Raw genomic sequence first — 55,202 nt, forward strand, 5'->3', positions numbered from 1 at the left:
GTCTATGAGACCCGCGAAGCGATCGGCATGGAACTGGCCAAGGAATCACCGGTCGAGGCTGATCTGGTCTGTCCGGTTCCCGATTCCGGCACGCCTGCGGCCATCGGTTTCGCGCGTCAGTCCGGGATTCCCTATGGGATGGGTATCATCCGCAATCAATATGTCGGACGCACCTTCATCGAACCCACCGAGCAGATCCGGAACATGGGTGTGCGGCTCAAGCTGAATGTGAACCGTGCGCTGATCAACGGCAAACGTGTGGTTCTTGTGGATGATTCGGTCGTGCGCGGCACGACCTCGCGCAAGATCAAGGAGATGATCTTGGACGCCGGCGCTGCCGAGGTCCATTTCCGCATCGCGTCACCGCCCACGGCATGGCCCTGCTTTTACGGCGTCGATACGCCTCAGCGCGAAAAGCTGCTGGCCGCGACCATGTCCGAAGACGAGATGTGCGCCCATCTGGCCGTGGATAGTCTCAGATTCATTTCGCTGGACGGGCTTTACCGTGCCGTCGGAGAAGCCAACGGGCGCAACAAGGCCTGCCCGCAGTATTGCGACGCCTGTTTCTCGGGGGAATATCCCGTCAAACCTGCAGACATGATCGAACAGGGGTTCGAACTCAAAGCCGCCGAATGACTCTTGCCGACGACCCTCTCTGGCAACGGTTCAACAATGCCGACATGCCCTGCGCCTGCTGCGGACGCAGGTTCGAGGGCGTGTTCGACATCGGTTTTGATCATCCCGACCCCTGGACGCATGGCAACCGTCAGGACAGCGGGCAGGATGTCATGGAACACGGCGAGGATCGCCTGACGGCAGATTTCTGCAGCATCGGTCCGCACAGGTTCATCCGCGCGGTTCTCCGCCTGCCCATCATCGGTGCCGACCAGGATTTTGCCTTTGGCACCTGGGCCAGCGTCAATCCTGCCAATTACGAGACCTATCTGGGCTTTACCTCCCAGACTGCGCAGTTCGAAGGCTGCTTTGCCTGGGCCATGAACCGCCTGCCGGACTTTGTCATGGAAGATTGGCTGCCTTGCAATCTGATGCCCGGACGACCGGGTGAACGCCCCTATCTGGAAGTGCATGACGGCGCGCATGAACTTGCGACCCTTCAGGAAAGCGGCATCAGCTTTGATCGGCTGCTGGATATCTACGCCGCCTCAGGTCAGGATCTGCGCCCACATCTGAGCGCAGTGTAAAAACATTACCTTCGCACACTAAATATCTGATATATAATTATTTTCTGTAATTCCGCTCAGGGATGGGCAAAGCCCCGCCCATGACGCCCAGGCAGGGGCCCGAGTGTCTTTGCAATCTGCGATCGCCGTGATAGCGCCACATGCTGCAACGCAGAATGAACAGCGCAGGGAGTTTCCCGACATGGCCGAACAAGATCCAGACACCACCAAAGCCGAAGCTCTGGCGACGCAAACAGGCGCATTATCCATGCGCAAGCTGTCACTGATCGGCACCATGGGCACCGATAGCCTGCGGCGCGCTTTGGTGCGCCTGCCCGACGGGCGGATCGAACAGGTCGAGGTGGGCGACACGCTGCAGGGTCAGCGTATCGATGCCATCGAACCCGAGCGCCTGCTGATGAGCCGAAACGGGCGGCAGCGCATCCTGAGCATGCCACATGGCTGAGGGGCTTGACCCGGGGCCCGGCAACGGTCAAACCGCGCAGCATGACTGACAAGATTGCCCTCATAACCGGTGCCTCACGCGGGCTGGGTGCGGCCATGGCCGAAGCCCTTGCCCCGACGCATCATATCATCGCCGTCGCGCGCACGGTCGGAGCCCTTGAAGAGCTTGATGACCGTATTCAGGGCGCCGGCGGTAGCGCCACGCTCGCCCCGATGGATATCACCGATGCCAAAGCCATGGCGACCCTGTGCCGGGGCATTCACGACCGCTGGGGCAAACTGAACCTCTGGGTGCATGCCGCAATCCACGCCGCCCCGCTCAGCCCGGCGGATCATGTGGATGCGAAAGACTGGGCCAAATCCATCACTGTGAATGCAACCGCCCTGTCGGTGCTGATCCCCTATCTGTCGCCCCTGCTTGGTCAAACTGGCGCGGCGATGTTCTTTGACGATGCCGCAACGCGTGGCGGCAAATTCTATGGGGCCTATGGTGCCAGCAAGGCCGCGCAGATGGCACTGGTGCAAAGCTGGGCATCCGAGACCGTCAGAACCGGGCCCAGGATCCATGTGGTTCAGCCAAACCCCATGCCCACCGCAACCCGCGCCCGGTTTTTCCCGGGCGAAAACCGCGAAAATCTGCACAGCCCCAGGGAAGAAGCGCTTCGGCTGATCTTGGAGCTGTGAACGGTTGCTAATGCAACCGTGCCTTCGGCATGGGTATTTCAGACCAGAAAGACTGAGGACGGTCGTGCACCACGCCACATGCTTGCCCTGACTTGCAGGCCCGTCTATCAAGTCTGAAACCGAGGGGCTGGGCATGCGCATTCTTGTAACAAACGACGATGGTATCAACGCACCGGGACTTCAGGTTCTGGAAGAAATCGCCGCCGAGATTGCGGGCCCCGATGGAGAGGTCTGGGTGGTTGCCCCGGCCTTTGAACAATCCGGCGTGGCCCATTGCATCAGCTATACCCATCCGATGATGATCGCGCGAATGTCCGAGCGCCGCTGGGCTGCAGAAGGCTCGCCTGCGGATTGCGTGCTGGCGGCGATCCATGATGTGATGCGCGACGCGCCCCCTGATCTGATCCTGTCGGGCGTCAATCGGGGCAACAATTCAGCTGAGAACGCGCTTTATTCGGGAACGCTTGGCGGGGCGATGGAGGGGGCCTTGCAGGGCTTTGACGCGATTGCGATGTCGCAGTATTACGGACCAGCGGTGGCCAAGCTGCTCGATCCGTTTGGAGCCGCACGCCAGCACGGGGTCGAGGTGATCCGCCGAATTCTGGCGGCCAAGATGCCCAGATCCGAAGATTACCGGCTGTTTTACAACGTCAATTTCCCGCCCGTTCCAAGCGAGGACGTCAAGGGGATCCGCGTGGCCCCGCAAGGGTTTCGCCGCGATATGGGCTTTGGGGTTCAGCCGCACCTGTCACCGGGCGGCAAGCGGTTCCTGTGGATCACAGGGGCTCCGCAACAACAGCCGACCCATCCCGGCACCGATGCCGCCGTCAATCTGGACGGCTACATCTCGGTCACACCGATGCGCGCGGATCTGACTGATCACGCCTCGCTTGATGCGCTGAAAGTCATCGAATGACGGGACCGGCGGCCGAGACCAAGATGCAGTTTCTCTATGCGCTGCGGTCAAAGGGCGTGACGGACAAGCGTGTGTTGCAGGCGATGGAGGAAATCGACCGTGGACCCTTCATTCGCGGGCTGTTTGCCGAGCGTGCCTATGAAGACATGCCCCTGCCGATAAACTGTGGCCAGACGATCTCACAGCCATCCATCGTGGGGCTGATGACACAGGCGCTGCAGATCAGCCCTCGTGACAAGGTTCTGGAAGTGGGCACCGGGTCGGGCTATCAGGCCGCGATCCTGTCCAAACTGGCGCGCCGCGTCTATACGATCGACCGTCACCGCCGCCTGGTGCAGGAAGCCCGCGAGATTTTCGAAAGCCTTGATCTGACCAATGTCACGGCCGTGACAGGGGACGGATCCTTCGGATTGCCCGAACAGGCACCGTTTGATCGCATCCTTGTCACCGCTGCAGCCGAAGACCCGCCAGGCCCCCTATTGGCCCAATTGAAAATCGGGGGTATCATGGTGGTGCCGGTCGGCCAGTCGGACGCGGTGCAAACCCTGATCCGGGTGCGCAAATCCGAAGACGGGCTGGAATATGATGAGTTGAGACCGGTGCGGTTCGTACCCCTTCTGGAGGGGCTGAGCCGGGAGAGTTGAGTATGATTGTCGCAAATCCCCGGACAACATGGGGAAAGCAGAGGATATCGAGATGCGTTTTGCCAAACGGTCTGCAACGCTGACAGCCCTGTGCCTTGTACTGGCTGGATGTGATGAACCGCTGGATTTTGACCTGCGCGGGAACGTGGGTGGATTTTCAACCGCTCCCGCCGCGCGTTCAGTCACGACGAACCGCCCCGCACCCGATGCGCGCGGGATCATTTCCTATCCCACCTATCAGGTCGCCGTGGCACGGCGCGGCGATACAGTCGCCACCGTCGCCCAGCGGATCGGCAGCGATCCGCAGCAACTTGCCCGGTTCAACGGTATCGACCAGAACGTCGCCCTGCGCGAAGGTGAACTGCTTGCCCTGCCAGCCCGCGTTGCCGAACCGGCTCCGGGCACGCCGGGTTCGATTGATCTGACCACGCTTGCCGGCAATGCGATCAACAGTTCGGCCAGCACACCACGGGTCTCGACTGCGGCGCTGGAACCCAGCACGCCCACCCCCCGCGCCACGACAGCGGGCGAGCCCATTCGCCACAAGGTCACACGGGGCGAGACCGCCTATAGCGTGGCGCGGCTCTATCAGGTGCCAGTGCGCGCCCTGGCCGAGTGGAATGGCCTGGGACCGGACTTTTCGATCCGCGAAGGGCAATATCTGCTGATTCCCGTCGCAAATGCACAGCCGCCGGCTCGGACAGCTGCCACAACTTCAGCCGTGACAGAACCGGGTCAGGGCTCTCCCACGCCCACACCACCCAGCGCGGCCACGCCGCTCCCGGGTGAGGCCGTGGTTGCCGCCAGCCAGGCCCCAAAGCCCGCGCCGGTCAATGTGGGCACACCCACACGCAGCACAAGCGCGCGTATGGCGATGCCGGTCGAAGGCCGGATCATTCGTGACTATAGCAAGGGGCGCAATGACGGCATCGACATCGCCGCCAGCCCCGGCGCGCCGGTCAGGGCCGCCGCCGATGGCACCGTCGCCGCCATCACGTCGAACGCCGCCGATCAGGTGCCCATCATCGTGGTCCGCCACCCCGATAACGTTCTGACCGTCTATGCCAATGTGGATGGCATCACCGTCAAAAAGGGCGATAGTGTCAAACGCGGCCAACAGATCGCAAAGCTGCGCAGCGGCGATGATGCCTATGTGCATTTCGAAGTGCGCGAAGGCTTTGATAGCGTGGATCCCACGCCCTATCTGAACTGAAAACCGTCAGCCGGCCCCGGGGTCTCAGCTGACCGCGACGTCATGGCGGCCGGCCAGATCGACAAAGAACTGCCAGGCCACCCGGCCCGAGCGTGCGCCCCGCGTTGCCTGCCATTCGATGGCCTCGGCGCGGAGCGTCTCGGGATCCGCCCTCACGCCATAAGCCGCGCAATAGCCGTCGATCATCGACAGGTATTCATCCTGCGTGCAGGGATGAAATCCCAGCCAAAGCCCAAAGCGATCCGACAGAGACACCTTTTCTTCGACCGCTTCCGAGGGGTTGATGGCGGAACTCCGCTCATTCTCGATCATGTCGCGCGGCATCAGATGGCGGCGGTTTGACGTGGCATAGAACACGACGTTTTCGGGCCGCCCCTCGATGCCACCATCCAGCACCGCCTTGAGGCTTTTGTAATGCTGATCGTCATGTGAAAACGACAGGTCATCACAAAACAGCAAGAACCGGTAAGGGGCCGCACGCAACAAGGCCAGCAAACGCGCCACCGAGGGCAGGTCCTCACGTTGCAGCTCGACGATCTTCAGGATCGGGTAATCGGCATGCACAGCGCCATGTACCGCCTTGACAAGGCTGGATTTTCCCATCCCGCGCGAGCCCCAGAGCAGCGCATTGTTTGCCCCGAACCCGCGCGCAAAACGGCGCGTGTTGTCCAGCAGCGTGTCGCGGGATCGATCTATCCCCACCAGCAGCGGCAAATCCACCCGGTTCACCGCAGCCACGGGGCTCAGCCGATCCGGCTCGACATGCCACACAAAGGCCGAAGCGGCGGAAAAATCAGGCGCCTCCAAAGGGGTCGGAGCCATCCGCTCAAGCGCGGCGGCGATCCTCTCGGACGTGTCACTCAAGATTTGCGGTCCTCGGCTTCGCCAATATCGTCCAGGTCTTCGTCGAACTCATCTTCGTCAACCCAAAGGCCCTGTGCGCGCAGGTCTTTTTCGCGCTTCTTCTCAACCCGCTGCACCAGCTGGATCGAAACCTCGTAAAGCCCATAGACCACAACGAACAGGATGATCTGCGTGATCACATCCGGCGGCGTCACAAGCGCGGCCAGCAACAAAATGCCCACCACCGCATATTTGCGCACAGCGCGCAGACCCGCCGCACTGACAAGCCCGGCCTTGCCCATCAGCGTCAGCAGAACCGGCAACTGGAAACACAGACCGAAGGCCACGATGAACTTGATCGTCAGGTTCAGATATTCCTGCGCCGAGCCCTGAAAGACAACCGACAAGGGTGCAGGCCCGCTGCCCTCGATCGCTTCGCCTTCTGCGCCAAACTGCTGAAATCCAAGAAAGAAATCATAAGCCAGCGGCGTGACAACATAAAAGGCAAATGACGCGCCCAAAAAGAACATGAACGGCGAGGCGACAAGGAACGGCAAGAACGCGCCCTTCTCGGACTTGTATAGACCCGGAGCCACAAAGCGCCACATCTGATGGGCGATGAAGGGAAAGCCCAACATGAACCCGCCCAGCAGCGACACCTTGATCGCCACGAAGAAGCCCTCCTGCGGGCTGATGAAGATCAGGTCGCAATCCTGTCCGCGATCAGACAGCACCTGGCACAGCGGGGCGGTGAGAAAGTTGAAGATCGGCGTCGCCACGGTGAAACAGATCACCATGCCCACCAGGAAATAGAGCACGCAGCGAATGAGCCGCGTGCGCAATTCCGCCAGATGCTCGATCAGCGGGGCGGAGGAATCCTCGATCTCTTCGGTTTGGCTCATGATTTGGTCTCAGAACTCGCGTCAGAGGGGGCGGCCGTCAGCTTTGCCTCATAGTCCTCGGCCTTGGCCAAAGCCTCGGCCGCTTCCTTGGCTTTTCTGTCGGCCACAACACGTGCAGTCGTAGCCTGCATCTTGCGGGCGTTTTCGGCGCGCTCCGCTGCCAGCTTGCCGGTCTCGCTCTTGGGATCGAATTTGGTCGGATCCAGGCTCGACGTCATATCGCGCGCGGCCTCCTTGACGCCGTCCATCGCCGTGCTCATCGGATTTGCAGCAGCCTTGAACCCCTTGGCGATATCGTTGACGCCGGATTCATCGGCAGCGTCATTCATGGCGCGCGAAAACTCCCGTGCCATGCCCTTGGCCTTACCGACAAACTTGCCGACGTTGCGAAACAACATCGGCAGGTCCTTGGGTCCGACCACAATCAGCGCAACGATGCCGATGACCAGAAGCTCGGTCCAACCGAGATCAAACATGGATCAGACCTTGTCTTTATCGGTCTCGGGCGTGACGTCCTTGGCTTGGGCCAGCGATTGCTCTTCAAGCTCATCGGTGCTGTCTTTGACGCCCCGCTTGAAGGCAGTGATACCCTTGCCGACTTCGCCCATCAGGCTTGAAATCTTGCCGCGCCCGAACAGGACGAGGACCACAACGGCGATCAGCAAAAGGCCAGGAAGGCCGATATTGTTCAGCATGACAGTCTCCTTAGCATGTCAGCAGCGCACAAGGCATCAGACCCCGAGCGCATGAATTACAGATGCTATATGCCGAGCCTTCCGCGCCGACAAAAGACCCAATGCAATGTTTTCGGCCCGGCTTGTCGTTCCAAGCCTGCGGTTTCCTGCCTTGGAATATCCTCCTGACAGGTTTATGTCAGTTTTACCCCCACCAAGGAGCCTGACATGCCCCGCAGCACCCGCCTCTTCGAGATCCTGCAGATTCTGCGCGACGGCCGCCTGCACCGCGCACAGGATATCGCGGATCGGATGGGGGTGTCGGTGCGCACGCTCTATCGCGACATCGACACGCTGCAATCCTCCGGCGTGCCCATCACCGGCGCGCGCGGCGTGGGCTACCGGATTGCCGATCTCACCACATTGCCGCCCCTCACCCTGACACAAGATGAACTCGAAGCGCTCAACCTCGCCGTCGCCATCGTCTCCGAAGCCGCCGATCCCGATCTCAAATCCGCAGCCCTCAGCCTCGCGGACAAGCTCGATGCGCTGATGATCACCCGCTCTGTGGCCGAAGCCGACGCCTGGAAATTCGCAGCCTCCCCCTTCGCCGACGCTGCCCGGGGATTTTCGCACATGGCAACGCTGCGGATGGTGATCAAGACCCGCCAGAAACTGCAGCTTGGCTATCTCGATGATCAGGGCACTATCTCCGCCTCAAAGATCCGGCCATTGCAGCTGGATTACTTCGGCCGCGTCTGGACCCTGACCGCATGGTGCGAACAGCACCAAAAGATCCGCAGCTTCCGCGTCGATCTGATCAAAGAGGCAACCGCCCTGCCCGAACTCTTCACCGACGAGCCGGGAAAGACCCTCGCCGATCAGGCCATCGCCTCCTGACCGCCTCATCTTTCTGGTGAAAAATACCCAAAACCGCGCGCCCCTCAGGCCGGGAACACAAAGCATTTGTCCCGGCGGATCGTCAGCCACATGACCTTGCCGGGCGCTGGCAGGAACACGCCGGGCACGGTGACCTTGATGGTTGAGCCGTCATAATCCATGCGAAACTCCACAAGGCTTTCATTGCCCAGGAAGCGTGCGCGCTCCACCACGCCTCGTGCCGCCGTTCCGTCCGAGGCCGTAGGGGCAGGCCCCTTGCCGCCCCGGTCGAAATCGATGCGCACATGCTGAGGGCGAAAAACGATCTCGACTTCGGTGTGATCGGGCACGCCGGGGGCCAGGAAACGCCCGAATGGCGTCATCGCCAGAGCCCCTTCCACACGGGCGCGCAACACGTTGGTATCACTGAAAAACCCGACAGCCGCGTGATCCAGAGGACGGGTATAGACGTTATAGGGCGCGCCTTGTTGTACGATCTTGCCGTCACGCATCAGCGCGATCTCATCTGCCATGCGCATGGCCTCTTCGGGCTCATGAGTGACCAGCAAGACGGCTGTATCTTCGGCCTTGAGCAGATCCAGCGTATCATCGCGGATGCCATCGCGCAGACGATTGTCCAGCCCCGAAAACGGCTCGTCCATCAGCATGATCCGCGGACGAGGAGCCAGGGCGCGCGCCAGGGCAACGCGCTGCTGTTCCCCACCTGACAACTGGTGGGGATATCCGTCGATAAACCGCAGCAGATCCACCTGCCGCAACAGCTCTTCGACCCGCCCACGCTTGTGATCGCGCGAGCCCTTCAGGCCAAAGCCGACATTATCGGCAACGCTCAAATGCGGAAACAGCGCGAAATCCTGAAACATCAGCCCGATCTCGCGCCGCTCGGGCGGCACCCGGGTGATCGTGTCACAGACCAGCTTGCCGTCGACATAGATCTCACCGGAATCCTGCATCTCGACACCTGCGATCATGCGCAAAGTCGTGGACTTGCCGCAGCCCGATGGCCCCAGCAGGCAGGTGACCCGCCCCGGCAGAATGCGCAAAGACACATCATCCACCACCGCCCTGTCATCAAAACGGCGGATCAGGTTGCGCACTTCCAACCTGGGTGTCTGTATCTGCTTCTGCGCCTGCACGCGGGCCTCACTGCTGGATCCCGATTAAAACCATCGGTTATCAACCCCGCCGCCCCCGCGCAAGGCTCTGCGTCAGAGCGTGGCGTTCGTGGCCCCGCCATCAAGAAGCACGTTCTGTCCCACGATAAACCCTGCATGTTGCGAACACAGGAACGCACAGGTCGCCCCGAATTCCTCGGCCGTACCATACCGACGAACCGGGATCGTCGACGCGCGGCGCGCCCGCGCCTCCTCGATCGTGATCCCTTCGGCTTTGGCCACCGGGCCATCCAGCGCCTCGGCCCGATCCGTGGCATGAATGCCCGGCAACAGGTTGTTGATGGTCACACCGCTGGGGGCAACCTGGCGGGCGGTTCCGGCCACGAAACCCGTCAACCCGGTGCGCGCGGCATTGGACAGACCCAGTTGCGGAATCGGTGCCTTGACCGACTGGCTGGTGATATTGACCACCCGGCCCCATCCGCGCTCCATCATGCCCGGCAAAACCGCCTGCATCAGCGCAATGGGCGTGAGCATATTGGCATCGAGTGCTGCGACGAAATCATCCCGCGACCAGTCACTCCAGATCCCCGGAGGCGGGCCGCCGGCATTGGTTACCAGAATATCCACGTCACCTGCCGCCGCCAGCACCGCGCTGCGCCCGGCCTGGCTCGTTATGTCTGCCGCGACAGGGATCACCTCCACGCCGTAAGTCTCACGCAGCCGCGCAGCAGATGCCTCCAGCGCATCCGCACCGCGCGCGTTCATCACAAGGTTCACCCCCGCCGCCGCAAGCGCCTCGGCGCAGCCAAGGCCCAGACCCTTGCTTGATGCGCACACCAAAGCCCGTTTTCCCGCAATCCCCAAATCCATCTCGTTCGCTCCCATCGCACTGATTTCCAATTCGAATTCGCACCTGCTTTAGCACCATTTTCCCCCGCTCTGCCAGTAAAACGCCCGGGCGTTGACCGCTTGCTGCCACAATCCTAGGATAGCGCTTTGTCCAGCGGCAGGACGACCGCAGTTGAGGCAACCCGACAGGAGACCGCAGATGGCGGATCGCGCAGTACCAACCCAATCGGTTCAGGTCTATCCTGCACAGAGTTTCCGTGTCTGCACCGGAGCGATTCAGGGGGATGCCGTGTCCTGGCACGGGGATCTCGAGCTGGATGATCTCTATGCCCTGGAACATAACGCCCTGCGTGGCCGCCTGTCGATGCAAGCTGACTCCACTGGCGCATTCCGCGTCGCCGAAGATACGGGCATCGGCCAACCTGGCGCGACATTGCACCTGGATTGCGCGCTGACATTCATGTCCCCGGACGGGTTGACCCAGGATGCGGTGGTGATCGTCGAACTGGACGAGCACGAGCAGATTGCCGCGGTCTATCTGCTGTCACTGTCCGAACTGCGCCCCAAAACCGAATACGCGCTGGTCGGCATCGATCCGAAAGGCGCGCGCGAACTCTTCGCGCGGGTTGCCTCGGTCTATTTTACCCGTGGCACCCATATCACCATGGCCACGGGCGAACAGCGCCGGATCGAAACCCTGAACGTGGGCGATCGCGTGCTGACACGCGATGACGGCGTACAGGAGATTCGCTGGATCGGCTCATCGACCACGCGCGCACAGGGCGACATGGCCCCGATCCTGATCGAGGCCGGCGCGCTGAACAACGCCAATGACCTGATCGTCAGCCCGAACCACCGCCTGTTCGTCTATCAGCGCGAGGATCGGATCGGTGCCGGCCAGGCTGAACTGATGGTCAAGGCGCGCCATCTGCTGAACGGTGACACCGTGCGCGTCGCCCATGGCGGGTTTGTGGATTACTTCCAGATTCTGTTTGATCGTCACCACATTATCTATGCCGAGGGAATCGCCGCTGAATCCATGCTGGTGGATCCGCGCACAAAGCCTTCCCTGCCATCGGAACTGCTTGAGAAACTGACCGAGGTCATCCCCGGCCATACCCGCTCGGGCCATCACGGTGTGGATGTACAAAAAGCATTGCTCGACCGTCCCGACGCCATCGACATTCTGCGCCGCGCTTCGTCGCGTTAAGGCGACAGACCGGCCCCTTGCACACCAACCTCCTGGCCGCGCCGGGCTGTCGTGCAGCTTGATCGGCAGGTCGCGCAGAGACGCAGCGCACAGACCCGGCAATTCTTGCCATGATCGCAAAGCGACCCTATACGCGCCTTATGTTAGACGCTTCCACAAATCGCCCCAGATTGCCCGCCGAAATCGCGCGGCGCCGGACCTTTGCCATCATCTCGCATCCCGATGCGGGCAAGACGACGCTGACCGAAAAATTCCTGCTCTATGGCGGTGCCATTCAAATGGCTGGTCAGGTGCGCGCCAAAGGCGAAGCGCGGCGCACGCGCTCTGACTTCATGGCAATGGAAAAGGATCGCGGAATCTCGGTTTCGGCCTCGGCAATGTCGTTTGATTACAAAACCTTCCGGTTCAATCTTGTCGATACGCCCGGTCACTCGGACTTTTCCGAAGACACCTATCGCACGCTCACCGCTGTGGATGCGGCCGTGATGGTGATCGACGGCGCGAAAGGCGTGGAAAGCCAGACCCGCAAGCTGTTCGAAGTCTGCCGCCTGCGCGATCTGCCGATCCTGACCTTCTGTAACAAGATGGACCGCGAAAGCCGTGATACTTTTGAAATCATTGATGAAATCCAAGAGAATCTGGCGATTGACGTGACACCGGCCTCCTGGCCTATCGGTGTGGGACGCGATTTCATCGGCTGTTACGATATCATTGGCGACCGGCTTGAGTTGATGGACCGTGCCGACCGCAACAAAGTCGCGCAAACCATTGAGATCAAAGGCCTTGACGATCCAAAGCTGGCCGAACATGTGCCCGCGGCATTGCTGGCCCAACTCAAGGAAGAGCTTGAGATGGCGCGCGAACTCCTGCCTGCGCTTGACCAAAAGGCCGTGCTGGAAGGCACGATGACGCCGATCTGGTTCGGCTCGGCCATCAACTCCTTCGGGGTCAAGGAACTGATGGATGGTATTGGCCTCTATGGGCCAGAGCCGCAGATACAATCTGCCACCCCAAGGCAGATTTCCCCAGAAGAAACAAAGGTTTCTGGCTTTGTCTTCAAAGTTCAGGCAAATATGGATCCCAAGCACCGGGACCGCGTCGCCTTTGTGCGCGTGGCGTCGGGCCACTTCAAGCGCGGCATGAAACTGACCCATGTGCGCTCAAAAAAACCGATGACCATCTCCAGCCCCGTGCTGTTCCTGGCCTCGGACCGCGAACTGGCCGAAGAGGCATGGGCGGGCGATATCATCGGCATTCCCAACCACGGACAGCTCAGAATCGGCGATACCCTGACCGAAGGCGAAACCCTGCGTGTGACGGGCATTCCCTCCTTTGCGCCCGAACTGTTGCAGGGCGTGCGCGCAGGCGACCCCCTCAAGGCCAAGCACCTTGAAAAGGCGCTGATGCAATTTGCTGAGGAAGGGGCCGCAAAGGTCTTCAAACCCTCCATCGGCTCGGGCTTCGTCGTGGGCGTGGTCGGTGCCCTTCAATTCGAGGTGCTCGCCTCCCGGATCGAGCTTGAATATGGCCTGCCCGTGCGCTTTGAACCCTCCCAGTTCACCTCCGCCCGCTGGGTGACCGGGGACAAGGCAGCCGTGGACAAGTTCATCAAGGCCAACCAGCAGCATATTGCCCATGATCACGATGGTGACATCGTGTACCTGACCCGCCTGCAATGGGATATTGATCGCATCGTTCGGGATTATCCCGAACTGACCCTCAGCGCGACGAAAGAAATGATGGTGTGACGCGGCGGCCCAGCATGTGCGCTCCAGCCCTTGTCATCCCGGCCAAAGACACCCCTTTCGTCACAGCTGTTGACGCGCCCTCGCTTCATGGCAAACTGTCGCACAAAGCCTGACACCTGCGGGCGCAATTCAGGAGCAGCGCCGCGCGTGGAACGCCATGTCTAAGCCAACCGCGAAATGGGGAATCGTCGCCACGATCAAGGCGCCCGTGGACGAGACATTGCGCTTTGCCGCCTATCACCTCAGCCAGGGCGCGCACCGGCTTTACATCTATCTGGACGACGCCAGCGAAGCGGCCTTCATCGCCCTGAACGATCATCCGCAGATCACCCCGATCCTGACCGACGCCACCTGGTGGCAAAAGCGCGGCCGTCGCCCCGAGAAACATCAGGTGCGCCAATCCCGCAACGCCACCCACGCCTATCGCAGGTTGGCAAAGGTGGATTGGCTGATCCACATGGATGTCGATGAATTCCTTGTCACCGCGACCCCGATTGACGAGGTGTTGGGCGCGCTGGGGACAGACGTACTGTGCGCCCGCGTGCGCCCGATGGAACAACTCTCCGAGGCTCCCGGCCTGTTCAAGGCCTTCATCCCGCCCGGACACGGACGTCACCGCCTCGTCGAAGAGATCTACCCGACCTATGGTGCCCACCTCAAAGGCGGCTTTCTGAGCCATCTGGCTGGCAAGATTTTCGTGCGCACCGGGCAGGACGATCTCAGGCTGCGCATTCACAATGCCACGCAGGGTGACATCACCAACCCCGGCGAAATCGAACTTGGCGACATTGACCTCGCCCATGCCCATGCCAAAAGCTGGGACCAGTTTCGCAGCGCCTTCCACTATCGGCTGGACAAAGGCTCCTATCGGGCCGATCTCGCGCCCCAGCGTGCGCAGGACAGGGGCGGATTGACCCTGCATGAGCTGTTCCAGCATATCGAAGCCACAGACGGAGAAGACGGTCTGCGCGTTTTCTTTGACGAAGTTTCACGCGCCACACCACGCTTGATCGACGCGCTCAGCGCGCGGGGCCTCCTGAAAGAGGTCGATCTGCGCCTTGCGGAGCATTTGCGCGAACATTTCCCCGACTACGCCTAGGATTGTTTCCAAATTGGCAACAAACACGCGATGTCAGCATCCGTGCTGCACCAGCAGCATTTGACCCGGCCGCATCCGGGTGCTATCTGGCAATTCAAGCCAATCATGCGCATGTTGCGCGGGCCATACGGGCCAGGCTGATAAGACGTGCGGGCCAAATAGTGTCCGCAGATCACGGATACATATGACCAAGTTCACCGATTTGAATCTGAACCCCAAGGTTCTGAAAGCCGTTGTCGAAGCCGGCTACGAAACTCCAACACCCATTCAGGCAGGAGCCATTCCACCGGCGCTCGATGGGCGCGACGTTCTGGGCATCGCCCAGACCGGCACAGGCAAGACGGCAAGTTTCGTGCTGCCAATGATCACGTTGCTGGCCCGCGGGCGGGCCCGTGCACGCATGCCGCGCAGCCTTGTGCTTTGCCCCACGCGCGAGCTGGCCGCCCAGGTGGCCGAGAATTTCGACACATATACGAAATACCTCAAGCTGACCAAAGCGCTGCTCATCGGCGGCGTCAGCTTCAAGGAACAAGACACGCTGATCGACAAGGGCGTCGATGTGCTGATCGCGACACCCGGACGTTTGCTCGACCATTTCGAACGGGGCAAGCTGATCCTGTCGGATGTCAAGGTGATGGTTGTGGACGAAGCAGACCGCATGCTCGACATGGGCTTCATCCCCGATATCGAACGGATCTTCGGCCTCACGCCCTTTACCCGTCAGACACTGTTTTTCTCGGCCACCATGGCTCCCGAGATCGAGCGGATCACGAACACCTTCCTGTCCAATCCCGAACGGATCGAGGTCGCCCGCCAGGCCACCGCCTCCGAGACGATCGAACAGGGCGTGGTGATGTTCAAAGTTTCTCGCCGCGACAAGGAAGCCAGCGAAAAACGCGCCGTTCTGCGCAAGCTGATTGATGGTGAGGGCGATGCCTGCACCAATGCGATCATCTTCTGCAACCGCAAGACAGATGTGGATATCGTCGCCAAGTCCTTGAAGAAATACGGCTATGACGCCGCGCCGATCCATGGTGATCTGGATCAGTCCCAGCGCACCCGCACGCTGGATGGGTTCCGCAACGGCGAGCTGCGCTTCCTTGTGGCCTCGGATGTGGCCGCGCGCGGTCTGGATGTGCCATCGGTCAGCCACGTCTTCAATTTCGACGTGCCCAGCCATGCCGAAGACTATGTGCACCGTATCGGCCGCACCGGACGTGCCGGGCGTGCTGGCAAGGCGATGATGATCTGCGCACCGCGTGACGAAAAGAATTTCGACGCGATCGAACGGCTGATCCAAAGGGAAATCCCGCGCCTCGACAATCCGTTGGGATCGCCCGAGCCTGCACCCGCCGACATGGAAGACTCTGCCGAAAAACCCAAGCGCGCCCGCCGCACCCGTGGCCGCAAGGACAGCCCCGAGACCCAGGCACCGGCAACACCGACCGAGGTCACGACAGAGCCGCCCGTCGAGGCACAGATCGAAACACCCGTTGCCGAGGCCGCAGCCGTTCGGGACGTCGCACCAGAACCTGCCCCCGAGCGCAGGCAACAGGACGACACCCGGCAAAACCGCGGTGGCGCAAACCGCCGTGGCGGCAAGGGGCGCAATGACAACACCCCCGTCGGCATGGGCGATCACATGCCCGGCTTCATCGCCATGAGCTTTGACGAGCGCCGCACGGATTAACCTCCGCGCGGGCTCGCCCTTCGCCTTATCGCATCCGGCTTATCACCACCGTCACTTCGGGTTTCTTGCCGATCTCGGATTGCGCCGTCTGGCGCGCAATCCGCTTGAGCGCATCTTCCAAGCCGTCATCATCGCGCAATGTCTTCGGATTGGCGCGCATCAGGAACTGGCTCAGATCCGCCTCCAGCACATCGACAAGGGGCGCATTGGATGTACCGGTCTCGGCCAGCCCCTTGATGTCGCACCAGGGATCGCCCAGCGGTTCATCCTCTTCATCCAGAATGACGGTGATCACCACATGACCGTTCAGCGCCATGCGGATGCGGTCCCGCACGATCCCGTCCAGCGCGCCAATCTGGACCGAACCATCCAGATAGGTCCGCCCGGTTTCGATGTATTCGGCAACCGTGGGGGCATTCCCGCTCAGATCGATCATCATCCCGTTCACCGCCACAACGGACTGACGCCCGTTTTGCTCGCTGACTTTCGCATGTTCGCGCAAATGGCGATGTTCCCCATGCATTGGCACAACGATCTGCGGATTGACGATGGCGTGCAGCCGCTCGATATCGGGCCGGTTGGCATGTCCCGACACATGATAGAGACCGCTGGACTCATCCACCACATCCACGCCCTTTTCACTGAGCTGGTTCATGATGCGGATCACTCCGCGCTCATTTCCGGGGATGGTCTTTGAGGAAAACAGGAACAGATCGCCCTCGGCCAGTTCAAGCCCCATGTATTTGCCACGCGCCAGCTGGGCCGAGGCCGCCCGGCGCTCCCCCTGGCTGCCCGTCACCAGCAGCATCAGGTTCTCACGCGGGATCGATCCCGCCTCTTCCGGGCTGACAACCCGCGGGAAATACCCCAGAACCCCGGTCTCGACCGCCGCTTCGATCATCCGGCGCATCGCACGGCCCAAAAGCACGATCGAGCGCCCGGCCCGTTCCCCCGCTTCGGCCAGCGTTTTGACCCGCGCCACATTCGAGGCAAAGGTCGTCGCAACCACCATACCGCCGGCACCGGCGACCAGCTTCTCGATCTCCGGCCCCACCTCCACTTCGGAACGGCCAGGATGGCGGGTGAACACATTGGTGCTGTCACAAACCAGCGCACGCACCCCGTCCTTTGAGACCTCGGCCCAGAGTTCGGGATCAAACGGTTCGCCCACACCGGGCGTTTCATCCAGCTTGAAATCGCCTGAATGGATCACGCGACCCGCCGGCGTGTCGATGATCAGGGCCGAGCTTTCCGGAATCGAATGCGACATCGGCAGAAAGCCGACGCTGAAAGGCCCGGCCTCTGTCTGCTCGGGCCAGGCACTCACGGTCTGCACCGCGTCTTCGGGATGGCCCTGCTCTTCCATCTTGCCCCGCGCGATATTGGCGGTGAAGACGCGCGCATAGATCGGTGCGCCCAGATCGCCATAGAAATGCGCCACGGCCCCCACATGGTCTTCATGGGCATGGGTGATGAAAATCCCCTCCAGCCGGTCGGCACGCTCCTTCAGCCAGGTCACATCCGGCAAGATCAGGTCCACACCCGGTGAACCATCCATGTCCGGAAACGTCACTCCAAGATCGACCAGGATCAGCCTCTCGTGATCCGGCGCGCCATAGCCATAGACATAGGCGTTCATGCCGATTTCGCCTGCTCCACCCAAGGGCAGGTAAATCAGTCGTTCGCTGCTCATGTTTTATATATGTTCCTTGTTATACGCATGGATCACGGTCAGCCCATGCATTGTCAGATCTTCTTCAAGCACATCAAATAGCCCTTCGGTCTCACCAAACAACGATGCAAGACCACCTGTGCCCACCACGGTCATCTCGCGACCCAGCTCGGCCTTAATCCGCGCGCAGCTTTCCTTTACCAGCCCGACATAGCCCCAGTACACACCCGACTGCATGCAGGCCACCGTGTTCGTGCCGATCACCTTCTGCGGCTTCGAGATATCCACATGCGGCAAGGCGGCTGCGGCCATATGCAGGGCCTCGAGACTCAGGTTCACACCGGGCGAGATCAGCCCCCCGATATAGGCGCCATCGGTATCCACGACATCAAACGTGGTCGCCGTGCCGAAATCCACCACGATCAGATCGCCACCATGGCGCTCAAAGGCTCCGGCGGTATTCACCAGCCGGTCCGGTCCCACCAAAGTCCCCGCATCCACGCGCGGCTCGCGCGGCAAACGGCACTCCGGCTTGCCCACCACCAGAGGGCGACAGCCAAAGAACCGGTCGGCAAAGACCCGCAGGTTGAACACCACGCGCGGCACTGTCGATGAAATGATCACCTCGGTGATCTCGGGGTCGATCTTGTAATGGTTCAAAAGCGTCGAGAACCAGGTGAAATAGGCATCCGCCGTGCGCGCATGATGCGTCGAGGTGCGCATGGTGCACAGGAATTTCTGCCCGTCCCAGATTGCAAACACCGTATTGGTGTTGCCGCAGTCAATGGCCAGAAGCATGTCGGCCTCCTTCAGAAATAGATCTCGGCCGCCGGTATGGTCACAGGGCCCTGCGCGGTCTCTAAAACCAGATTACCCGCAAAGTCCACGGTTTGAAATCTGCCCGTGATCTCGGATTTCGGCAGGCGGGCGGTGATCACCTCTCCCAGGCGCGCCGCCCGGGCCAGCCAGGCAAGACGCACAGGCTCAAACCCAAGCGCGCAGAACTGACGCTCATGGCGATCAAAATGCATCGCCAGCAGGTTCAGAAACGCCTCCGGGCTGATCCGGACACCGCATTCACCGGCCAGAGACACCGGCCGCACCGCATGCGGCTCCACCGCCTCGGGCCCGGGTGCCTCGGCCAGGTTCACCCCGATGCCAATCGCCAGATGGGTGATCCCTCCCGCAGCCCCGCTGCTTTCCAGCAGGATACCGGCCAGCTTGCCCCCATTGAGCAACACGTCATTGGGCCATTTCAGCGCCAACCCCTCGCCATGCCCCAGCACATCCGCCACCGCATCATGAAGCGCCAATGCCGCCACGAAAGAGCGCAGCGCAGCCGACGCGAGACCACCCTCAGGCCGCATCACCAATGTTGCAGACAGATTGCCCTCGGGCGCGATCCAGGCCCGGCCCCGCCGCCCGCGCGCCGCGCTCTGACGACGCGCCATGATCCATTCCGGCCCGGCCAGATCCGGCGCGATACGCGCGGCCTCACTCAGGGTGCTGTCGACCTCCTCCAGCACCCGTCGCCCATATCCCTCCGGCCAGACCGTCATCCGCCGGCCCTGCCTCTTTCTGGTCTGAAATACCCCCGCCGGAGGCACCCGCGGTTGACGCAGCACAGCGCCTCGATCAATTGACCAGCACCGCCGCAGCGACCTCTGCCGCCGCCTCGACGCCGAACATATTGACGATCCCCAGGATCATGATCGCCGCGGATCCCATGAGGAAGCCCCACAGAACCGGCGTGCCCGTGGTGTCCAGCTCTTCGCCGGTGTCTTCGCCGAAATACATGTAATAGACGATGCGCAGATAATAGAACGCTCCGATCACCGAGGCGACCACACCCGCCACCGCCAGCCAGATCAGACCCGCCTCATAGGCCGCTGTCAGCACATAGAACTTGCCAAAGAAGCCCAGCATCGGCGGCACGCCGGCCAGCGAGAACAACAACACCAGCATCGCCAGCGCCTTGCCCGGCTCGCGTTTGGCAAACATGTTCAGCGAGGCGATATCGGTGACCGGCTGGCCATCCCGCTCCATCATCAGGATGAAGGCGAAGGTGCCGACATTCATCGTCACATAGATCGCCATATAGACCAGCATTGCCTGCACGCCGAACGCGCTGCCCGCAGCCAGACCCATCAGCGCATAGCCCATATGCGCAATCGAGGAATAGGCCATCAGGCGCTTGATATTGCTCTGCCCGATCGCCGCGATCGCCCCGAGGAACATCGACAGTACCGACAGCAGCGCCACAACCTGGCTCCAATCGGGGACCGCGCCACCAAAGGCGTCATGCAGCACCCGTGCAAACAGCCCCATGGCCGCCACTTTCGGCGCGGTGGCGAAGAACGCCGTCACCGGCGTCGGCGAGCCCTCATAGACATCCGGTGTCCACATGTGGAAGGGCACGGCCGAGACCTTGAACGCCAGCCCCGCGATCACGAAGACCAGGCCGAACAGCATCCCCAATGAGATATCGCCCTGCGTCGCGGTCTGGATGATCCCCGAAAACAGCGTCGTGCCCGAATAGCCATAGACCAGCGATGCCCCATACAGCAGCAGACCCGAGGACAGCGCCCCCAGAACGAAATACTTCAGACCGGCTTCGGTGGATTTCGAACTGTCGCGGCGCAACGAGGCCACCACATAAAGCGCCAGAGATTGCAGCTCGAGCCCCATGTACAGCGCCATCAGATCGCCGGCACTGACCATCATCATCATGCCGACAACCGCCAGCACGATCAGAACCGGATATTCAAAGCGCAGCAGATCGCGGCGTTGCATGTAGTCCTGGCTCATCACCAGCACGGCGGCTGCAGACAACAGGATCACGACCTTGGCAAAGCGCGAGAACGCATCTTCAACGAACATCCCGCCAAAGGCGATACTCGTGCCCTCGCCCGTCAGCCCGATATAGGCCGCGACTGCAACCATGACCGCCGCCGAGACCCAGACCAGCACCGGGGCCAGTTTGTCCTTGGTGGTATAGACCCCGAACATCAGTGCGGCCATCGCATAGACGGCCAGCGCGATCTCGGGAAGGATGACGTTCAGATCAGCCTGGATCATGCCCCGGCCCCCTTAATTCGATGCCAGCTGGACAGCAGACTGTGCCTGCGCCAGCGCGGTTTCATAATTGCCCACAAGGGCCTCGACCGAGGGGCCGATGATATCGAGGATCGGCGCGGGATAGACGCCGAACAGGATCGTGCAGATCACCAGCGGCGCAAAGATCGCGCGCTCACGCCGGGACATATCCGTGATCGTCTTGAGGCTCTCCTTGATCAGATCGCCCATGACCACGCGGCGATACAGCCACAGCGCATAACCCGCCGACAGGATGACCCCCGATGTCGCCACAGCCGCCACCCATGTGTTGACCTGGAACACCCCAACCAGCGTCAGGAATTCACCGATGAACCCGGATGTCCCCGGCAAGCCGACATTGGCCATGGTGAACAGCATGAAGATCAGCGCATAGGCCGGCATGCGGTTCACAAGGCCGCCATAAGCGTCGATATCGCGCGTGTGCATGCGGTCATAGATGACACCGACACACAAGAACAGCGCACCCGAGATAAACCCGTGGCTGATCATCTGGAAGATCGCGCCATCAATGCCTTGCTGATTTACCGCGAAAATTCCCATGGTCACAAAGCCCATATGCGCCACGGATGAATAGGCGATCAGCTTCTTCATGTCCTCCTGCACCAGAGCGACCAGCGAGGTATAGACAATGGCAATGGCCGACAGCCACAGAACCAGCGGCCCCATCACCTCCGAGCCGACGGGAAACATCGGCAGCGAGAAGCGCAGGAAGCCATAGCCGCCCATTTTCAACAGGATCGACGCCAGCACGACCGACCCCGCAGTCGGGGCCTGCACATGCGCATCCGGCAACCAGGTATGGACCGGCCACATCGGCATCTTGACCGCGAAACTGGCAAAGAAGGCCAGCCACATCAGCGTCTGCATCCCGCCCACGATCTGCACGCCCAGCAGGCTGAAGCTTTCCGAGCCGAACTGATGCACCAGCAATTGCTCGATATCGGTGGTGCCGGCATCGACATACATGCCCACCATCGCCACCAGCATCAGAACCGAGCCGAGGAAGGTGTAGAGGAAGAACTTGAAGGACGCATAGATGCGCTCCTTGCCGCCCCAGATCCCGATGATCAGGAACATCGGGATAAGGCCCGCCTCGAAGAACAGGTAGAACAGCACCAGATCCAGCGCCATGAACACGCCCAGCATCAGCGTTTCCAGCAGCAGGAACGCAATCATGTATTCCTTGACGCGGTGGGTCACATCCCAGCTTGCCGCGATCACAAGCGGCATGATGAAGGTGGTCAGCATCACGAAGAGAACGCTGATCCCGTCCACGCCCATCTTGTATTTCAGGCCCAGGATCCACTCGCCCTCTTCGACGAACTGGAACCCGGTGTCATTGGGATCAAAGCCGAACAGGATGAACAAGGAGACAAAGAAGGTCGCCCCGGTGGCAAACAGCGCCGCCCATTTGGCGTTCTTCTGCGCGGCCTCGTCATCTCCGCGCAGGAACAGCGCCAGAATGGCCGCCGCCAGCGCCGGGATGAAGGTGGTGATGGACAGAAGGTTATCCATTATTCCGCTCCTCCGCCCAGAGACATCCAGGTGATCAGGCAGGCGATGCCAACGACCATCCAGAAGGCATAGGTAAAGATGTATCCCGACTGCGCGCGGCCCAGCGTGCGCGTGAAGAACGGAATGATGCCCATCGACACACCATTGATGCTGCCATCAATGACATTGCCATCCCCGCGCTTCCAGAAGATCCGCCCAAGGCCCAAAGCCGGCTTGACGAAGATCGCGTCATAAAGCTCGTCGAAATACCATTTGTTCTTGAGGAACAGGTAGAGAGGACGCTGGTTTTCCGCCAACCGCTTGGGCAGAGACGGGTTCACGATATAGAACCAATAGGCCACGATGAACCCGATCAGCATCGCCATGAAGGGCGAGGTTTTCACCCAATAGGGCACCTTGTGCGCATCATCCAGAAGCGTGTTGCCCGGCGCGATGTACAAAGCCCCCTCGCCCGGCTGACCGGTAAAGGCATAATGATGCTCACCCGTCTTGGCATGACCCTCCTCGGTTGCGTCAGCGCCATGGCCCGCATCGGCCTTGGCCTCGCCATGTTCCGAGGCTTCGGCGTAAGGAATGCCATAGAAGGTGGCGACCTGATCCACATGACCAAAGAAGCTCTTGTAGAACACCATCCCCGAGAACACCGCACCAATGGCCAGAACCGCCAGCGGGATCAGCATCACCTTGGGGCTTTCATGGGCGTGCTCATGGGTATGCTTGTCCCCGCGCGCCTCGCCATAAAAGGTCAGGAACATCAGACGCCAGGAATAGAAACTGGTGAACAGCGCGGCAATCACCAGCATCCAGAACCCATAGCTCGACCCCGCCGCATAGGCGCTTTCCACGATCGCGTCCTTTGAATGAAACCCTGCAAAGCCGATCGGGATTTCGCCCAGCGTCAGGATCCACACAGGCACGCCAACGCCGGTGATGGCCAGCGTGCCGATCATCATCGCCCAGAACGTATAGGGGATCTTCTTGCGCAGCGCGCCATAGTTCATCATGTCCTGCTCGTGATGCATCGCATGGATGACCGAGCCCGCCCCAAGAAACAGCATCGCCTTGAAGAACGCATGGGTCAGCAGGTGGAACATCGCCGCCGAATACATGCCCAGACCGGCGGCCACGAACATGTATCCCAGCTGCGAACAGGTCGAATAGGCGATCACCCGTTTGATATCCGTCTGCACCAGCCCCACGGTCGCCGCAAAGAACGCGGTCGAGGCCCCCAGCACGGTGATGAACATCGTCGCATTGGGCGCGAACTCCATGATCGGCGACATGCGGCAGACAAGGAACACACCCGCGGTCACCATGGTGGCCGCGTGGATCAGCGCCGAAACCGGTGTCGGTCCTTCCATCGCATCCGGCAGCCATGTGTGCAAAAGCAGCTGCGCCGATTTCCCCATGGCCCCGATGAACAGCAGGAAGGCGATCAGCTCGGCCGCATTCCACGAGGTCCACAGGAAGGTCAGCTGCGTTTCAGCCAGCGTCGGTGCGGCGGCGAAAATGTCAGACAGGTTGATCGAATCCACCAGGAAGAACAGCGCGAAAATCCCCAGCGCAAAGCCGAAATCTCCCACGCGGTTGACCACGAAGGCCTTGATCGCGGCGGCATTCGCGCTTGGCTTGCGATAGTAGAACCCGATCAGCAGATACGAGGCGACACCCACGCCCTCCCAGCCAAAGAACATCTGCACAAGGTTGTCCGCCGTCACCAGCATCAGCATGGCAAAGGTAAAGAACGACAGATAGGCAAAGAACCGGGGCTTGTAGACCTCGCCTTCGCGCCATTGCGGATCGTGATCCATATAGCCAAAGGAATAAAGGTGAACCAGCGAGGACACCGTCGTGATCACGATCAGCATGATCGCGGTCAGCCGGTCCATGCGAATGGCCCAGTCGGTGCTCAGCGTGCCGGACTCGATCCAGCGCAGCAGGTTGATGGTGTAATGACCGCCCTCATGCGCACTGGGGTCCAGCGTCAGGAACACCACCCATGACAGGATCGCCGACAGGAACAAAAGCCCCGTGGCCACCCACATCGCAGCCGTCTCGCCGATGAACTTCCAGCCAAAGCCGCACAGCAGCGCTCCGACCAGCGGGGCAAACAGGAGTATCGTTTCCATCTGTCTTTACCCCTTCATCACGTTGACATCTTCCACCGCGATCGTGCCGCGGTTTCGGAAGAAGCAGACGAGGATCGCAAGGCCGATCGCGGCCTCGGCCGCAGCCACGGTCAGCACGAACAGCGTGAACACCTGCCCCACCAGATCCCCCAGGAACGAGGAAAAGGCGACCAGGTTGATATTCACCGCCAGCAGCATCAGTTCGATGCTCATCAACAGGATGATCACGTTCTTTCTGTTGAGAAACAGACCGAAGATACCAATGACAAACAGCGTCGCCGCCACCGTCAGGTAATGTTCCAAACCAATCATGTCGTTCCTCAGGTCTCTCGTTTTCCGGCGGGATCTTGATGCCGCATCGCGTTTCAGGGTTCGATGCGTGCCTCAGCCGCCCAGTTCAAATTTCGTCTTGCCCGCGCGCAACGCACCGCCAGGGGCTGCGCAGCCGCTCCCGGGATCATCGCATATGGAACCAGCCGCATCACCGCTCAGAGCCCCTGCCCCGGTTTGACGTCTTTCAGCTCCATCGCCTTGGCGGGATCGCGATACATTTGCGCCAGCACATCCTGGCGTTTGACATCCGAGCGGTGGCGCAGCGTCAGAACGATCGCCCCCACCATCGCCACCAGCAGGATCAGGCCCGACAGCTGGAACAGCAGGAAATACTGGTCATACAGGATCAGCCCCAGGGCTTCGGTATTGTGACGATCCACCGGCGTGACCTGCGCGCGCAGCGCGTCAGCGGCCGCGTTGCTTTCCCATGCGCCAAAGGCCATCACGAACTGCATCAGGATCACCACCCCGATCAGCAAGGCCAGCGGCATGTATCGCGACATCTCGGCCTTGAGCTCGGCGAAATCCACATCCAGCATCATCACGACGAACAGGAACAGAACCGCGACCGCCCCCACATAGACGATCACCAGAAGCATCGCGACGAATTCAGCGCCCAGCAGCACGAACAAACCCGCCGCACTGAGGAAGGCAAGGATCAGCCACAGCACCGAATGCACCGGATTTCGGCTGATCACCGTGAACAGCCCGCCGGCAATCACGCTGATCGCGAAAAGATAGAAAGCAAAGACGCTCATGCCTCGTCCCCTTTGTCGTCACCCATGGCCTCTTGCGCCAGATCCAGCGCGCGGGTCATGGCCGGGATGCCGGCAAAGACCGACATCTGGCCGATCGTCTCGACGATCTCTTGTTTCTTGGCCCCCGCTTCCAGCGCATGGCGCACCGTCTGGCGCACCGCCGCATCGGCCTGTGCGCCCTGCATCGTCAGCCCCGCCAGCGTCAGCAAAAGCCGCGTCTTGGCATCCAGACCATCGCTGTTGAGCGTATTGCCGAACCAGAATTCCATCGCCTCTTTCGGCATCGTCGGCCACAGCGCTTCGAACCCCTTGGGGCTGAAGCTTTCAAGCGCAGGATTGAAGGCCTTGGCCATCTCCTGCGCCTGGACCATCATGGCCTCGAACGGATTGCGGACGGGATCGGTCATCGGTAGGGCGCATCCAGCTCCAGGTTATGGGCAATCTCGGATTCCCAGCGATCGCCATTGGCCAGAAGCTTGTCCTTGTCGTAAAACAGCTCTTCGCGGGTTTCCGTGGCAAATTCGAAATTCGGACCTTCGACAATCGCATCCACCGGGCAGGCTTCCTGACAGAAGCCGCAATAGATGCACTTTGTCATGTCGATGTCATAGCGCGTGGTGCGGCGCGAGCCATCCTCGCGCGGCTCGGCATCAATGGTGATCGCCTGCGCCGGGCAGATCGCTTCGCACAGCTTGCAGGCGATACAGCGTTCCTCACCATTGGGATAACGGCGCAGCGCATGTTCGCCCCGAAAGCGCGGCGACAACGGCCCCTTTTCGTGCGGATAGTTCAAGGTCGCCTTGGGCGCGAAGAAATACTTCAGCCCCAGCTTCATGCCCTTGGCGAAATCGGCCAGCAAAAAGTACTTCGCGGCGCGGGTATAATCCATCTGCGTCATCTTTATGCTCCTGTCGTCCAGCGCGAGAAGATCCCCCAGAACCAGTCAAACCGCGCCGCAAAGGCCACGAACACGACCCAAGCGAGCGAGAACGGAAGGAACACCTTCCAGCCGATCCGCATCAACTGGTCATAGCGGTAGCGCGGCGTGATCGCCTTCACCATGGCAAAGAGGAAGAAGAAGAACGCCATCTTGGCGATCATCCAATGCGGCCCATCCGCAAGGAACGGCACAGGCGACAGCCAGCCCCCGAAGAACAACAGGCTCATCAGCGCGCACATCAGGAAGATGGCGATGTATTCACCCGCCATGAACAGCAGGAAGGGCGTCGAGGAATACTCCACCTGATAGCCCGCAACCAGCTCGGATTCGGCTTCCGGAAGATCGAACGGAGGTCGGTTGGTTTCGGCCAAAGCACTGATAAAGAACAAGAATACCATCGGAAGATGCGGCAGCCAGTACCAGCCGAAAAAGCCATAGGCCGTGTCCTGAGCACCCACGATCGCACCGAAGTTCATCGAACCCGTCGACAGGATCACCCCGATGATGATCAAGCCGATCGAGACCTCATAGGAAATCATCTGCGCCGCCGAGCGCAGGCTGCCAAGGAACGCATATTTCGAGTTCGACGCCCACCCGCCCATGATCACGCCATAGACTTCCAGAGAGGACACGGCAAAGACATAGAGGATCGCGACATTGATGTCCGAAAGCACCCATCCGTCGTTGAACGGGATCACCGCCCAGGCGACCAGCGCCAGCACGAAAGATGCCATCGGTGCCAGCATGAACACCGTCCGGTCCGCACCCGCAGGCACTACGACCTCCTTGACGACATATTTCAGCGCATCCGCCACGGTCTGCAGCAGGCCGAACGCGCCCACCACATTGGGACCCCGGCGCATCTGCACAGCAGCCCAGACCTTGCGGTCCCCATAAACAAGGAACAGCAGGCTCACCATCACAAAGGCAACAACCGCAAGCACTTGCGCCAGGATCATGACAGCAAGGCCGCCGGTTGTGGTAAAGAAATCAGCCATTCATCCTCACACCATGGGTATTCCGTTTTCCGCGCAATTGGCGGCCACGACTTCGGCGTCGATGGTGCGCTCACCGCGCGGCAGAGCTGGCGAGATGGTGTAAACAGCATCAGCAACCCAGATGCCAGCCTCTTCGTATACGTTTGTGCGCAAATGCCGCGCAAATCCGAACCCCCGGATCAGAGTGTACTGCGCTGCGGCACATTCCGAATAGGCTTTGACATCCAGCGGGGTGCGCGGATTGGACATTTTCACCTCGAATTGCACCAGATCCCCCTCCAGAAGGCGCGTCTCGACGCCTTCATAAACACGCGCGTCACGCGGGGCCTCCGGCTCGGCGGTGGTGCAGCCCACGGCCATCAGGAGAGGGGGTATGGACCGGGCCATGCGCATCACTCCGCGGCGATCTTCGCCTCGCCCCGCGATTTCGCGTTGGCAGAGAGTTCGGCCATCAGCTGGCTGGCCCGCGCAATCGGGTTGGTGAGATAGAAATCACTGATCGCATAGCGGAAAGAGGCATCACCCAGCTTGCCCGCAGGCAGCGGCTGCCAGTCATTTTCGGGGACCTCGTCGATCTTGGCCAGATGCGGAACCGCGCGCACCAGCGCCTGACGCAGCTGTGCAAGGTTGTCCCAGGGCTGGGTTGCCCCGAGTTCGCCAGACAGAGCGCGCAGGATGGCCCAGTTTTCCTTGGCCTCGCCGGGGGGGAAACCGGCCCGGAACGCAAGCTGCGGGCGTCCTTCGGTGTTCACGAACAGCCCGTTCTCTTCGGTATAGGCCGCCGCGGGAAGAATGACGTCCGCGCGATGGGCACCGCGATCGCCATGGCTGCCCTGATAAATGACAAAGGCGGATTGCGCGGCGATCTCAACCTCATCCGCGCCCATGTTATAGATCACATCCGCTTGCGAGACCGCCTCCATCGCCGCGTCATTCACCGCACCGACATCCAGCGCGCCCACGCGCGACGCAGCCGTATGCAGAACCAGCATCCGCCCACTGATGGCCATGGCCGCCGCAAGAACCGCCGGCCCATCCGCTTCGCGCAGCGCGCCTTGTCCAACGATCACAATCGCGTCCTCGGCAGGTTCGAGCGCCGCCAGTGCCGCACGATCGGTGCCGGCATGGGTATAGGGATAGGTCAGATCGACCGCCTCGCCCACCACCGTGATATCGGCACCACCCGACCAGGCACGGCGAATGCGCGCATTCAGCACGGGCGCTTCGGTGACAAGGTTGGTGGCGATCAGAATGATGGTCTTGGCCGCGTCGATATCCTCGATCGCGACATTTCCCACATAGGCCGAGCGGTTCCCCGCGGGGAACCTCGTTCCATCGGTGCGGCATTCCACGACACCGCCCTGCCCCTCGATCAGCTGTTTGAGCGCAAAGGCCGCTTCGGTCGGCGCAAGATCCCCCACCAGACCGGCCAGTTTGCCCGCCCCCTTGATCGCCGTGCTTGCCGCGTCCAGCGCTTCGGGCCAGCTTGCGGGACGAAGCTTGCCGTTCTCGCGGATATAGGGCCGGTCCAGCCGCTGGCGGCGCAGCCCGTCCCAGACGAACCGGGTCTTGTCGGAAATCCATTCCTCGTTCACACCGTCATGGTTGCGCGGCAAGAAGCGCATGACTTCACGCCCCTTGGTGTCGACGCGGATCGAGGCACCCATGGCATCCATCACGTCGATGCTTTCGGTCTTGGTCAGCTCCCAGGGTCGCGCGGTAAAGGCATAGGGTTTCGAGACCAGCGCACCCACGGGGCACAGATCAATGATGTTGCCTTGCAGATTGCTGTCGAGCGTTTCGCCCAGGTAAGACGTGATCTCGGCGTCCTCGCCCCGGCCGGTCTGGCCCATCTGGGTGATCCCGGCGACCTCGGTGGTAAAGCGCACACAGCGCGTGCAGGAAATGCAGCGCGTCATATGCGTCTCGACCAGAGGACCAAGATCCAGGTCATCCACCGCGCGCTTGGGTTCGCGGAAGCGCGAGAAATCCACGCCGTAGGCCATTGCCTGATCCTGCAGATCGCATTCGCCACCCTGATCGCAAATCGGGCAATCCAGCGGGTGGTTGATCAACAGGAATTCCATCACCCCTTCGCGCGCCTTCTTGACCATGGGCGAGTTCGTCTTGACCACGGGCGGCTGACCTTCAGGTCCGGGGCGCAGATCCTTGACCTGCATCGCGCAAGAGGCCGTGGGTTTTGGCGGACCGCCAACAACCTCGACCAGGCACATGCGGCAGTTGCCGGCAATCGAGAGCCGTTCGTGATAGCAAAAGCGCGGGATCTCGATACCGGCTTCTTCACAGGCCTGAATCAGGGTCAAGGCCCCGTCCACTTCCACTTCGGTCTGGTCGATGATGATTTTGCGGAGGTCCGACATTTCTCTCACTTTGCTTTCAGAAGCACGCCCACAGGGCTGTTCTTGGCGATCTCTTCGCGCCCCATGCGGCACAGATCGTCAGGGTTATTGGGATCGACGCCGCGGGCCTGGAAAAGCTTGGCACCGCGCGCGCGCATCCGGTCCTTTTCGACATCGCTTTCGACGAATGCGTCTATTTCCTGTTGCGTGTAGCCCAGCGCAATGGCCTGGCTTTTGATCTCGCGCAAGGTGCTGATCGCCTTGAAAAAGCGCGCGTCAATGCTGCTACAGCCTTTGCGGATGACATTGGCCACGGCGACATGAAACAGTCCGTCATTGATGGCTGGAACATCCCGAAGGGAGGGTTTCGCGGCCGCGGCACTGCCGACATTCAGACACAGGGCCAGCGCAATCGTTATCAGTTTGATGGTCGTCGTCATGAGTCACCTCTTGTTAACAAAAGATGACCATCACGGCAGAGGTCGGCGTTATGCAATAACACCCCGCCTGACGACGCCCCGCAACGGCACGTATATGCCGGTTGAAACCTCACGGGCGGCAGGTTCCGGAAAAAGTGACCGTGTCGCCGTCAAGGCTCCAGGTCTGTGGCTCTGCATCCGGGCTGAGTGTCCAGAGGATGTTGGATGTGCCGTATTCCATGATGCAATACTTGATGCCCTCATAGCGCCCGGCCTCGCGCGCGCCCTCGGTCGAGGCAGAAACCGGCGAGACGGTGGCAAAAAAGTTGCGCCGCGCATCGCGATCTTTCGAGACCTTCGCACGGAACGCCTGCCCGTCAAACAGGATCACCTCCTTGTTCGAGGAACAGCCAGCAACAATCGTCAGGGCCAGGGCTGACAAGATCAACATCCGCATCGCATCTACTCCGCCGCTACCTGGCTGCACCGGCTGGTGCGCCACATGTCCGTATCTTTCAGGTGAGACCAGCCAAAGGCCTGATCCGTGTCGCCCCGAGACTTGAGCAGCTCAAGCCGCTCGAGACCTTCTTCCAAAGTGGGCCGGTGGCCCGCAGGCACCCACCACATGACGAAATGCATGTCTCCAAGCAGCTCGAACCACTCCTGCTTGCGGTCATAGAACTGCTTGTGGATCGTGCCCCAGACGAATCTTTCAAGGCTGGGGCCGTCTTCCCAGACGGTCAGATTGGCCACGAATTGCGGATCGCCGTCGATCTTTGTCTCGGTGTTGCCCGTGCCCGGCTCGCCCGAGCCTTCCATCATCCACACGAAACCCGGCATGCGTTTTCCAAGACCGTTCACCCGGTCAAGGTTCTCCATGAACTCGGCCACGCGCGGGTCATCCGTCGGGGCGGACAGGCGGCCGATGTTCAGCTCGGCCAGATGATGTCCGCCGGGCTGCATCACAACACCGCCATCAGGGCCATGACGACCAGGCCCAGAATCGAAATCAGGCCCACCATCCACACCAGCGAGCGCATCGGTTGATTGGTGGTGCCGATATGCACGAAGGCCACCGCGATGCGCGACACGATAAAGACCGAGGCGAAGATATTGACCCAGACCGGAGAGGCTCCGGACAGGATCGCCGCGAGGACCGCCGCGATGAACGGTCCCGACGCTTCGAGCGCGTTCATGAAGGCGCGGTGGGCGCGATAGGCCCGGTCATCATAGTTTCGCCTGGGCTGGCCGGACTCGGTGCGGTTTTCAGGCGTCAGGCCACGGGTGGCCACCATCGACAGGACCGTGATGATCAGCGGCCAGATCGCCAGTGAGGCAATCGCGTGGGCGTAGGGGGCGAATATATCCATCATCTACTCGGCGGCGACGGCGCTGACGCGTCCGGTGCGTTTGTGTTTGATACGATCTTCGATCTCGTCCCGGAAATTCCGGATCAGACCCTGGATCGGCCATGCGGCGGCGTCGCCAAGCGCGCAGATCGTGTGACCTTCGACCTGTTTGGTGACGTCAAAGAGCATGTCGATTTCCTCGACCTCGGCCTCGCCCGTGACCAGACGCTCCATCACGCGCATCATCCACCCCGTGCCTTCGCGGCACGGCGTGCACTGACCACAGCTTTCGTGTTTGTAGAATTTCGACAGCCGCCAGATCGCCTTGATGATGTCGGTCGACTGATCCATCACGATCACCGCGGCCGTTCCCAGACCCGAGCCCAGTTCACCGCGCAGGTAATCGAAATCCATGATGGCGTCTTTCATCTTGTCACCGCGCACGCAGGGAACGGATGAGCCGCCGGGAATGACCGCCTTGAGATTGTCCCAGCCGCCGCGAATACCGCCGCAATGGGTTTCGATCAGCTCTTCAAAGGAGATCGACATCGATTCCTCGACAACGCAGGGCGTGTTCACATGGCCCGAGATCGCAAAGATCTTGGTGCCCACATTGTTGGGACGACCAAAGCTGGAAAACCATTCCGGTCCGCGCCGCAGGATGGTGGGCACGACGGCGATGGATTCCACGTTGTTCACCGTGGTCGGACAGCCATAAAGACCCGCACCCGCCGGGAAGGGCGGCTTCATGCGGGGCATGCCCTTCTTGCCTTCGAGGCTTTCCAGCAGCGCGGTTTCCTCGCCGCAGATATAGGCCCCGGCCCCGTGATGCAGATAGAGGTCGAAATCCCAGCCGGATTTCGCCGCGTTCTTGCCAAGCAGACCGGCGTCATAGGCCTCGTCGATGGCGTTTTGCAGGGCTTCTTTCTCGCGGATGTATTCGCCGCGAATATAGATGTAGCAGGCGTTGGCATTCATCGCGAAAGAGGCGATCAGGCAGCCTTCGATCAAGGTATGCGGATCATGGCGCATGATCTCGCGATCCTTGCAGGTGCCGGGTTCGGATTCATCGGCATTCACCACCAGATAGCTGGGGCGACCATCGCTTTCCTTGGGCATGAAGGACCATTTGAGACCCGTGGGAAAGCCTGCGCCGCCCCGGCCGCGCAGCCCGCTGTCCTTCATGTTCTGGATGATCCAGTCCCGGCCCTTCTTGATGATACTGGCCGTCCCGTCCCAGTGGCCGCGTGCTTTCGCGCCCGCCAGACTACGGTCATGCATACCGTAGAGGTTGGTGAAGATCCGGTCCTGGTCTTTCAGCATTCCTGCTTACCCTTTGCTGTCCCGGCGCATGCGCCGGAGTTGCACGATATTGACGCCCGCATAAATCAACGCGGCCAGAGCTGCGAAATCGAACAGCAGCGCATAACGCCCCGGCAGTCCCATCTGCGGCCCTGCGAACTGAACAAGGATCCACAAAATCATGGAACCCGCGATCACGAGTGATACGTGGCGCCCCTTGGCTGCGATGATCCTGTCTTGCTCGTCGCTCATGTCGTCTTCATTAGCCTTTCAGCTGCTCACTTCTTGCTTTTCTTCGAAAACTCGGTCTCGCCACCGGCGGCCAGAATTTTCGCCTGTTCGATCCAGCCGTCCCGTTCGATCCGGCCCTTGAATTTCAGCCGTGTATCGACCCATGCGACCTGCGTCTCTGTCCAGGCGGCGATCTGGTCAAAATGATAAAAGCCAAGCTCATTGAGGGTTTGTTCGAGTTTGGGACCGACGCCTTTGAGCAGTTTGAGATCATCCGCACCACCGGCGCGCGCCGCGCTCAGGGTTTCGGGCTGGCTTTCAGCCGTATCGCCTGCGGCGTCGTATTTCCAATCACCCTTGCGTGCGGCCAGTTCTTCCTCGCCTGCCAGCTGCGTGGATTTCACCACAGCTGATGGCTCGGGGGCCGGTTCGGCCTTGGCGGCAGGTGCCGGAGCCGGTGCTTTGGCTGCAGGTGCTTCGGCCTTCGCCGGTGCGGCTTTTGCAGCCGCCTTGGCGGGTTTCGGGCCGGTTGATGTCGTCAGAGGCGGGATTGTTCCGGCTGCGGGCAGCGGTTTGCACATCAGCCAGCTGAGCAGGACACCTACGAGGGCGAAGACGATAAAGCCGATGAAAAGAGCCTGCATGATGCTCCATCCCGCCAGCAGCATGAGCAACACAGCGCCCAAAGCGCCCCCCAGAAGGGCAATGCCCCAGCATGTCGCTGCGCAAATCAGTGATCCAGAAGTCTTGTCCATTGTCCACACTCTCCCTTGAATACTTACTCTTTATGCTTGGTGCCTTTTTCTGCACGTTTTGAAAACTCTGTCTCGCCACCGGCGGCCAGTATTGCGGCCTGTTCGATCCAGCCGTCCCGTTCGATCCGGCCCTTGAATTTCAGCCGTGTGTCGACCCATGCGACCTGCGTATCTGTCCAGGCGGCGATCTGGTCAAAGTGGTAAAAGCCGAGCTCATTGAGGGTCTGCTCGAGCTTGGGACCAACCCCTTTGAGCAGTTTGAGATCATCCGCACCACCGGCGCGCGCAGCGCTGAGCGTTTCGGGTGCGGTTTCGGCAGCGGGTTCGGGTTTGGCCGCTTTCGCGGGCTTGGGCGTTTGCGCCGGTTTGGCGGGTTTCGGCTTTGCGGAACTGTTGGCGGCTTTGCCCTGCCAGGGTGCCAGCAGAGGCACTTCGGTGCCGTCGATCCGCTTGATCGTGTCGCCGATATCCGTGGCCAGTTGCACCGAGGCATTAAAGCGGGTGTGGCCGCTTTCGAATTCCTTGAGCGAGGTCAGACCGGTTGCGGGTTCGGCGGCGAAGCGCCCGATTTGCGAGCCGGGCGTGGGCACGTTGCCGGCCGCCAGTTCATCGAGGATTTCGCTGAAGCGCGCGGCGGTGAGATCCTCGTAGTAATCCTTGCCGATCTGCGCCATCGGCGCGTTGGCGCAGGCGCCCAGGCATTCCACCTCTTCCCAGCTCATGGTGCCATCGGCGCTGAGCTCATGGGGCTTGGGAGCGATCTTTTCGCGGCAGACGGCCACCAGGTCCTCGGCACCGCAAATCATGCAGGACGTGGTTCCGCAAATCTGGATATGCGCAATGGATCCAACAGGTTGCAGCTGGAACATGAAGTAGAAGGACGCCACTTCAAGCGCGCGGATATAGGCCATGTCCAACATTTCGGCGACATGTTCGATGGCCGGGCGGGTCAGCCAGCCCTCCTGTTCCTGCGCGCGCCACAACAGCGGAATGATCGCGCTGGCCTGACGGCCTTCGGGGAACTTGGTGATCTGCGCTTCTGCCCAGGCCTGATTGGCGGGCGTGAATGCAAAGCTCTCGGGTTGTTCTTTGTGGAGACGGCGCAGCATCTATCGGCAACTTTCTGTCTGACGCAGAGGGCCGATGCCCTCTGTGGAAACTTTCCTGGCAAGATCGAAACAACGGGCACACATCAGCGGTCGATCTCCCCGAACACCACGTCGAGGGTTCCGATGATCGCCGCGACGTCGGCCAGTTGGTGGCCCTTGGCGATGTAATCCATCGCCTGCAGATGCAAAAAGCCCGGCGCGCGGATCTTGGCGCGGTAGGGTTTGTTCGACCCATCAGCGACAAGATAGACGCCGAACTCGCCCTTGGGGGCCTCGACGGCGCAATAGACCTCGCCCTCGGGCACATGGAAGCCTTCGGTATACAGCTTGAAGTGATGGATCAGCGCTTCCATCGAGGTCTTCATCTCGGCGCGGGGCGGCGGCGTGATCTTGCCGCGCGCCAGCACATCGCCCGTGGCTTCGCGCAGCTTCACGATGGCCTGGCGGATGATCGAGGTGGACTGGCGCATCTCTTCCATGCGGCAGAGATAGCGATCATAGCAATCGCCGTTCTTGCCAACCGGGATCTGAAAGTCAAATTCGTTATAACATTCATAGGGTTGGCTGCGCCGCAGATCCCAGGCCAGACCCGATCCGCGCACCATGACACCCGAGAAGCCGTAATCCAGGATATCCTCTTCGCTTACCACGCCGATATCGGCATTGCGCTGCTTGAAGATGCGGTTTTCGGTCAACAACCCGTCAATATCATCGAGCAACTTCGGGAACTCGATCGCCCATTCCTCGATATCGTCAATCAATTCGTCCGACAGATCCTGATGCACACCGCCGGGGCGAAAATAGGCGGCATGCAGGCGCGCGCCGCAGGCACGCTCGTAAAAGACCATGAGTTTTTCGCGCTCTTCAAAGCCCCAGAGCGGCGGCGTCAGCGCGCCCACGTCCATCGCCTGCGTGGTGACGTTCAGCAAATGGCTCAGCACGCGGCCGATCTCGGAGTAGAGCACCCGGATCAGCGAGGCGCGGCGCGGAACTTGCACGCCGGTCAGCTTTTCGATGGCCAGGCACCAGGCATGTTCCTGATTCATCGGAGCCACGTAATCCAGCCGGTCAAAATACGGCAGGTTCTGCAGGTAGGTGCGGCTTTCCATCAGCTTTTCGGTGCCACGGTGCAACAGGCCGATATGGGGGTCGCACCGTTCGACGATTTCGCCGTCCAATTCGAGAACCAGACGCAAAACACCATGCGCCGCAGGGTGTTGCGGCCCGAAATTGATGTTGAAATTGCGGATCTTCTGCTCGCCGGTGAGCGTTTCTTCAAACCCTTTGGAGCCGTCCATCTGCGTTACCCTTCCATCGCCGGACCATCCATGGTCCGGAACACTTTGGTCATCAGCTTCCACGCGCCATCGACGCGAACAAACCCCAGATGATCCTCGAACCGCCGGGGCGGCACATCGACCCACAGATGCACGCGGGCGATCTCGTCACCGGCCACATCCAGAGAGATAATCTCGCAAGATGGCTCACCGGGGAAGGCATCGCGCGTGGCCACGCGCTCAAGATAGGCCGCCTTGTCCCAGAACTGCAGCCCGCCCGATCCGGTCGCCGCCGTCATCAGAAAGTTTTCGTGGCACATGTCCGCAAACACCTGCTCACGCGCGAAATGCACGGCCTCGCAATAGGCAACCGCCAGCGCATGTATCGTGGCCTCTGAAGAAACGGCCCCGTCCATCAGCGTTTCTCCATGTCTTGCAGTTTGATCGCCATCCACCAGATCAGCGCCAACGCGCCAATGGGAACGATGCAGACCGCGGCCCAGTATTTTTCAATCCCGAAATGCGGCAGCAGTTTCAGCATCGGAATGATGGTCAGCGTTGTAATGATAAGCCAGATGACAAATTCCATTACTTGGCCTCCTCTTTCTTTTCATCCCCCGGAAGGATGTATTCGGCACCTTCCCAGGGGCTCATGAAATCGAACTGGCGGTATTCCTGAACCAGGCTGACCGGTTCATAGACCACACGTTTCTGGGCCTCGTCATAGCGCACTTCGGTATAGCCGGTGGTCGGGAAATCCTTGCGCAGCGGATAGCCGCGGAACCCGTAATCGGTAAGGATGCGGCGCAGGTCGGGATGGCCCGAGAACAGAATGCCGAACATGTCGAACACTTCGCGCTCGAACCAGTTTGACGAGGGGTGCACGTCGATGATCGAGGCCACCATGTCATCCTCGCGCACACCGACGCGCAGGCGGATGCGGTGGTTCTGGTACATCGACAGAAAATGGTAGACCACGTCAAAGCGCTTGGGGCGCTCGGGGTAATCGACGCCGGTGATATCCACCAAAGTCGAGAATTTGCAGGTCGGATCGACCTTCAGGAACTGGACGAATTCGACAATCGAGGACAGCGCCACATCGACGTTCAGCTCGTCGTGGGTGACATCCCAGCCCAGGACACAATCCGGGCGCTTGGCTTCGATATAGGCCCCGAGTTCGTTCAATGCGTCAGACATCGCGTTCCCCTCAGCGCACAATCGTGCCGGTGCGCCGGATTTTGCGTTGAAGTTGCAGGATACCATAAAGCAGCGCTTCGGCCGTGGGCGGACAGCCCGGCACATAGACATCCACCGGAACGATGCGGTCACAGCCCCGCACCACCGAATAGCTATAGTGGTAATACCCACCGCCATTGGCACAGGAGCCCATCGAGATCACATAGCGTGGCTCGGGCATCTGGTCGTAAACCTTGCGCAGCGCCGGGGCCATCTTGTTGGTCAGCGTGCCGGCAACGATCATCAGGTCGGACTGGCGTGGAGAGGCGCGCGGCGCGGTGCCAAAACGCTCGAGATCATAGCGTGGCATGGCCGTGTGCATCATCTCGACCGCGCAGCAGGCCAGACCGAATGTCATCCAATGCAGCGATCCGGTGCGCGCCCAGTTGATGATATCCTCGGTCGAGGTCAGCAAAAAGCCCTTGTCCTGCAGCTCGCGGTTCAGCTCCTGGGTGGCGACCTCCTTGTCGACACCGGCTGTTGCACTCACTCCCATTCCAGCGCCCCTTTCTTCCACTCGTAGGCAAAGCCGATGGTCAGAACGCCCAGGAACACCATCATCGACCAGAAGCCGACATCGCTGATGTCTTTGAAACTGACAGCCCAGGGGAACAGGAAGGCGATTTCCAGATCGAAAATGATGAACAGGATCGACACCAGGTAGAACCGGACATCGAACTTCATCCGCGCGTCATCAAAAGCGTTGAAACCGCATTCATAGGCCGACACCTTTTCGGGGTCAGGGTTGCGCACTGCGAGCACAACGGCAGAGAGGATCAGAACAAGGCCGAGACCAATGGCAACGACCAGGAATACGAGAATGGGGAGGTACTCCCTCAGCATCTCTTCCACGAGGTGGCTCCTTATCATGGCGCAGCCCAATTGGCTGCACAGTCAGCAAGTGACTTGGCTGGTACCGGGTGTAACTGCGGTGCAGCATAGGGTCAACGGCTGAGGCCACCAAATGGTGGGTGAATCGCCGCAGTTCGGGCTTTGTGATCACAAATTGAGGCATGCTGTTGCGAAGGCCGGTTATCAGGCGCTTGAAGCGTGTTTTGCATTTGTGCGGCGCAGGTGCCGGGCGTATTCCGCAGGGTCGCAAAGATGGACGGATTGTCGCAGTCGCGTCTTTAATGCGGCATGATCTTCGAAAGTGGGGATTGCGCGCCTACATGTCCCCGAGCCAATTGGAGGAAGCCATGAAAGACACTCAGTTCGAGCATGAAGTAACCCAGAATTCTCATGCACATAGCAAAACGTATGTTAACGGTGTCAAGGCGATCAATGCCGCCAAGCTCAAGCGCGAACAGACCAGTTACGGTGCCATGGTCATGGCGGCAGGTATGGCCGGTGGCTATGGCGAGGATGGCAAACCGGGTCGCGTGACGGCCTTCGCGCGCAACTTCTGCATTCTGTTTGCCTTTGCGGCACCCAATTTGCTGTTCATCAAATACGTCCTGTAAGACGCCCACAGTGTTGACGGGTCTGGCCGGAACCTCGGGCAGACCCGCATCTGACCAGTGACTGGCGCAGGAAGCCTTCCGGGGCCTCCAGCCATCTAGGGCATCCAGGCGGCTTTACGTTTGTCAAAGAACGCGCCGATACCTTCGACGGCCTCATCTGTTTCCCAACGGCTTTTCAGCGCATCGATGGTCATCGCGATGGTGGAGTCATCAATGCGTGGCCCCAGATCACGGGCCAGCTTCTTGGCCGCGGCAACGGCCCCCGGTGCGCAGTCGAGATAGGGCACGACCTGGGCTTCAACCGCTTCGGCCAGATCATCCAGCGGCACAGCGCGCGCCAGCAGGCCCAGTTCCACGGCCTCATCCGCGCCGAACAGGCGCGCATTCATGAAGACGCGCCGTGCCCGCCCCTCGCCCATGCGGGCAATCACATAGGGGCCGATCGTGGCCGGAATGATGCCCAGCCGGGTTTCGGTCAGCCCCATCTTCAGATGATCCGCGCCAATGGCGATATCACAAACGCTGGCCATACCCACACCGCCGCCAAAAGCATTGCCCTGCAGCGCTCCGATCAGCGGTTTGGGCATGGTGTTGAGCGCCTGCAGCATATGGGCCAGCTTGGCGGCCTCACGCGCGCGGGTTTCGCCATCCGCCGCCATCTGCTCCTGCATCCAGCCCAGATCGCCCCCGGCGCAAAACGATTTGCCCGCCCCGGTCAGGACAACCACGCGCACCGCCTGATCTTCGCCAAGCGCACGCGCGGCATGGGTCAGATCGGCCAGCATCTGCGCAGACATGGCGTTGTGCTTGTCCGCGCGGTTGAGCATCAGCGTCGCGATCCCGCGCGCATCCATCGTGATTTCAATCGTTTCGTACATTCCGTCCACCTTTTGGCAAAAACCAATCGCGCCCCAAAGCTCAGGCCGGGCGCATCGCCCGTGCCATATCGGCCGCGGTATCAATCACCGCACGATCCAGCCCGGTTTCATAGCCCAGTGCCTGAAGATGCGCCGCAACGGCTTCGGTTGCGACATTCCCGGCGGCACCCGGCGCATAGGGGCATCCGCCCAACCCGCCAACGGCCGCATCAAACACCCGCACCCCCAAGTCCAGCGATGCCTCGATATTGGCCAGCGCCCGCCCGGCAGTGTCATGGTAATGCCCCGCGAGAGCTTCTGGCGGGACGTGATCGAGAACCGCCCTGAGCATTGCCGAAATACGCTCGGGCGTGCCCTGCCCGATCGTGTCTCCGAGGCTGATCTCATAGCAGCCCATGGCATAGAGCTGTGCTGCGACCGCCGCCACGCGCGCAGGCGGCGTAGGCCCGTCATAGGGGCAATCGCTGACGCAGGAAACATAGCCGCGTACCGGCAGGCCGATCTCCTGTGCGGCGCTGACCACCGGGGCAAAACGCTCGAAGCTTTCGGCGATCGTGGCGTTGATATTGGCGCGCGAAAACCCTTCGCTGGCCGAACCGAACACGGCGATCTCATCGGCCCTTGCCGCCACCGCGTCCTCAAAGCCGCGCATGTTGGGCGTCAAAGCGGCATAGCGCACGCCGGGTCTGCGCGTGATCCCGGCCAGAACCTCGCCGCTTCCGGCCATTTGCGGAACCCATTTGGGGCTGACGAAACTGGCGCATTCGATCCGGCGAAACCCGGCCTGGCTGAGACAATCGACCAGTGCGATCTTGTCGGCCACCGCAATGGGGCGCGCTTCATTCTGCAGCCCGTCGCGCGGGCCGACCTCGAATATCTCGACGCTCTGGGTCATCAGACCTCCCAAGGGGGGTAAAAGTCCTGAGTGAAGATCCCGGTGCCGGGAAGCGGCAGGCTTGCCTGAAAGGCCGGCCGTTGGGAAATCCGCGCATACCAGTCGCGAACTGCGGGAAACTCATCCAGTTTCGCGAAGAACCGCGCCATGTAGACAGCCTGCCCGACGCTGATATCGGCCGCCGAAAACCCGCCCGTCAGCAGGTAATCGCGGTTCTCGATCGGCGGGCTCAGCCGGTCTTCCAGCGCCTGATAGCATTTCTTGATCCGCGCGGCCTCGAGCTTCATCACGATGGGGCTGCGCATATGATCTTCGCGCAGCGCCACATGCTGCTGGGTGAGCGCCGCACAGTGCTGGCTGAGGGTTTCGGCAAAATGCACCCAGACAAGCCAGGCCATGCGTTCGGGGTTGGAGGGGCTGCGCCCCAGACCATCGGGGCTGAAGCGCTCGCAGAGATATTCGGTGATCGCGCCGCTTTCGAACATCCGCTCGCCTTCGATCTCAAGTGCGGGCACTCGCCCGGCAGGTGAGAGCACCAGATATTCCGGGGCGCGCAGAGATTTGTCGAAGGCATGAGGGACGACTTCGAAGGGCTCATCCAGTTCATGCAGTAGCCACAACACCCGCATCGAGCGTGTTTGAGGGCTGTGATGCAAACGGATCATGGTGTGTTCTCCTTGCGCGTCAGGACGGCCGGGCGCGTCTGGGCGAATGACTCCCGCCCGCAGACAGCGTCGAACCAATGCGTTAGCGCCGGACGCCTGCCCAGCAGGGTTTGTCCGTCCGGCACGGCGCAAAAACAGTCGATCATCGGGGCCAGCATGCAATCGGCGCGCGTGATGTCACGCCCGTTGAGCACCAGGCCGCCTTCCGCGATCTCTTCGAGCGCATCCAGAACCGGGACCGATGCCGCCAGACCGGCGGTGATTTGCGCCTCGTCCCTACCTTCGCCCATGGCGGGTCGATAAAGCGCATGGGAAAACACCTGCCGCACCAGCGGCCAATAGCCATAGGCATCCACGATGCTGATCACCTGCAGCACCCGCGCCCGCGCCTTGGCCCCCTGGGGAAACAACTCGGGCCCATCAAAGGCATCATCCAGATAGCCCAGGATGGCCGTGGTCTCATAAAGGCGAAAGGCATAGTGCTGCAAAACCGGCACCCGCCCGAAAGGATGGATGCCCATGAGGGCCGCGCGCCCCTCGTCTGTGAAGGGGTTCAGCTCATGATACTCATGGGCCAGCCCCTTTTCAATGAGGGCCAGGCGCACTGCGCGTGTATAGACGCTGTCGCTGAAGCCGGTGATCGCCAGACCGATCACCCGACACTCTCCTCTGCCAGGCGTACCAGAGCGGCACCGGCTTCGACCTGATCGCCTTCGCTGACCAGCACCTCGGCCACGACCCCATCGCGTGCGGCCAGAAGCGCGTGCTCCATCTTCATGGCCTCGAGCAGGGCCAGCCTGTCGCCCTGTGCCACGTGTTGGCCGGGCGTTGCAAAGAGGCCTTTGACCAGACCCGGCATCGGCGCTTCGATCAGGTTCCCGTCCCCCACCCGGCTGGCGGCGCGATCCAGTGCATCCACGATCCCGAAGGCCAGACCATAGTGTGCAAAGACAAAGACCTGGGCACCCACGCGGACGGCCTCGGGAGCCGGAGCCCCGTTCAGCCGCCAGCCCGACGCCCCAAGCCGGGCCTCGACCCTGCGCCCCTCCAGAGTCAGGTCGATCGCCGTGGCCGAGAGCACCTGCACCTCGACCGCGATCTCCTGATCGCCATAGGTCAGGGGCACCGATCGTTTCAGCGGCACCCAGAGGGTAAATCCGGCATCCTGAGGCGGCGCGATCAGATCGGCGGCAAGGATGGCGGCCAGCGCGATATCGCCATCCGAGGGCACCGGCGCATGCACAAGATCGTCGATGTTGCGTTCGATCAGACCGGTGTCGACGTCTCCGGCGGCGAATCCGTCATGCGATGCAAGGGCGCCCAGAAAGGCCAGATTGGTGACTGTGCCGCCCACCTGACAGCCGCGCAGAGCCTGGGCCAACCGTGTCAGGGCCACCGCGCGGGTCGGTCCGTGGGTGATGATCTTGGCGATCATCGGATCATACCAGGGGCTGATCGTGTCGCCGGGACGCACGCCACTGTCGGCGCGCGCGCCAGTCGGGAAAGCCAGATGCGCAAGCGTGCCGGTTGCGGGCAGGAAGCCCTTGGGCACATCCTCGGCGTAAAGCCGCGCCTCGAAGGCGTGACCATTGATTGTCAGGTCTTCCTGTCGCGCGGGCAATGGCTCGCCCGAGGCAACGCGCAATTGCCAGTCCACGAGGTCAATGCCGGTGATCGCCTCGGTCACGGGGTGTTCCACTTGCAGGCGGGTGTTCATTTCCATGAACCAGAACCCGTCAGGGCGCAGACCATCCGAACCATCGACGATGAACTCGACCGTTCCGGCACCGCTGTATCCGATTGCTTCGGCTGCGCGCACGGCGGCGTTGCCCATGGCGGTGCGCATCCGGGAGGTCATGCCCGGTGCGGGGGCTTCTTCTATGACCTTCTGGTGGCGCCGCTGAAGCGAGCAATCGCGCTCGAACAGATGCACGGCGCGCGTGCCGTCGCCAAAGACCTGCACTTCGATGTGGCGAGGCTTGTCGACGAATTTCTCGATCAGCACCGCATCATTGCCAAAGGCGGTGCGCGCTTCGGCCTTGGCGCTTTCGAGCGCATTGATGAAGGCCTCGGGCCTGTCGACCTTGCGCATGCCCTTGCCACCGCCCCCGGCGACAGCCTTGATCAGAACCGGATAGCCGATCTCGGCTGCGGCCAGTTCCAGATGTCCGGGCTCCTGATCGGCCCCGTGATAGCCGGGCACGACCGGCACACCGGCCTCCTCCATCAGGGCCTTGGCGGCATCCTTGAGGCCCATGGCGCGGATCGCTTCGGCACTTGGCCCGATAAAGACCAGCCCCGCCGCCACCACTGCATCGACGAAATCCGGGTTCTCGCTGAGAAAGCCATATCCGGGGTGGATCGCCTGGGCACCAGTCTCCAGCGCTGCCGCGATGATCCGGTCGCCGCGCAGATAGCTTTCGGCCGGCGCAGCGCCGCCGATGTGCACCGCCGCATCGGCCATGGCCACATGTTTTGCGCCTGCATCCGCATCGGAATAGACCGCCACACAGCGCACGCCCATGGCCTGCGCGCTTTGCATGACCCTGCAGGCGATCTCGCCCCGGTTGGCAATCAGGATCGTGTGGAACATGTTCGCGCCCCGCTTGTTTGGGTTTCATGGTCGCCCGGAATGCATGCGGGGCCGGCACCGCCTTTGTGCGCCGTGCCTTGGCGCAGGGGCGTCTGACTGAGGGAATGGTGCATGATCACATCCTGAACACGCCAAAGCGTGTCTCTTCTATGGGCGCATTGAGCGCGGCGCTGAGGCTGAGGCTGAGTACATCGCGGGATTTGCGCGGGTCGATGATGCCATCATCCCACAGGCGGGCAGAGGCATAGAGCGGGTGGGACTGTTCCTCGAACATGTCGATGGTGGGGCGTTTGAACGCGGCCTCTTCCTCGGACGACCACGTACCGCCCTGACGTTCGATCGCATCGCGTTTGACCGTGGCAAGCACGCCTGCGGCCTGTTCGCCACCCATGACCGAGATACGCGAATTCGGCCATGTCCACAGGAACCGCGGCTGATAGGCGCGCCCGGCCATGCCGTAATTGCCCGCTCCGAATGAGCCACCAACCAGCATGGTGATCTTGGGCACCGATGTGGTGGCAACGGCTGTGACCATCTTTGCCCCATGCCGCGCGATACCTTCATTTTCGTACTTACGGCCCACCATGAACCCCGTGATATTTTGCAAAAATACCAGAGGAATGCGGCGCTGCGAACAGAGTTCGACAAAATGCGCGCCCTTTTGAGCGGCCTCTGAAAACAGCACGCCGTTATTGGCGATGATCCCGATGGGGCAACCCTTGAGATGGGCAAAGCCGGTGACCAGAGTCTCGCCAAAGCGCGATTTGAACTCGTCAAAGCGTGAGCCATCCACCAGCCGCATGATCACTTCGCGGATGTCGTAGGGCGTGCGCAGATCACCCGGCACCACGCCCAGAATTTCCTCGGGGTCATAGGCGGGCTCTTCCGGGCTTTGCCACTGGACGCCGTGCGGTTTGGCACGGTTCAGCCCTGCCACGGCGCGCCGGGCCAGCGCCAGGGCGTGGGCATCGTCTTCCGCCAGATAATCCGCCACGCCCGAGAGGCGCGTATGCACATCGCCGCCGCCCAGATCCTCGGCACTGACCACTTCGCCTGTGGCCGCCTTGACCAGAGGCGGACCGGCCAGAAAGATCGTGCCCTGCTCCTTGACGATGATCGTGACATCCGACATCGCCGGAACATAGGCCCCACCCGCGGTACAGGAGCCCATGACCACCGCGATCTGAGGGATGCCCTTGGCGCTCATGCGGGCCTGATTATAAAAGATCCGCCCGAAATGGTCGCGGTCGGGGAACACCTCGTCCTGATTGGGCAGGTTGGCGCCGCCTGAATCCACCAGGTAGACGCAGGGCAGATTGCATTCTTCGGCGATCTCCTGGGCGCGCAGGTGTTTCTTGACGGTCATCGGGTAATAGGTGCCGCCCTTCACGGTGGCATCGTTGCAGATGACCATCACCTCCTGGCCATGGACCCGGCCAACTCCGGCAATCACGCCAGCCGCCGGGGCAGCCCCGTCATAGAGACCATGGGCGGCCACCGCCCCCACTTCCAGAAAGGGAGAGCCCGGATCCAGAAGGTTGGCCACGCGCCGACGTGGCAACATCTTGCCCCGGCTTTCATGGCGCGCGCGCGAAGCTTCGCCGCCGCCCAGACGGGCGGCCTGTGCGGCCTGCTGCACGATATCGAGCGCGGCCAGATGCGCGGCGCGATTGGCTGTGAACAGCTCACCTGAAGGAACAACACTCGATTTCAGTTTCATTGCATCAGCCTTGTCTGAGGAAGGTTTGCCGGAATGACGCAGCCCCGCATCGGGTCATCTTGACTTGCATCAACGCGCCTTGGACCAGCCTGCTGGTAAAATGGGACATCACTGTAAGGAATGATCCCATGACCACACAAAAATTTGCACTTGCGGCCGCGACGACTGCGCTCTGCCTTCTGGCGGCCCCCACCTTGGCACAGTCGCAAGGCGACTGGACCATCGGTATCGGTATCGGCAACGTGAACCCCAAATCCAACAACGGCACGCTGGCGGGTGGCGCGGCAACGATCAACGATGACACGCAGCTGACGCTGACAGCCGAGTATTTCTTCTGGGACAATATCGGTATCGAGCTGCTGGCCGCTTCGCCGTTCAAGCATGACGTGAGCATCAACGGAGCCTATGCGGGCACGATCAAGCACCTGCCCCCGACCCTGTCGGTGAACTATCACTTTCCGACCAACGGGATGATCAAGCCATTCGCCGGTATCGGTCTGAATTATACCACCTTCTTTGACGAAACCTCGCCGCTGGGCGTGCTGTCCCTGAAAGATTCGTTTGGCGTGGCTGTTCAACTGGGTGCGGATTTCGCTGTGAGCGATCAAGGAGCGGTGCGGGTGAACGTACGTTGGATGGATATCGACAGTGACGTGTCGCTGAATGGCGCGCCGATTGGAACTGCCGAAATCGATCCGATTGTTCTGGGCATTGCCTACGTACATCGTTTCTGATCCTCGTGTGGCCGGGGCTTGCCCCGGCCATGCGCCTTCAGCCCATTGCTGCCATCATCTCGCGTCCGATCAGCATCCGGCGGATTTCGGATGTGCCGGCTCCGATCTCCATCAGCTTGGCATCGCGAAAGATCCGACCCACGGCATTGTCGCTGAGATACCCGGCACCGCCCATGGCCTGCACCGCCTGATGCGCCTGCGTCATGGCCACTTCGGATGCATAAAGACAGCAAGCCGCCGCATCCTGTCGCGTGACCTCACCGCGATCACAGGCCTTGGCGCATTCATAGACATACGCGCGCGCTGAATTCATGGCCGTGTACATATCGGCCAGCTTGCCCTGCATCAGCTGAAACGAACCGATGGGCTGACCGAACTGCTTGCGCTCGGCCATATAGGGCATGATCTCATCAAGGCAGGCGGCAATGATGCCGGTGCCGATCCCGGCCAGCACGACCCGTTCGTAATCCAGACCAGACATCAACACGGCCACGCCGCGGCCCTCTTCCCCGAGCACGTTCTCAAACGGCACCTGCACATCTTCAAAGATGAGTTCGGCGGTGTTCGAGCCGCGCATGCCGAGCTTGTCGAAATGGGGCGAGGTCGAGAATCCGACCATGTCCTTTTCGATCAGAAAGGCGGTGATTCCTTTCGATCCGCCATCGGGGTCGGTCTTGGCATAAACCACCAGCGTGTCGGCATCCGGCCCGTTGGTGATCCAGTATTTGTTGCCGTTCAGACGGTAGTGATCATTGCGCTTTTCAGCGCGTAGCTTCATCGACACCACATCCGATCCGGCACCGGCCTCGGACATGGCCAGCGCGCCCACATGCGCGCCCGAGACCAGCCCCGGCAGATATTTCTGCTTTTGCGCCTCTGTGCCGTTCAGCTTGATCTGGTTCACGCACAAATTCGAATGGGCACCGTACGACAGCGACACCGAGGCCGAGGCCCGCGCAATTTCCTCAACGGCGATCACATGGGCAAGATATCCCATGCCCGCGCCGCCATAGGCTTCGTCGACCGTGATGCCCAGAAGGCCCAGGTCACCCATCTCGCGCCACAGCTCATTGGGGAAGGCATTCTTGGCGTCGATCTCGGCGGCCATCGGCTTGACGCGCTCTTGCGCCCAGCGGTGCACCATCTCACGCAGGGCATTGACGTCTTCGCCCAGATCAAACTGCAGGGTGGCGTTGAACATGGATTGGCTCTCCGGATATTTATTGAACGCTTGTTCATATAACGGATGTCGGGCCATCAGGTCAAGCAAAGCCCGCCGCCCTGCTGAAGGATCAGCCCGGCCCGCTGTCAGAGTTTCGAAAATTCCCTTGGGATAGCCGCAGGGATCTAGCTGCCCTGAAACACCGCCCCGACTTCGGCACGAATGATCCGCGCGATCAAACGACAATCTTCCAGCGAAAATGTCAGCGGCACGCGCATGTCCAGAATTCCCGCAAGAATGCGATCGGTATCCGGCATAGGCTGAGATGGCGCATAGCGCCAGCTGTCATAGCGCGAGGTGAAGCCCTTGGGTTCGGGCGCACCGAACCATTTCAGTTCGACACCACGCCCGGCGCAGCGGCGGACGACTTCGCCTATGCGATCCCCGCTCCAGTCCAGCAAAAGAAACTGGATCGAGGAGCCCACAAAGCTTTCTTGTTGGGGCCTTTCGATCACGGTGAGGCCGGGCGTGCCGCGAATCCCGTCTTCGAGCGTTTCATACCGTTCGTTCCAACGCGCCACATTCTCGTCCAGACCGCGCAATTGCGGGCGCAGGATCGCCGCGCGCAGGTTGTCCATCCGGCTTGAGATATTGGGCGTGTCGTATTTCACCCGCTCGAACACCTCCGGCGGTGGGGCCGCAAGGTGGCGCTCATAGAGCATGTAGGATCCCGACAGCATGATCGCGCGGGCCGCAAGATCGGGATCATCGGTGACCAGAAAACCGCCCTCGCCCGAATTCACATGTTTGTAGGTCTGGCAGGAATAACAGCCCGCGACCCCATGACGACCCGAGGGCACCCCGTTCCACGCAGCACCCATGGTATGGGCACAATCCTCGATCACCTGAACACCGGCGGCGTCGCAGATGGCCATGAGCCTGTCCATATCGCAGATATGGCCGCGCATATGGCTGAGCAGCAGCACTTTGGCCTGACCGGCCTTTGCCTCAAGATCAGAGAGATCAATGGTCAAATCGCTGGTGACGCCCACGAAGACGGGGCGCGCGCCAACCGCCGCAATCGCACCCGGTACAGGTGCCAGCGTGAAGGCATTGGACAGAACCGGATCACCGGGCTGAACGCCAATAGCGCGCAGAGCGGTTGTCATCGCGGACCCGCCCGAGGCGACCGCCAGGGCGTATTTTGCACCGAGCTGTGCGGCGAACTCCTGTTCGAGCAGGGCCGTTTCGCCCAGTTCGTCGCCAGCCAGGTTATAGCGATGGATACGACCGCTGCGCAGGACAGCCAAAGCCGCCTCGATTCCGTCTTCCGGAATGGGCTCTTGTTGGGTGAAACTGCCGGCAAAAATCTCGGTCATAGGATGGTTTTAAGCGATGCGGGGGCTTGGTCAATGGCCCATCGCGCCGATTTCAGCGCGCAGGTCCGATCAGGCGGGCCACCGTCTCGGGCAAATGCGCAAAATCCGAAAGCAGCGCTTCGGGCGCGAGTTCGGCCATATCCTCACCTGATGGTCCGAAAGTCACCAGCACCGAGGGCACACCTGCCGCGGCGGCGGTTTTTCTATCGGTATCGCTGTCACCGATCAGGCAGGTCAGCGCAGGATCTCCGCCCGCGCGCCGCGCCGCTTCGCGCAGCGGCTCGGGATCGGGCTTGCGCACCGCCAGCGTATCCGCCCCGATCATCGAGGCGAACGCATCGCGAATGCCCATGCGTGTCAAAAGCGTTTCCGCCAGCCCTTCGGGTTTGTTGGTGCAGATGCCCACGCCATAACCCGCAGTTTTCAGCGCCTCGACCGCGTCCATCGCCCCGGGATAAAGCACCGTGTGATGGTCAATGGCTTCGCCGTAAGCCTCGAGCAGGACCGGATAATACCGCGCGATGACATCGGCATCGAATTGCCCCACCCGCTCCAATCCGCGTGTGAGCATCATGCGGCCACCACGCAGGGCTATGCCTGCGTCCCGACCAGGTTCGAGCACATCGCCCAGCCCCATCTGCCGAAAACAGACATTGGCTGCGGCGATCAAATCGCCACTGGTGTCGGCCAGAGTTCCGTCCAGATCAAAGATCACGGTCCGCATGATTGCCCTCCCATCGGCGTCTTTCCGCGCGCAACTGTTGCAATCCGCAACCCGAATTGATGCCAGCCCCTGTTGCACAACGGCGTCAGCGAGATAAAACGGGCGCAGCGAAAAGACAAAGAGAAAAGCAATGAGCACAGCGCTAGTCATCCTGGCCGCAGGCAAAGGCACACGGATGAATTCGGATCTGCCCAAGGTTCTGCATCCCATCGGACAGGCACCGATGCTGGCGCATGCGTTGCGCGCGGGTCAGTCGCTTGAGCCCGAGCGCACGGTTGTTGTGGCCGGACATGAGGCGGAGTTGGTGCAGAACGCCCTAAGCGATCTGAGCCAAGACGCTCAGGTGGTCCTGCAAGTCGAACAACTGGGCACGGCCCATGCTGTGGCGCGGGCTCAGGATGCCCTGAACGGGTTTTCCGGCAATGTGATCATCCTTTATGGCGACACGCCGTTCATCCAGCCCGAAACACTTGAGGCGATGATCGCCGCGCGCGCCTCGCATGATGTTGTGGTCCTTGGCTTTGAGGCCGCGGATCCCGCGCGCTATGGGCGCCTTGTGATGGAGGGTGGCGATCTGGCGCGCATCGTCGAGTTCAAGGACGCATCGCCTGAAGAGCGCGATATAAACCTTTGCAATAGCGGCCTTATCTGTTGCGATGCCAGGGTTCTTTTCGAGCTTGTTGATACTGTCGATAACAAGAATGCCTCGGGCGAATACTATCTCACGGATATTGTCGGGATCGCGCGGGACAAAGGCCTGTCGGCAACGGTCGTGACCTGCGATGAAAGCGAAACGCTTGGGATCAACTCGCGCGTCGAGCTTGCCCGGGCCGAGGTGATTTTCCAGTCACGTGCCCGGGCGGCGCTGATTGAAGATGGCGTTATGCTGATGGCCCCCGACACCGTGCACCTGGCACTGGACACGGTGATCGGTCGCGATGCGGTGGTCGAACCGAACGTGGTGTTCGGACCCGGCGTTACCGTCGAATCCGGAGCCACCATCCGCGCCTTTTCCCATCTGGAAGGCTGCCATGTCAGCCGCGGTGCGGTTGTCGGGCCATATGCCCGCCTGCGTCCAGGCACAGAACTGGCCGAAGACACGCGGATTGGCAATTTCGTTGAAATCAAGAACGCAACCCTTGCCGAAGGGTCCAAGGTCAATCACCTCAGCTATATCGGTGATGCCCGGATCGGAGCCTTCAGCAACATCGGTGCTGGGACCATCACCTGCAACTATGACGGCGTGATGAAGCACCAAACCGAAATCGGAGCGCGGGTGTTCATTGGCTCGGACACGATGTTGATCGCACCCGTACGCATTGGTGATGACGCCATGACAGGCTCGGGCAGCGTCATCACACAGGACGTCGAAGCCGGTGCCCTGGCATTGAGCCGCCCGGCACAGGTGAACAAACCGGGTGCTGCAATCAAGCTGAATGACATTCTTAAACACAGGAAGAAACAACGCGATAAGGGTCAAAGCTGATGTGTGGTATCGTTGGAGTTCTGGGCAACCACGAGGCAGCCCCTATCCTGGTAGAGGCGCTCAAACGCCTTGAGTATCGCGGCTATGACAGTGCCGGGATTGCAACCGTGAATGATGGACACCTTGAGCGTCGCCGCGCTCTGGGCAAGCTGGTCAATCTGTCTGATCTTCTTGTGCATGAACCGCTGGCAGGCAAGTCCGGCATCGGCCACACTCGCTGGGCCACCCATGGTGCCCCTTCGGTGACAAACGCCCATCCACATCGTGCAGGGCCGGTGGCGGTTGTTCACAACGGGATCATCGAGAACTATCGCGACATTCGCGCCAAACTGGCTGAGCACGGCATCGGTTTCCAGACCGAAACCGATACCGAGACCGTCGCACTTCTTGCACATTACTATATGGATCAGGGTGCCAATGCGGTCGAGGCCGCATTTCAGACGCTGGACCGGCTGGAAGGTGCCTTTGCGCTGGCATTCCTTTTTGACGGCGAGGACGATCTGATCGTTGCGGCCCGCAAAGGATCTCCGCTGGCCATCGGTCATGGAGATGGCGAGATGTTTGTCGGCTCGGATGCCATCGCGCTGGCGCCTCTGACGGACCGGATCACCTATCTGGAAGAAGGCGACCGCGCGGTTGTCACACGAGCCGGCATGCAGATCCGCGACAGCAGGGGCGATCTGGCCAATCGGCCCATCAAGGTCGTCTCGATCGATAACACCCGCGTCGACAAGGCGGGGCACAAACACTTCATGGCAAAGGAAATCGCCGAGCAACCCAAGGTGATCGGCGAAGCGATCCAAAGCTACCTGGGCAGCGATGGCAACATCGACTTCCCCGGGGAAGCCATTGATTTCAATACCATTGACCGGATCGTCATGGTCGCCTGCGGCACAGCCTACTATGCCTGCCTAGTTGCGAAATACTGGTTCGAGCAAATCGCCCGTATTCCCGTCGAAGTCGATATCGCGTCCGAGTTCCGGTATCGCGAGCCGCCCATATCAAAAGGCACGCTGGCCATGTTCGTCAGCCAATCGGGCGAGACCGCGGATACGCTGGCAGCCCTGCGGTATTGCGTGGACAAGGCCGATAGAATTGTCTCGGTCGTCAATGTACCAGAAAGCTCCATCGCCCGGGAAAGCGACCTTGCCCTGCCGATCCATGCCGGTGTCGAAGTCGGCGTGGCGTCGACCAAGGCCTTCACCTGCCAGATCACCGTTCTGTTGATGTTGGCCCTGAAAGCCGCCGAGCAGCGCACAGAGGTCAGCGCCGATGAGCGCGCCGATACCGTCAGTGCGCTGCGCGCAATTCCGTCGATCATCAGCCAGGCGCTGGATCAGAATGAGGCGATCCGCAAGGCAGCCATTCGTTTGTCCGAATCTCGGGATGTGCTGTTTCTGGGCCGCGGGCTGATGTACCCCCTGGCTCTTGAAGGTGCGCTTAAACTGAAAGAAATCAGCTATATACACGCCGAAGCTTATTCATCAGGTGAACTCAAGCATGGCCCCATCGCATTGATCGACAAACATATGCCGGTCGTTGTCATGGCCCCGCGCGACGCCTTGTTCGACAAGACCGTGTCGAACATGCAGGAGGTCATGGCACGCAAGGGCAAGGTTATCCTTATATCGGACGATGCCGGTATCGCAGAAGCCGGTCAGGATGTCTGGACGTCCATCCGCATGCCCACGGTGCCGCCGCTTTTGACGCCGCTGCTCTATGCCATTCCCGCGCAGCTTCTGGCCTATCATACTGCGGTGGCCAAAGGCACGGATGTGGACCAGCCCCGCAACCTCGCCAAATCCGTGACTGTGGAATAGCGCTTCGGGCGGGTGATCGCTCAGACAGACTGCCGGAGCAGAAACCGACAAACGGTCCCGGCCTAGCTTCGCCGATACAGCACATCGCCGTGGCGCGGAACCTGCGGATAGCGATGTGAGACCAGGCGATAGCCATGCGCCCTGAAATGCGCGTCGATCTGATCGAAGGTGGCACCGCCGTCATACATCGGCACGCGGCTGACCTCGCATTTGCACAGCTCGAACGCCTCAAGACCGTCGCCCAGCCCCTTGAGCACCTCGAACTCGTGGCCCTGCACATCCAGCACCAACAAGGGGCGGACGGCCTGTGTCGGGTCAATCTTGTGGCGCGCAAGGATCTCGGGCAGGGATCGCGTGGTCATTTCCAGCACTTCGCCAGTCTCGCCGGCCTCGGGAAAGCGTGCTTTCAATGTGTCTGTTGCGCGGTGGACCGACGAAGACGCCCCGTCCCCTTTGAAGCGATGGAACGACAGCGCGTCCCCATCGCTGGCCGACACCAGAGCGTTCTCGGCCATATGGCGCGCGGGGCCATCATGGGCGGTAAGCACAGTGGTGAGTTTTGCGTATGTGTCGGGATCGGCCTCGATCCAGAGCACTGATTTTGCGCCATATCCCTCATAGAGGGTGGCATCTTCGGCCCAATGCGCGCCCACATGTACCACCAGATCGACAGGGGCCAGGCGATCCATCATCAGTTCGTATTTCGAGGCGCGGAAATATTTCCGCCAGCTTTGCGGCACCATCCGCTTGACGCCGCGCTCGAGCCCTTTGAGAACATGCATATGGTTGCCCCTTTGCCGTTTGGTGGTGGATAGCAGGGCAAACCGGGCCAAGAAAGGGCTTTGCGATGCACGACCGATATCTGGACGACATGCGCGCGCTGGCCGATCCCGAACGCGCCGAACAAATGGCGGCCTATCACAAGGCCAATCGCGTCTATCTTGGCCTGTCCAATCCGCAGATCAACGAACTGACCAAAACCTGGCGCGCTGCACTTTCGCTGGACGATCGCCTTGCGCTTGCCCAAGGGCTCTGGACCACGGACATCTATGAGGCCCGTCTGGCCGCGGCCAAGCTGCTGACGCAAGCGCGCATGCGCCCCGATGACGGGGCCTGGCAGTTGATACAGTCCTGGGTGCCTGATTTCGACAGTTGGGCCATCGCGGATCACGCCTGCATGGCCGGGCAGCGGCGTCTGCTGGCAGATCCGGGCCGTCTGGACGAGGTCGAGCTCTGGACACGGTCCGATCATATGTGGACGCGCCGCGCGGCTTTGGTGATCACCCTGCCCTGGACCAAACAGAATCACCCCAAGCCCGACGACCTGGCACGCCGGGACCGGATCTTGGGCTGGGCCGCGGAACATGTGCCGGATCGGGACTGGTTCATTCAGAAAGCCATCGCATGGTGGCTGCGTGAATTATCCAAGCATGATGCCCAGCGCACAGCTGAGTTTCTGCGCAATCACGGTGACCAGATGAAGCCCTTTGCCCGCAAGGAAGCGGGGCGATACCTTGGGTGAGGCTTCCTCAGGTCGCCTCGACATTCACCTCGACAAGATCGGTGAGTGACGCGCCCAGCGCCTGCATCGCCCTGACCGAGATCTGGCTGCCCGATCCAACCGGCAGATCCAGCGGCAAAAGCGTCACCGCCACCACCGTGCCGCGATAGCGCACCTGGCCTGTGCGCTGCTCAGACACCAGCGGCGTCTTGAGCCACATGCCCCCCTCGGCCGGATCCCCCAGAGAGACAACCGTCACACCCAGAGACGATCCCGACCCGACCGGCGGCGGCAGAGTGGCGTTGGGCACAATCGCGCCCGTGGCGCTGTCCACAGGCTCAAGCACGCTTGCCTCGACCGGAGCCGCCGCAGGAAGAACCGAAGGCGCATCGCCCGTGTCACCCAGCCCACGCACAAAGTCGCACCCGGCCACCGTCAGCATCGAAAGGATCAATATGTATCTCATGCAGCAAACCATATCCGCCCGCCCAATTGCCCGCAATTCACAACTGACCTCTTGCAGCCCCGAAAGGTGCTGGCTACCAA

At 61.0% G+C, this 55,202-nt stretch carries 61 protein-coding genes; 17 read left to right on the forward strand and 44 right to left on the reverse strand.

Annotated elements, in window-relative coordinates; translation table 11 throughout:
- The 7 genes from WAO69_RS11055 to WAO69_RS11085 all read left to right on the forward strand — a co-directional run.
- Window positions 1-636, forward strand: a 636-nt coding sequence (locus WAO69_RS11055; RefSeq protein ID WP_422179014.1) for an amidophosphoribosyltransferase, incomplete at its 5' end; no start/stop codon positions are given.
- Window positions 633-1,202, forward strand: a complete 570-nt coding sequence (locus tag WAO69_RS11060; RefSeq protein ID WP_422179016.1) for a DUF2199 domain-containing protein — start codon at window positions 633-635, stop codon at window positions 1,200-1,202. The genes WAO69_RS11055 and WAO69_RS11060, both read left to right, overlap by 4 nt.
- A gap of 181 nt (window positions 1,203-1,383) precedes the next feature.
- The gene (locus tag WAO69_RS11065) at window positions 1,384-1,647 is read left to right on the forward strand and encodes a hypothetical protein (RefSeq protein ID WP_422179018.1); all 264 of its coding nucleotides are present in this window, start codon (window positions 1,384-1,386) and stop codon (window positions 1,645-1,647) included.
- Between the two features lie 41 nt (window positions 1,648-1,688).
- Window positions 1,689-2,330, forward strand: coding sequence for an SDR family NAD(P)-dependent oxidoreductase (locus WAO69_RS11070; protein WP_422179020.1), 642 nt, complete (start codon window positions 1,689-1,691; stop codon window positions 2,328-2,330).
- 133 nt (window positions 2,331-2,463) lie between these two features.
- Window positions 2,464-3,246, forward strand: a complete 783-nt coding sequence (gene surE, locus WAO69_RS11075) for a 5'/3'-nucleotidase SurE (protein ID WP_422179022.1) — start codon at window positions 2,464-2,466, stop codon at window positions 3,244-3,246.
- Window positions 3,243-3,890 (forward strand): protein-L-isoaspartate(D-aspartate) O-methyltransferase, encoded by a 648-nt coding sequence (locus WAO69_RS11080; RefSeq protein WP_422179024.1) that lies wholly within the window; start codon window positions 3,243-3,245, stop codon window positions 3,888-3,890. Before surE ends, WAO69_RS11080 begins: the two co-directional genes overlap by 4 nt.
- A gap of 28 nt (window positions 3,891-3,918) precedes the next feature.
- Window positions 3,919-5,103, forward strand: a complete 1,185-nt coding sequence (locus WAO69_RS11085) for a peptidoglycan DD-metalloendopeptidase family protein (protein WP_422179026.1) — start codon at window positions 3,919-3,921, stop codon at window positions 5,101-5,103.
- A gap of 24 nt (window positions 5,104-5,127) precedes the next feature.
- On the opposite strand, the gene WAO69_RS11090 is transcribed toward WAO69_RS11085, so the two are convergent.
- Genes WAO69_RS11090 through tatA form a run of 4 tightly spaced genes read right to left on the reverse strand, consistent with a single transcriptional unit; the run spans window position 5,128 to window position 7,543 of the window.
- Window positions 5,128-5,925: an ATP-binding protein gene (locus tag WAO69_RS11090; protein WP_422179159.1), complete on the reverse strand. Its 798-nt coding sequence runs from the start codon at window positions 5,923-5,925 to the stop codon at window positions 5,128-5,130.
- Between the two features lie 38 nt (window positions 5,926-5,963).
- Window positions 5,964-6,848, reverse strand: coding sequence for a twin-arginine translocase subunit TatC (tatC, locus tag WAO69_RS11095; protein ID WP_422179028.1), 885 nt, complete (start codon window positions 6,846-6,848; stop codon window positions 5,964-5,966).
- Window positions 6,845-7,324 (reverse strand): Sec-independent protein translocase protein TatB, encoded by a 480-nt coding sequence (gene tatB, locus WAO69_RS11100; RefSeq protein WP_422179030.1) that lies wholly within the window; start codon window positions 7,322-7,324, stop codon window positions 6,845-6,847. The genes tatC and tatB overlap by 4 nt, the downstream gene beginning before the upstream one ends.
- Before the next feature lie 3 nt (window positions 7,325-7,327).
- A complete protein-coding gene (tatA, locus tag WAO69_RS11105; RefSeq protein ID WP_422179032.1) occupies window positions 7,328-7,543 on the reverse strand; it encodes a twin-arginine translocase TatA/TatE family subunit in 216 nt (71 codons plus the stop codon).
- A 207-nt stretch (window positions 7,544-7,750) separates the two neighbouring features.
- Between tatA and WAO69_RS11110 the strand changes: the two genes are divergently transcribed.
- Window positions 7,751-8,422 (forward strand): helix-turn-helix transcriptional regulator, encoded by a 672-nt coding sequence (locus tag WAO69_RS11110; RefSeq protein WP_422179034.1) that lies wholly within the window; start codon window positions 7,751-7,753, stop codon window positions 8,420-8,422.
- Between the two features lie 44 nt (window positions 8,423-8,466).
- On the opposite strand, the gene WAO69_RS11115 is transcribed toward WAO69_RS11110, so the two are convergent.
- Both WAO69_RS11115 and WAO69_RS11120 read right to left on the reverse strand, forming a co-directional pair.
- A complete protein-coding gene (locus tag WAO69_RS11115) occupies window positions 8,467-9,558 on the reverse strand; it encodes an ABC transporter ATP-binding protein (protein WP_422179036.1) in 1,092 nt (363 codons plus the stop codon).
- Between the two features lie 72 nt (window positions 9,559-9,630).
- Window positions 9,631-10,410 carry an SDR family oxidoreductase gene (locus tag WAO69_RS11120; protein ID WP_422179038.1) on the reverse strand — a complete coding sequence of 260 codons (780 nt, stop codon included), beginning with the start codon at window positions 10,408-10,410 and terminating at the stop codon, window positions 9,631-9,633.
- Between the two features lie 178 nt (window positions 10,411-10,588).
- On the opposite strand from WAO69_RS11120, the gene WAO69_RS11125 reads away from it, so the two are divergent.
- The 4 genes from WAO69_RS11125 to WAO69_RS11140 all read left to right on the forward strand — a co-directional run bounded on the left by WAO69_RS11125 (window position 10,589) and on the right by WAO69_RS11140 (window position 16,136).
- Entirely contained in the window at window positions 10,589-11,599 is a 1,011-nt protein-coding gene (locus WAO69_RS11125) for a Hint domain-containing protein (RefSeq protein ID WP_422179040.1), read from the forward strand.
- Between the two features lie 140 nt (window positions 11,600-11,739).
- On the forward strand, window positions 11,740-13,347 hold the full coding sequence (locus WAO69_RS11130) for a peptide chain release factor 3 (protein ID WP_422179042.1): 1,608 nt from the start codon (window positions 11,740-11,742) through the stop codon (window positions 13,345-13,347).
- 157 nt (window positions 13,348-13,504) lie between these two features.
- On the forward strand, window positions 13,505-14,446 hold the full coding sequence (locus WAO69_RS11135; protein WP_422179044.1) for a glycosyltransferase family 2 protein: 942 nt from the start codon (window positions 13,505-13,507) through the stop codon (window positions 14,444-14,446).
- A gap of 184 nt (window positions 14,447-14,630) precedes the next feature.
- Window positions 14,631-16,136, forward strand: a complete 1,506-nt coding sequence (locus WAO69_RS11140) for a DEAD/DEAH box helicase (RefSeq protein WP_422179046.1) — start codon at window positions 14,631-14,633, stop codon at window positions 16,134-16,136.
- 25 nt (window positions 16,137-16,161) lie between these two features.
- Here WAO69_RS11140 and WAO69_RS11145 read toward each other — a convergent pair whose 3' ends face one another.
- From WAO69_RS11145 to WAO69_RS11275, 27 genes are all read right to left on the reverse strand, one after another.
- A complete protein-coding gene (locus WAO69_RS11145; RefSeq protein ID WP_422179049.1) occupies window positions 16,162-17,829 on the reverse strand; it encodes a ribonuclease J in 1,668 nt (555 codons plus the stop codon).
- Between the two features lie 3 nt (window positions 17,830-17,832).
- Entirely contained in the window at window positions 17,833-18,606 is a 774-nt protein-coding gene (locus WAO69_RS11150) for a type III pantothenate kinase (protein WP_422179051.1), read from the reverse strand.
- Between the two features lie 11 nt (window positions 18,607-18,617).
- Window positions 18,618-19,367 (reverse strand): biotin--[acetyl-CoA-carboxylase] ligase, encoded by a 750-nt coding sequence (locus WAO69_RS11155; protein ID WP_422179053.1) that lies wholly within the window; start codon window positions 19,365-19,367, stop codon window positions 18,618-18,620.
- A 76-nt stretch (window positions 19,368-19,443) separates the two neighbouring features.
- Window positions 19,444-20,886: an NADH-quinone oxidoreductase subunit NuoN gene (nuoN, locus tag WAO69_RS11160; RefSeq protein ID WP_422179055.1), complete on the reverse strand. Its 1,443-nt coding sequence runs from the start codon at window positions 20,884-20,886 to the stop codon at window positions 19,444-19,446.
- Between the two features lie 12 nt (window positions 20,887-20,898).
- On the reverse strand, window positions 20,899-22,440 hold the full coding sequence (locus tag WAO69_RS11165) for an NADH-quinone oxidoreductase subunit M (protein WP_422179057.1): 1,542 nt from the start codon (window positions 22,438-22,440) through the stop codon (window positions 20,899-20,901).
- Window positions 22,440-24,569 carry an NADH-quinone oxidoreductase subunit L gene (gene nuoL, locus WAO69_RS11170; RefSeq protein WP_422179059.1) on the reverse strand — a complete coding sequence of 710 codons (2,130 nt, stop codon included), beginning with the start codon at window positions 24,567-24,569 and terminating at the stop codon, window positions 22,440-22,442. Before nuoL ends, WAO69_RS11165 begins: the two co-directional genes overlap by 1 nt.
- Window positions 24,570-24,575: 6 nt before the next feature.
- A complete protein-coding gene (nuoK, locus tag WAO69_RS11175) occupies window positions 24,576-24,881 on the reverse strand; it encodes an NADH-quinone oxidoreductase subunit NuoK (RefSeq protein WP_008553673.1) in 306 nt (101 codons plus the stop codon).
- A 176-nt stretch (window positions 24,882-25,057) separates the two neighbouring features.
- Window positions 25,058-25,660 carry an NADH-quinone oxidoreductase subunit J gene (locus tag WAO69_RS11180; protein WP_422179063.1) on the reverse strand — a complete coding sequence of 201 codons (603 nt, stop codon included), beginning with the start codon at window positions 25,658-25,660 and terminating at the stop codon, window positions 25,058-25,060.
- On the reverse strand, window positions 25,657-26,067 hold the full coding sequence (locus WAO69_RS11185) for a carboxymuconolactone decarboxylase family protein (protein ID WP_422179065.1): 411 nt from the start codon (window positions 26,065-26,067) through the stop codon (window positions 25,657-25,659). The genes WAO69_RS11180 and WAO69_RS11185 overlap by 4 nt, the downstream gene beginning before the upstream one ends.
- Window positions 26,064-26,558, reverse strand: a complete 495-nt coding sequence (nuoI, locus tag WAO69_RS11190; RefSeq protein ID WP_422179067.1) for an NADH-quinone oxidoreductase subunit NuoI — start codon at window positions 26,556-26,558, stop codon at window positions 26,064-26,066. The genes WAO69_RS11185 and nuoI overlap by 4 nt, the downstream gene beginning before the upstream one ends.
- A gap of 2 nt (window positions 26,559-26,560) precedes the next feature.
- Entirely contained in the window at window positions 26,561-27,598 is a 1,038-nt protein-coding gene (gene nuoH / locus WAO69_RS11195; RefSeq protein ID WP_422179069.1) for an NADH-quinone oxidoreductase subunit NuoH, read from the reverse strand.
- 6 nt (window positions 27,599-27,604) lie between these two features.
- On the reverse strand, window positions 27,605-27,991 hold the full coding sequence (locus tag WAO69_RS11200) for a hypothetical protein (RefSeq protein WP_422179071.1): 387 nt from the start codon (window positions 27,989-27,991) through the stop codon (window positions 27,605-27,607).
- Complete coding sequence (nuoG, locus tag WAO69_RS11205; protein ID WP_422179073.1) at window positions 27,991-29,979, reverse strand: NADH-quinone oxidoreductase subunit NuoG; 1,989 nt, start codon at window positions 29,977-29,979, stop codon at window positions 27,991-27,993. Before nuoG ends, WAO69_RS11200 begins: the two co-directional genes overlap by 1 nt.
- Before the next feature lie 5 nt (window positions 29,980-29,984).
- Entirely contained in the window at window positions 29,985-30,398 is a 414-nt protein-coding gene (locus tag WAO69_RS11210; protein ID WP_422179075.1) for a DUF5333 domain-containing protein, read from the reverse strand.
- A gap of 109 nt (window positions 30,399-30,507) precedes the next feature.
- Window positions 30,508-30,834 carry a hypothetical protein gene (locus WAO69_RS11215; RefSeq protein ID WP_422179077.1) on the reverse strand — a complete coding sequence of 109 codons (327 nt, stop codon included), beginning with the start codon at window positions 30,832-30,834 and terminating at the stop codon, window positions 30,508-30,510.
- 5 nt (window positions 30,835-30,839) lie between these two features.
- Window positions 30,840-31,340 (reverse strand): DUF3291 domain-containing protein, encoded by a 501-nt coding sequence (locus WAO69_RS11220; RefSeq protein WP_422179079.1) that lies wholly within the window; start codon window positions 31,338-31,340, stop codon window positions 30,840-30,842.
- Window positions 31,340-31,750, reverse strand: coding sequence for an MAPEG family protein (locus WAO69_RS11225; RefSeq protein ID WP_422179081.1), 411 nt, complete (start codon window positions 31,748-31,750; stop codon window positions 31,340-31,342). The genes WAO69_RS11220 and WAO69_RS11225 overlap by 1 nt, the downstream gene beginning before the upstream one ends.
- Window positions 31,751-33,049, reverse strand: coding sequence for an NADH-quinone oxidoreductase subunit NuoF (gene nuoF, locus WAO69_RS11230; RefSeq protein ID WP_422179083.1), 1,299 nt, complete (start codon window positions 33,047-33,049; stop codon window positions 31,751-31,753).
- Between the two features lie 6 nt (window positions 33,050-33,055).
- A complete protein-coding gene (locus WAO69_RS11235) occupies window positions 33,056-33,280 on the reverse strand; it encodes a DUF5337 domain-containing protein (RefSeq protein WP_422179085.1) in 225 nt (74 codons plus the stop codon).
- A 26-nt stretch (window positions 33,281-33,306) separates the two neighbouring features.
- Window positions 33,307-34,014: an endonuclease gene (locus tag WAO69_RS11240; protein ID WP_422179087.1), complete on the reverse strand. Its 708-nt coding sequence runs from the start codon at window positions 34,012-34,014 to the stop codon at window positions 33,307-33,309.
- A 23-nt stretch (window positions 34,015-34,037) separates the two neighbouring features.
- Window positions 34,038-35,123 carry an NADH-quinone oxidoreductase subunit NuoE gene (gene nuoE / locus WAO69_RS11245; RefSeq protein WP_422179089.1) on the reverse strand — a complete coding sequence of 362 codons (1,086 nt, stop codon included), beginning with the start codon at window positions 35,121-35,123 and terminating at the stop codon, window positions 34,038-34,040.
- Between the two features lie 83 nt (window positions 35,124-35,206).
- Window positions 35,207-36,421, reverse strand: coding sequence for an NADH-quinone oxidoreductase subunit D (locus tag WAO69_RS11250; RefSeq protein WP_422179091.1), 1,215 nt, complete (start codon window positions 36,419-36,421; stop codon window positions 35,207-35,209).
- Window positions 36,422-36,426: 5 nt separating this feature from the next.
- Window positions 36,427-36,816, reverse strand: a complete 390-nt coding sequence (locus WAO69_RS11255) for a nuclear transport factor 2 family protein (RefSeq protein WP_422179093.1) — start codon at window positions 36,814-36,816, stop codon at window positions 36,427-36,429.
- Window positions 36,816-36,989 carry a hypothetical protein gene (locus WAO69_RS11260; protein ID WP_422179095.1) on the reverse strand — a complete coding sequence of 58 codons (174 nt, stop codon included), beginning with the start codon at window positions 36,987-36,989 and terminating at the stop codon, window positions 36,816-36,818. The genes WAO69_RS11255 and WAO69_RS11260 overlap by 1 nt, the downstream gene beginning before the upstream one ends.
- Window positions 36,989-37,597, reverse strand: a complete 609-nt coding sequence (locus WAO69_RS11265) for an NADH-quinone oxidoreductase subunit C (protein WP_422179097.1) — start codon at window positions 37,595-37,597, stop codon at window positions 36,989-36,991. Before WAO69_RS11265 ends, WAO69_RS11260 begins: the two co-directional genes overlap by 1 nt.
- A gap of 10 nt (window positions 37,598-37,607) precedes the next feature.
- A complete protein-coding gene (locus WAO69_RS11270) occupies window positions 37,608-38,132 on the reverse strand; it encodes a NuoB/complex I 20 kDa subunit family protein (RefSeq protein WP_422179099.1) in 525 nt (174 codons plus the stop codon).
- Window positions 38,123-38,488 carry an NADH-quinone oxidoreductase subunit A gene (locus WAO69_RS11275; protein WP_422179101.1) on the reverse strand — a complete coding sequence of 122 codons (366 nt, stop codon included), beginning with the start codon at window positions 38,486-38,488 and terminating at the stop codon, window positions 38,123-38,125. The genes WAO69_RS11270 and WAO69_RS11275 overlap by 10 nt, the downstream gene beginning before the upstream one ends.
- 347 nt (window positions 38,489-38,835) lie before the next feature.
- Between WAO69_RS11275 and WAO69_RS11280 the strand changes: the two genes are divergently transcribed.
- On the forward strand, window positions 38,836-39,099 hold the full coding sequence (locus WAO69_RS11280) for a hypothetical protein (RefSeq protein WP_422179103.1): 264 nt from the start codon (window positions 38,836-38,838) through the stop codon (window positions 39,097-39,099).
- Window positions 39,100-39,194: 95 nt separating this feature from the next.
- Here the strand turns inward: WAO69_RS11280 and WAO69_RS11285 are convergent, their stop codons facing one another.
- The 6 genes from WAO69_RS11285 to WAO69_RS11310 form a co-directional block, all read right to left on the reverse strand.
- Entirely contained in the window at window positions 39,195-39,977 is a 783-nt protein-coding gene (locus tag WAO69_RS11285; RefSeq protein WP_422179105.1) for a crotonase/enoyl-CoA hydratase family protein, read from the reverse strand.
- Between the two features lie 40 nt (window positions 39,978-40,017).
- Complete coding sequence (locus WAO69_RS11290) at window positions 40,018-40,872, reverse strand: hydroxymethylglutaryl-CoA lyase (RefSeq protein WP_422179107.1); 855 nt, start codon at window positions 40,870-40,872, stop codon at window positions 40,018-40,020.
- Window positions 40,872-41,537: a glutathione S-transferase family protein gene (locus WAO69_RS11295; RefSeq protein WP_422179109.1), complete on the reverse strand. Its 666-nt coding sequence runs from the start codon at window positions 41,535-41,537 to the stop codon at window positions 40,872-40,874. The genes WAO69_RS11290 and WAO69_RS11295 overlap by 1 nt, the downstream gene beginning before the upstream one ends.
- Window positions 41,534-42,193 carry a glutathione S-transferase family protein gene (locus WAO69_RS11300; RefSeq protein ID WP_422179111.1) on the reverse strand — a complete coding sequence of 220 codons (660 nt, stop codon included), beginning with the start codon at window positions 42,191-42,193 and terminating at the stop codon, window positions 41,534-41,536. The genes WAO69_RS11295 and WAO69_RS11300 overlap by 4 nt, the downstream gene beginning before the upstream one ends.
- Window positions 42,190-44,130 (reverse strand): biotin carboxylase N-terminal domain-containing protein, encoded by a 1,941-nt coding sequence (locus WAO69_RS11305; protein WP_422179113.1) that lies wholly within the window; start codon window positions 44,128-44,130, stop codon window positions 42,190-42,192. Before WAO69_RS11305 ends, WAO69_RS11300 begins: the two co-directional genes overlap by 4 nt.
- A 115-nt stretch (window positions 44,131-44,245) precedes the next feature.
- Window positions 44,246-45,850, reverse strand: coding sequence for a carboxyl transferase domain-containing protein (locus WAO69_RS11310; RefSeq protein WP_422179115.1), 1,605 nt, complete (start codon window positions 45,848-45,850; stop codon window positions 44,246-44,248).
- 128 nt (window positions 45,851-45,978) lie between these two features.
- On the opposite strand from WAO69_RS11310, the gene WAO69_RS11315 reads away from it, so the two are divergent.
- A complete protein-coding gene (locus tag WAO69_RS11315) occupies window positions 45,979-46,584 on the forward strand; it encodes an OmpW/AlkL family protein (RefSeq protein WP_422179117.1) in 606 nt (201 codons plus the stop codon).
- Window positions 46,585-46,621: 37 nt separating this feature from the next.
- On the opposite strand, the gene WAO69_RS11320 is transcribed toward WAO69_RS11315, so the two are convergent.
- The 3 genes from WAO69_RS11320 to WAO69_RS11330 form a co-directional block, all read right to left on the reverse strand.
- Window positions 46,622-47,785, reverse strand: coding sequence for an isovaleryl-CoA dehydrogenase (locus WAO69_RS11320; protein ID WP_422179119.1), 1,164 nt, complete (start codon window positions 47,783-47,785; stop codon window positions 46,622-46,624).
- Window positions 47,786-47,931: 146 nt separating this feature from the next.
- Window positions 47,932-49,125, reverse strand: coding sequence for a DegT/DnrJ/EryC1/StrS family aminotransferase (locus WAO69_RS11325; RefSeq protein WP_422179122.1), 1,194 nt, complete (start codon window positions 49,123-49,125; stop codon window positions 47,932-47,934).
- A 52-nt stretch (window positions 49,126-49,177) separates the two neighbouring features.
- Window positions 49,178-49,849, reverse strand: coding sequence for an HAD-IA family hydrolase (locus WAO69_RS11330; RefSeq protein ID WP_422179124.1), 672 nt, complete (start codon window positions 49,847-49,849; stop codon window positions 49,178-49,180).
- Between the two features lie 130 nt (window positions 49,850-49,979).
- On the opposite strand from WAO69_RS11330, the gene glmU reads away from it, so the two are divergent.
- Window positions 49,980-51,335 (forward strand): bifunctional UDP-N-acetylglucosamine diphosphorylase/glucosamine-1-phosphate N-acetyltransferase GlmU, encoded by a 1,356-nt coding sequence (gene glmU, locus WAO69_RS11335; RefSeq protein WP_422179126.1) that lies wholly within the window; start codon window positions 49,980-49,982, stop codon window positions 51,333-51,335.
- On the forward strand, window positions 51,335-53,155 hold the full coding sequence (glmS, locus tag WAO69_RS11340) for a glutamine--fructose-6-phosphate transaminase (isomerizing) (protein WP_422179128.1): 1,821 nt from the start codon (window positions 51,335-51,337) through the stop codon (window positions 53,153-53,155). Before glmU ends, glmS begins: the two co-directional genes overlap by 1 nt.
- 62 nt (window positions 53,156-53,217) lie before the next feature.
- Here glmS and WAO69_RS11345 read toward each other — a convergent pair whose 3' ends face one another.
- Window positions 53,218-53,937 (reverse strand): FkbM family methyltransferase, encoded by a 720-nt coding sequence (locus WAO69_RS11345; protein WP_422179130.1) that lies wholly within the window; start codon window positions 53,935-53,937, stop codon window positions 53,218-53,220.
- Between the two features lie 65 nt (window positions 53,938-54,002).
- On the opposite strand from WAO69_RS11345, the gene WAO69_RS11350 reads away from it, so the two are divergent.
- A complete protein-coding gene (locus WAO69_RS11350) occupies window positions 54,003-54,677 on the forward strand; it encodes a DNA alkylation repair protein (RefSeq protein WP_422179132.1) in 675 nt (224 codons plus the stop codon).
- Between the two features lie 7 nt (window positions 54,678-54,684).
- On the opposite strand, the gene WAO69_RS11355 is transcribed toward WAO69_RS11350, so the two are convergent.
- Window positions 54,685-55,122, reverse strand: coding sequence for a hypothetical protein (locus WAO69_RS11355; protein ID WP_422179134.1), 438 nt, complete (start codon window positions 55,120-55,122; stop codon window positions 54,685-54,687).
- Window positions 55,123-55,202 lie beyond the last annotated feature (80 nt).

The organism is Aestuariivita sp., assembly GCF_049276915.1.
Taxonomy (GTDB): domain Bacteria; phylum Pseudomonadota; class Alphaproteobacteria; order Rhodobacterales; family Rhodobacteraceae; genus Aestuariivita.

Excerpts from the sequence above, each read along its gene's own strand:
- WAO69_RS11060 (WP_422179016.1), top strand. The coding sequence starts at position 633 with ATGACTCTTGCCGACGACCCTCTCTGGCAACGGTTCAACAATGCCGAC.
- WAO69_RS11065 (WP_422179018.1), top strand. The coding sequence starts at position 1,384 with ATGGCCGAACAAGATCCAGACACCACCAAAGCCGAAGCTCTGGCGACG.
- WAO69_RS11070 (WP_422179020.1), top strand. The coding sequence starts at position 1,689 with ATGACTGACAAGATTGCCCTCATAACCGGTGCCTCACGCGGGCTGGGT.
- surE (WP_422179022.1), top strand. The coding sequence starts at position 2,464 with ATGCGCATTCTTGTAACAAACGACGATGGTATCAACGCACCGGGACTT.
- WAO69_RS11080 (WP_422179024.1), top strand. The coding sequence starts at position 3,243 with ATGACGGGACCGGCGGCCGAGACCAAGATGCAGTTTCTCTATGCGCTG.
- WAO69_RS11085 (WP_422179026.1), top strand. The coding sequence starts at position 3,919 with ATGGGGAAAGCAGAGGATATCGAGATGCGTTTTGCCAAACGGTCTGCA.
- WAO69_RS11090 (WP_422179159.1), bottom strand. The coding sequence starts at position 5,925 with ATGGCTCCGACCCCTTTGGAGGCGCCTGATTTTTCCGCCGCTTCGGCC.
- tatC (WP_422179028.1), bottom strand. The coding sequence starts at position 6,848 with ATGAGCCAAACCGAAGAGATCGAGGATTCCTCCGCCCCGCTGATCGAG.
- tatB (WP_422179030.1), bottom strand. The coding sequence starts at position 7,324 with ATGTTTGATCTCGGTTGGACCGAGCTTCTGGTCATCGGCATCGTTGCG.
- tatA (WP_422179032.1), bottom strand. The coding sequence starts at position 7,543 with ATGCTGAACAATATCGGCCTTCCTGGCCTTTTGCTGATCGCCGTTGTG.
- WAO69_RS11110 (WP_422179034.1), top strand. The coding sequence starts at position 7,751 with ATGCCCCGCAGCACCCGCCTCTTCGAGATCCTGCAGATTCTGCGCGAC.
- WAO69_RS11120 (WP_422179038.1), bottom strand. The coding sequence starts at position 10,410 with ATGGATTTGGGGATTGCGGGAAAACGGGCTTTGGTGTGCGCATCAAGC.
- WAO69_RS11125 (WP_422179040.1), top strand. The coding sequence starts at position 10,589 with ATGGCGGATCGCGCAGTACCAACCCAATCGGTTCAGGTCTATCCTGCA.
- WAO69_RS11130 (WP_422179042.1), top strand. The coding sequence starts at position 11,740 with ATGTTAGACGCTTCCACAAATCGCCCCAGATTGCCCGCCGAAATCGCG.
- WAO69_RS11135 (WP_422179044.1), top strand. The coding sequence starts at position 13,505 with ATGTCTAAGCCAACCGCGAAATGGGGAATCGTCGCCACGATCAAGGCG.
- WAO69_RS11140 (WP_422179046.1), top strand. The coding sequence starts at position 14,631 with ATGACCAAGTTCACCGATTTGAATCTGAACCCCAAGGTTCTGAAAGCC.
- WAO69_RS11145 (WP_422179049.1), bottom strand. The coding sequence starts at position 17,829 with ATGAGCAGCGAACGACTGATTTACCTGCCCTTGGGTGGAGCAGGCGAA.
- WAO69_RS11150 (WP_422179051.1), bottom strand. The coding sequence starts at position 18,606 with ATGCTTCTGGCCATTGACTGCGGCAACACCAATACGGTGTTTGCAATC.
- WAO69_RS11155 (WP_422179053.1), bottom strand. The coding sequence starts at position 19,367 with ATGACGGTCTGGCCGGAGGGATATGGGCGACGGGTGCTGGAGGAGGTC.
- nuoN (WP_422179055.1), bottom strand. The coding sequence starts at position 20,886 with ATGATCCAGGCTGATCTGAACGTCATCCTTCCCGAGATCGCGCTGGCC.
- WAO69_RS11165 (WP_422179057.1), bottom strand. The coding sequence starts at position 22,440 with ATGGATAACCTTCTGTCCATCACCACCTTCATCCCGGCGCTGGCGGCG.
- nuoL (WP_422179059.1), bottom strand. The coding sequence starts at position 24,569 with ATGGAAACGATACTCCTGTTTGCCCCGCTGGTCGGAGCGCTGCTGTGC.
- nuoK (WP_008553673.1), bottom strand. The coding sequence starts at position 24,881 with ATGATTGGTTTGGAACATTACCTGACGGTGGCGGCGACGCTGTTTGTC.
- WAO69_RS11180 (WP_422179063.1), bottom strand. The coding sequence starts at position 25,660 with ATGAGCGTCTTTGCTTTCTATCTTTTCGCGATCAGCGTGATTGCCGGC.
- WAO69_RS11185 (WP_422179065.1), bottom strand. The coding sequence starts at position 26,067 with ATGACCGATCCCGTCCGCAATCCGTTCGAGGCCATGATGGTCCAGGCG.
- nuoI (WP_422179067.1), bottom strand. The coding sequence starts at position 26,558 with ATGACGCAGATGGATTATACCCGCGCCGCGAAGTACTTTTTGCTGGCC.
- nuoH (WP_422179069.1), bottom strand. The coding sequence starts at position 27,598 with ATGGCTGATTTCTTTACCACAACCGGCGGCCTTGCTGTCATGATCCTG.
- WAO69_RS11200 (WP_422179071.1), bottom strand. The coding sequence starts at position 27,991 with ATGCGCATGGCCCGGTCCATACCCCCTCTCCTGATGGCCGTGGGCTGC.
- nuoG (WP_422179073.1), bottom strand. The coding sequence starts at position 29,979 with ATGTCGGACCTCCGCAAAATCATCATCGACCAGACCGAAGTGGAAGTG.
- WAO69_RS11210 (WP_422179075.1), bottom strand. The coding sequence starts at position 30,398 with ATGACGACGACCATCAAACTGATAACGATTGCGCTGGCCCTGTGTCTG.
- WAO69_RS11215 (WP_422179077.1), bottom strand. The coding sequence starts at position 30,834 with ATGCGGATGTTGATCTTGTCAGCCCTGGCCCTGACGATTGTTGCTGGC.
- WAO69_RS11220 (WP_422179079.1), bottom strand. The coding sequence starts at position 31,340 with ATGCAGCCCGGCGGACATCATCTGGCCGAGCTGAACATCGGCCGCCTG.
- WAO69_RS11225 (WP_422179081.1), bottom strand. The coding sequence starts at position 31,750 with ATGATGGATATATTCGCCCCCTACGCCCACGCGATTGCCTCACTGGCG.
- nuoF (WP_422179083.1), bottom strand. The coding sequence starts at position 33,049 with ATGCTGAAAGACCAGGACCGGATCTTCACCAACCTCTACGGTATGCAT.
- WAO69_RS11235 (WP_422179085.1), bottom strand. The coding sequence starts at position 33,280 with ATGAGCGACGAGCAAGACAGGATCATCGCAGCCAAGGGGCGCCACGTA.
- WAO69_RS11240 (WP_422179087.1), bottom strand. The coding sequence starts at position 34,014 with ATGGACAAGACTTCTGGATCACTGATTTGCGCAGCGACATGCTGGGGC.
- nuoE (WP_422179089.1), bottom strand. The coding sequence starts at position 35,123 with ATGCTGCGCCGTCTCCACAAAGAACAACCCGAGAGCTTTGCATTCACG.
- WAO69_RS11250 (WP_422179091.1), bottom strand. The coding sequence starts at position 36,421 with ATGGACGGCTCCAAAGGGTTTGAAGAAACGCTCACCGGCGAGCAGAAG.
- WAO69_RS11255 (WP_422179093.1), bottom strand. The coding sequence starts at position 36,816 with ATGGACGGGGCCGTTTCTTCAGAGGCCACGATACATGCGCTGGCGGTT.
- WAO69_RS11260 (WP_422179095.1), bottom strand. The coding sequence starts at position 36,989 with ATGGAATTTGTCATCTGGCTTATCATTACAACGCTGACCATCATTCCG.
- WAO69_RS11265 (WP_422179097.1), bottom strand. The coding sequence starts at position 37,597 with ATGTCTGACGCATTGAACGAACTCGGGGCCTATATCGAAGCCAAGCGC.
- WAO69_RS11270 (WP_422179099.1), bottom strand. The coding sequence starts at position 38,132 with ATGGGAGTGAGTGCAACAGCCGGTGTCGACAAGGAGGTCGCCACCCAG.
- WAO69_RS11280 (WP_422179103.1), top strand. The coding sequence starts at position 38,836 with ATGAAAGACACTCAGTTCGAGCATGAAGTAACCCAGAATTCTCATGCA.
- WAO69_RS11285 (WP_422179105.1), bottom strand. The coding sequence starts at position 39,977 with ATGTACGAAACGATTGAAATCACGATGGATGCGCGCGGGATCGCGACG.
- WAO69_RS11290 (WP_422179107.1), bottom strand. The coding sequence starts at position 40,872 with ATGACCCAGAGCGTCGAGATATTCGAGGTCGGCCCGCGCGACGGGCTG.
- WAO69_RS11295 (WP_422179109.1), bottom strand. The coding sequence starts at position 41,537 with ATGATCCGTTTGCATCACAGCCCTCAAACACGCTCGATGCGGGTGTTG.
- WAO69_RS11305 (WP_422179113.1), bottom strand. The coding sequence starts at position 44,130 with ATGTTCCACACGATCCTGATTGCCAACCGGGGCGAGATCGCCTGCAGG.
- WAO69_RS11310 (WP_422179115.1), bottom strand. The coding sequence starts at position 45,850 with ATGAAACTGAAATCGAGTGTTGTTCCTTCAGGTGAGCTGTTCACAGCC.
- WAO69_RS11315 (WP_422179117.1), top strand. The coding sequence starts at position 45,979 with ATGACCACACAAAAATTTGCACTTGCGGCCGCGACGACTGCGCTCTGC.
- WAO69_RS11320 (WP_422179119.1), bottom strand. The coding sequence starts at position 47,785 with ATGTTCAACGCCACCCTGCAGTTTGATCTGGGCGAAGACGTCAATGCC.
- WAO69_RS11325 (WP_422179122.1), bottom strand. The coding sequence starts at position 49,125 with ATGACCGAGATTTTTGCCGGCAGTTTCACCCAACAAGAGCCCATTCCG.
- WAO69_RS11330 (WP_422179124.1), bottom strand. The coding sequence starts at position 49,849 with ATGCGGACCGTGATCTTTGATCTGGACGGAACTCTGGCCGACACCAGT.
- glmU (WP_422179126.1), top strand. The coding sequence starts at position 49,980 with ATGAGCACAGCGCTAGTCATCCTGGCCGCAGGCAAAGGCACACGGATG.
- glmS (WP_422179128.1), top strand. The coding sequence starts at position 51,335 with ATGTGTGGTATCGTTGGAGTTCTGGGCAACCACGAGGCAGCCCCTATC.
- WAO69_RS11345 (WP_422179130.1), bottom strand. The coding sequence starts at position 53,937 with ATGCATGTTCTCAAAGGGCTCGAGCGCGGCGTCAAGCGGATGGTGCCG.
- WAO69_RS11350 (WP_422179132.1), top strand. The coding sequence starts at position 54,003 with ATGCACGACCGATATCTGGACGACATGCGCGCGCTGGCCGATCCCGAA.
- WAO69_RS11355 (WP_422179134.1), bottom strand. The coding sequence starts at position 55,122 with ATGAGATACATATTGATCCTTTCGATGCTGACGGTGGCCGGGTGCGAC.